General features: G+C 69.4%; 52 protein-coding genes and 2 pseudogenes (1 of these 54 running past the window's edge). 25 read left to right on the top strand and 29 right to left on the bottom strand.

The genetic code is table 11. The features are described from left to right. Both narH and NLI01S_RS04165 read right to left on the bottom strand, forming a co-directional pair. Positions 1 to 1,032: pseudogene (gene narH / locus NLI01S_RS04170) on the bottom strand (nitrate reductase subunit beta) (it extends 531 nt beyond the left edge of the window). A gap of 31 nt (positions 1,033 to 1,063) precedes the next feature. Next, positions 1,064 to 4,723, bottom strand: coding sequence for a nitrate reductase subunit alpha (locus tag NLI01S_RS04165; RefSeq protein WP_067599675.1), 3,660 nt, complete (start codon positions 4,721 to 4,723; stop codon positions 1,064 to 1,066). A 286-nt stretch (positions 4,724 to 5,009) separates the two neighbouring features. On the opposite strand from NLI01S_RS04165, the gene NLI01S_RS04160 reads away from it, so the two are divergent. From NLI01S_RS04160 to NLI01S_RS04150, 3 genes are all read left to right on the top strand, one after another. Continuing rightward, positions 5,010 to 5,729 (top strand): helix-turn-helix transcriptional regulator, encoded by a 720-nt coding sequence (locus NLI01S_RS04160; RefSeq protein ID WP_067599406.1) that lies wholly within the window; start codon positions 5,010 to 5,012, stop codon positions 5,727 to 5,729. Positions 5,730 to 5,843: 114 nt separating this feature from the next. Further along, complete coding sequence (locus NLI01S_RS04155; protein ID WP_067599404.1) at positions 5,844 to 8,387, top strand: multicopper oxidase domain-containing protein; 2,544 nt, start codon at positions 5,844 to 5,846, stop codon at positions 8,385 to 8,387. Further along, the gene (locus tag NLI01S_RS04150; RefSeq protein ID WP_067599401.1) at positions 8,387 to 8,827 is read left to right on the top strand and encodes a hypothetical protein; all 441 of its coding nucleotides are present in this window, start codon (positions 8,387 to 8,389) and stop codon (positions 8,825 to 8,827) included. The genes NLI01S_RS04155 and NLI01S_RS04150 overlap by 1 nt, the downstream gene beginning before the upstream one ends. Before the next feature lie 102 nt (positions 8,828 to 8,929). Here NLI01S_RS04150 and NLI01S_RS25595 read toward each other — a convergent pair whose 3' ends face one another. Together NLI01S_RS25595 and NLI01S_RS04145 are read right to left on the bottom strand one after the other, a co-directional pair. Then, positions 8,930 to 9,094: a hypothetical protein gene (locus NLI01S_RS25595; protein ID WP_157090951.1), complete on the bottom strand. Its 165-nt coding sequence runs from the start codon at positions 9,092 to 9,094 to the stop codon at positions 8,930 to 8,932. 379 nt (positions 9,095 to 9,473) lie between these two features. Then, a complete protein-coding gene (locus NLI01S_RS04145; RefSeq protein ID WP_067599398.1) occupies positions 9,474 to 10,301 on the bottom strand; it encodes a DeoR/GlpR family DNA-binding transcription regulator in 828 nt (275 codons plus the stop codon). A gap of 167 nt (positions 10,302 to 10,468) precedes the next feature. Here NLI01S_RS04145 and NLI01S_RS04140 point away from each other — a divergent pair, with 167 nt between their 5' ends. The 4 genes from NLI01S_RS04140 (at position 10,469) to NLI01S_RS04125 (ending at position 15,218) form a co-directional block, all read left to right on the top strand. Next, positions 10,469 to 11,854, top strand: a complete 1,386-nt coding sequence (locus NLI01S_RS04140; RefSeq protein WP_067599395.1) for a homoserine dehydrogenase — start codon at positions 10,469 to 10,471, stop codon at positions 11,852 to 11,854. A 1-nt stretch (position 11,855) separates the two neighbouring features. Further along, the gene (locus NLI01S_RS04135; protein ID WP_067599392.1) at positions 11,856 to 13,232 is read left to right on the top strand and encodes a GntP family permease; all 1,377 of its coding nucleotides are present in this window, start codon (positions 11,856 to 11,858) and stop codon (positions 13,230 to 13,232) included. 97 nt (positions 13,233 to 13,329) lie between these two features. Continuing rightward, on the top strand, positions 13,330 to 14,571 hold the full coding sequence (gene otnK, locus NLI01S_RS04130) for a 3-oxo-tetronate kinase (RefSeq protein ID WP_067599389.1): 1,242 nt from the start codon (positions 13,330 to 13,332) through the stop codon (positions 14,569 to 14,571). After that, a complete protein-coding gene (locus NLI01S_RS04125) occupies positions 14,568 to 15,218 on the top strand; it encodes a class II aldolase/adducin family protein (protein ID WP_223809106.1) in 651 nt (216 codons plus the stop codon). Before otnK ends, NLI01S_RS04125 begins: the two co-directional genes overlap by 4 nt. Before the next feature lie 91 nt (positions 15,219 to 15,309). Here the strand turns inward: NLI01S_RS04125 and NLI01S_RS04120 are convergent, their stop codons facing one another. The 3 genes from NLI01S_RS04120 to NLI01S_RS04110 form a co-directional block, all read right to left on the bottom strand. Continuing rightward, positions 15,310 to 16,056: a class I SAM-dependent DNA methyltransferase gene (locus NLI01S_RS04120; RefSeq protein WP_067599386.1), complete on the bottom strand. Its 747-nt coding sequence runs from the start codon at positions 16,054 to 16,056 to the stop codon at positions 15,310 to 15,312. A 62-nt stretch (positions 16,057 to 16,118) separates the two neighbouring features. Next, positions 16,119 to 18,107: a S9 family peptidase gene (locus NLI01S_RS04115; RefSeq protein ID WP_067599383.1), complete on the bottom strand. Its 1,989-nt coding sequence runs from the start codon at positions 18,105 to 18,107 to the stop codon at positions 16,119 to 16,121. A gap of 142 nt (positions 18,108 to 18,249) precedes the next feature. Further along, on the bottom strand, positions 18,250 to 19,524 hold the full coding sequence (locus NLI01S_RS04110) for an RNA-guided endonuclease InsQ/TnpB family protein (protein WP_190318357.1): 1,275 nt from the start codon (positions 19,522 to 19,524) through the stop codon (positions 18,250 to 18,252). A 106-nt stretch (positions 19,525 to 19,630) separates the two neighbouring features. On the opposite strand from NLI01S_RS04110, the gene NLI01S_RS04105 reads away from it, so the two are divergent. Further along, the gene (locus NLI01S_RS04105) at positions 19,631 to 20,110 is read left to right on the top strand and encodes a hypothetical protein (RefSeq protein WP_067599381.1); all 480 of its coding nucleotides are present in this window, start codon (positions 19,631 to 19,633) and stop codon (positions 20,108 to 20,110) included. Positions 20,111 to 20,341: 231 nt separating this feature from the next. On the opposite strand, the gene NLI01S_RS04100 is transcribed toward NLI01S_RS04105, so the two are convergent. From NLI01S_RS04100 to NLI01S_RS04065, 7 genes are all read right to left on the bottom strand, one after another. Then, complete coding sequence (locus NLI01S_RS04100) at positions 20,342 to 20,713, bottom strand: VOC family protein (protein WP_067599662.1); 372 nt, start codon at positions 20,711 to 20,713, stop codon at positions 20,342 to 20,344. A 390-nt stretch (positions 20,714 to 21,103) separates the two neighbouring features. Continuing rightward, the gene (locus tag NLI01S_RS04090; RefSeq protein ID WP_067599375.1) at positions 21,104 to 22,456 is read right to left on the bottom strand and encodes a carboxylesterase family protein; all 1,353 of its coding nucleotides are present in this window, start codon (positions 22,454 to 22,456) and stop codon (positions 21,104 to 21,106) included. A 120-nt stretch (positions 22,457 to 22,576) separates the two neighbouring features. Beyond that, positions 22,577 to 23,359 carry an MBL fold metallo-hydrolase gene (locus NLI01S_RS04085; protein WP_067599374.1) on the bottom strand — a complete coding sequence of 261 codons (783 nt, stop codon included), beginning with the start codon at positions 23,357 to 23,359 and terminating at the stop codon, positions 22,577 to 22,579. Positions 23,360 to 23,389: 30 nt separating this feature from the next. After that, a complete protein-coding gene (locus tag NLI01S_RS04080; protein WP_067599370.1) occupies positions 23,390 to 24,499 on the bottom strand; it encodes an ABC transporter ATP-binding protein in 1,110 nt (369 codons plus the stop codon). Further along, positions 24,496 to 25,257, bottom strand: a complete 762-nt coding sequence (locus NLI01S_RS04075; RefSeq protein ID WP_067599366.1) for an ABC transporter permease — start codon at positions 25,255 to 25,257, stop codon at positions 24,496 to 24,498. The genes NLI01S_RS04080 and NLI01S_RS04075 overlap by 4 nt, the downstream gene beginning before the upstream one ends. Further along, positions 25,254 to 26,114, bottom strand: a complete 861-nt coding sequence (locus tag NLI01S_RS04070) for an ABC transporter permease subunit (protein ID WP_084392294.1) — start codon at positions 26,112 to 26,114, stop codon at positions 25,254 to 25,256. The genes NLI01S_RS04075 and NLI01S_RS04070 overlap by 4 nt, the downstream gene beginning before the upstream one ends. After that, positions 26,114 to 27,142 carry an extracellular solute-binding protein gene (locus NLI01S_RS04065; RefSeq protein ID WP_223809105.1) on the bottom strand — a complete coding sequence of 343 codons (1,029 nt, stop codon included), beginning with the start codon at positions 27,140 to 27,142 and terminating at the stop codon, positions 26,114 to 26,116. The genes NLI01S_RS04070 and NLI01S_RS04065 overlap by 1 nt, the downstream gene beginning before the upstream one ends. Before the next feature lie 217 nt (positions 27,143 to 27,359). Between NLI01S_RS04065 and NLI01S_RS04060 the strand changes: the two genes are divergently transcribed. The 3 genes from NLI01S_RS04060 (at position 27,360) to NLI01S_RS04050 (ending at position 30,744) form a co-directional block, all read left to right on the top strand. Beyond that, a complete protein-coding gene (locus NLI01S_RS04060) occupies positions 27,360 to 28,367 on the top strand; it encodes a LacI family DNA-binding transcriptional regulator (RefSeq protein ID WP_067599360.1) in 1,008 nt (335 codons plus the stop codon). Positions 28,368 to 28,724: 357 nt separating this feature from the next. After that, positions 28,725 to 30,305: a BCCT family transporter gene (locus NLI01S_RS04055; RefSeq protein ID WP_067599358.1), complete on the top strand. Its 1,581-nt coding sequence runs from the start codon at positions 28,725 to 28,727 to the stop codon at positions 30,303 to 30,305. 148 nt (positions 30,306 to 30,453) lie between these two features. Continuing rightward, a complete protein-coding gene (locus tag NLI01S_RS04050) occupies positions 30,454 to 30,744 on the top strand; it encodes a helix-turn-helix domain-containing protein (RefSeq protein ID WP_067599355.1) in 291 nt (96 codons plus the stop codon). Here NLI01S_RS04050 and NLI01S_RS04045 read toward each other — a convergent pair. Continuing rightward, entirely contained in the window at positions 30,725 to 31,291 is a 567-nt protein-coding gene (locus NLI01S_RS04045) for a TIGR03086 family metal-binding protein (RefSeq protein ID WP_067599353.1), read from the bottom strand. The two genes, NLI01S_RS04050 and NLI01S_RS04045, sit on opposite strands and share 20 nt — an antisense overlap. 147 nt (positions 31,292 to 31,438) lie before the next feature. Between NLI01S_RS04045 and NLI01S_RS04040 the strand changes: the two genes are divergently transcribed. Then, the gene (locus NLI01S_RS04040; protein WP_067599349.1) at positions 31,439 to 32,617 is read left to right on the top strand and encodes a saccharopine dehydrogenase family protein; all 1,179 of its coding nucleotides are present in this window, start codon (positions 31,439 to 31,441) and stop codon (positions 32,615 to 32,617) included. A gap of 78 nt (positions 32,618 to 32,695) precedes the next feature. On the opposite strand, the gene NLI01S_RS04035 is transcribed toward NLI01S_RS04040, so the two are convergent. Next, a complete protein-coding gene (locus tag NLI01S_RS04035) occupies positions 32,696 to 33,139 on the bottom strand; it encodes a hypothetical protein (protein WP_067599347.1) in 444 nt (147 codons plus the stop codon). A 244-nt stretch (positions 33,140 to 33,383) separates the two neighbouring features. Here NLI01S_RS04035 and NLI01S_RS04030 point away from each other — a divergent pair, with 244 nt between their 5' ends. Further along, a complete protein-coding gene (locus NLI01S_RS04030; RefSeq protein ID WP_067599344.1) occupies positions 33,384 to 33,881 on the top strand; it encodes an HXXEE domain-containing protein in 498 nt (165 codons plus the stop codon). A gap of 161 nt (positions 33,882 to 34,042) precedes the next feature. Here the strand turns inward: NLI01S_RS04030 and NLI01S_RS04025 are convergent, their stop codons facing one another. After that, the gene (locus tag NLI01S_RS04025; protein ID WP_067599341.1) at positions 34,043 to 35,044 is read right to left on the bottom strand and encodes a hypothetical protein; all 1,002 of its coding nucleotides are present in this window, start codon (positions 35,042 to 35,044) and stop codon (positions 34,043 to 34,045) included. Between the two features lie 284 nt (positions 35,045 to 35,328). Between NLI01S_RS04025 and NLI01S_RS04020 the strand changes: the two genes are divergently transcribed. Then, positions 35,329 to 35,748 carry a GNAT family N-acetyltransferase gene (locus tag NLI01S_RS04020; protein ID WP_084392292.1) on the top strand — a complete coding sequence of 140 codons (420 nt, stop codon included), beginning with the start codon at positions 35,329 to 35,331 and terminating at the stop codon, positions 35,746 to 35,748. Between the two features lie 71 nt (positions 35,749 to 35,819). Here the strand turns inward: NLI01S_RS04020 and NLI01S_RS04015 are convergent, their stop codons facing one another. Together NLI01S_RS04015 and NLI01S_RS04010 are read right to left on the bottom strand one after the other, a co-directional pair. Further along, positions 35,820 to 37,313, bottom strand: coding sequence for an aminopeptidase P family protein (locus NLI01S_RS04015; protein WP_067599655.1), 1,494 nt, complete (start codon positions 37,311 to 37,313; stop codon positions 35,820 to 35,822). 158 nt (positions 37,314 to 37,471) lie between these two features. Continuing rightward, complete coding sequence (locus NLI01S_RS04010; RefSeq protein WP_067599336.1) at positions 37,472 to 38,008, bottom strand: GNAT family N-acetyltransferase; 537 nt, start codon at positions 38,006 to 38,008, stop codon at positions 37,472 to 37,474. Positions 38,009 to 38,186: 178 nt separating this feature from the next. Between NLI01S_RS04010 and NLI01S_RS04005 the strand changes: the two genes are divergently transcribed. Beyond that, on the top strand, positions 38,187 to 39,284 hold the full coding sequence (locus tag NLI01S_RS04005) for a pyridoxal-phosphate-dependent aminotransferase family protein (RefSeq protein WP_067599333.1): 1,098 nt from the start codon (positions 38,187 to 38,189) through the stop codon (positions 39,282 to 39,284). Positions 39,285 to 39,365: 81 nt separating this feature from the next. On the opposite strand, the gene NLI01S_RS04000 is transcribed toward NLI01S_RS04005, so the two are convergent. From NLI01S_RS04000 to NLI01S_RS03985, 4 genes are all read right to left on the bottom strand, one after another. Next, a complete protein-coding gene (locus NLI01S_RS04000) occupies positions 39,366 to 39,593 on the bottom strand; it encodes a DUF3099 domain-containing protein (protein ID WP_263363269.1) in 228 nt (75 codons plus the stop codon). Between the two features lie 50 nt (positions 39,594 to 39,643). After that, complete coding sequence (locus NLI01S_RS03995) at positions 39,644 to 40,588, bottom strand: oxygenase MpaB family protein (RefSeq protein ID WP_067599328.1); 945 nt, start codon at positions 40,586 to 40,588, stop codon at positions 39,644 to 39,646. 197 nt (positions 40,589 to 40,785) lie between these two features. Further along, complete coding sequence (locus NLI01S_RS03990; protein ID WP_190318358.1) at positions 40,786 to 41,445, bottom strand: response regulator transcription factor; 660 nt, start codon at positions 41,443 to 41,445, stop codon at positions 40,786 to 40,788. Continuing rightward, positions 41,442 to 42,809: a sensor histidine kinase gene (locus NLI01S_RS03985; protein ID WP_067599323.1), complete on the bottom strand. Its 1,368-nt coding sequence runs from the start codon at positions 42,807 to 42,809 to the stop codon at positions 41,442 to 41,444. The genes NLI01S_RS03990 and NLI01S_RS03985 overlap by 4 nt, the downstream gene beginning before the upstream one ends. Positions 42,810 to 42,941: 132 nt before the next feature. Here NLI01S_RS03985 and purB point away from each other — a divergent pair, with 132 nt between their 5' ends. Together purB and NLI01S_RS25930 are read left to right on the top strand one after the other, a co-directional pair. Further along, on the top strand, positions 42,942 to 44,372 hold the full coding sequence (gene purB / locus NLI01S_RS03980) for an adenylosuccinate lyase (RefSeq protein WP_067599319.1): 1,431 nt from the start codon (positions 42,942 to 42,944) through the stop codon (positions 44,370 to 44,372). Between the two features lie 156 nt (positions 44,373 to 44,528). Then, complete coding sequence (locus NLI01S_RS25930; protein ID WP_190318356.1) at positions 44,529 to 44,675, top strand: hypothetical protein; 147 nt, start codon at positions 44,529 to 44,531, stop codon at positions 44,673 to 44,675. Positions 44,676 to 44,797: 122 nt separating this feature from the next. Here the strand turns inward: NLI01S_RS25930 and NLI01S_RS03975 are convergent. Further along, positions 44,798 to 45,751: pseudogene (locus NLI01S_RS03975) on the bottom strand (STM4015 family protein); the annotation flags it as partial. A gap of 603 nt (positions 45,752 to 46,354) precedes the next feature. Beyond that, entirely contained in the window at positions 46,355 to 47,599 is a 1,245-nt protein-coding gene (locus NLI01S_RS03970; RefSeq protein ID WP_223809104.1) for an oxidoreductase, read from the bottom strand. An 82-nt stretch (positions 47,600 to 47,681) separates the two neighbouring features. Between NLI01S_RS03970 and NLI01S_RS03965 the strand changes: the two genes are divergently transcribed. Then, entirely contained in the window at positions 47,682 to 48,152 is a 471-nt protein-coding gene (locus NLI01S_RS03965; protein WP_067599313.1) for a MarR family winged helix-turn-helix transcriptional regulator, read from the top strand. 109 nt (positions 48,153 to 48,261) lie between these two features. Next, the gene (locus tag NLI01S_RS03960) at positions 48,262 to 48,729 is read left to right on the top strand and encodes an SDR family NAD(P)-dependent oxidoreductase (RefSeq protein ID WP_067599310.1); all 468 of its coding nucleotides are present in this window, start codon (positions 48,262 to 48,264) and stop codon (positions 48,727 to 48,729) included. Here NLI01S_RS03960 and NLI01S_RS25055 read toward each other — a convergent pair. Further along, positions 48,700 to 49,152, bottom strand: coding sequence for a zinc ribbon domain-containing protein (locus tag NLI01S_RS25055; protein WP_223809103.1), 453 nt, complete (start codon positions 49,150 to 49,152; stop codon positions 48,700 to 48,702). The genes NLI01S_RS03960 and NLI01S_RS25055 overlap by 30 nt on opposite strands. Then, positions 49,122 to 49,310, bottom strand: coding sequence for a helix-turn-helix domain-containing protein (locus NLI01S_RS26250; protein WP_263363268.1), 189 nt, complete (start codon positions 49,308 to 49,310; stop codon positions 49,122 to 49,124). Before NLI01S_RS26250 ends, NLI01S_RS25055 begins: the two co-directional genes overlap by 31 nt. Positions 49,311 to 49,494: 184 nt before the next feature. Between NLI01S_RS26250 and NLI01S_RS26645 the strand changes: the two genes are divergently transcribed. Further along, complete coding sequence (locus NLI01S_RS26645; protein ID WP_305778454.1) at positions 49,495 to 49,860, top strand: DapH/DapD/GlmU-related protein; 366 nt, start codon at positions 49,495 to 49,497, stop codon at positions 49,858 to 49,860. A gap of 216 nt (positions 49,861 to 50,076) precedes the next feature. Here the strand turns inward: NLI01S_RS26645 and NLI01S_RS03945 are convergent, their stop codons facing one another. Further along, positions 50,077 to 50,574, bottom strand: a complete 498-nt coding sequence (locus NLI01S_RS03945) for a DUF4188 domain-containing protein (protein WP_067599650.1) — start codon at positions 50,572 to 50,574, stop codon at positions 50,077 to 50,079. A gap of 74 nt (positions 50,575 to 50,648) precedes the next feature. Here NLI01S_RS03945 and NLI01S_RS03940 point away from each other — a divergent pair, with 74 nt between their 5' ends. The 5 genes from NLI01S_RS03940 to NLI01S_RS03920 all read left to right on the top strand — a co-directional run bounded on the left by NLI01S_RS03940 (position 50,649) and on the right by NLI01S_RS03920 (position 55,390). Continuing rightward, positions 50,649 to 51,260, top strand: a complete 612-nt coding sequence (locus NLI01S_RS03940) for a MerR family transcriptional regulator (RefSeq protein ID WP_067599307.1) — start codon at positions 50,649 to 50,651, stop codon at positions 51,258 to 51,260. Positions 51,261 to 51,587: 327 nt separating this feature from the next. Beyond that, positions 51,588 to 51,908: a DUF3870 domain-containing protein gene (locus NLI01S_RS03935; protein ID WP_067599304.1), complete on the top strand. Its 321-nt coding sequence runs from the start codon at positions 51,588 to 51,590 to the stop codon at positions 51,906 to 51,908. Positions 51,909 to 52,108: 200 nt separating this feature from the next. Beyond that, complete coding sequence (locus NLI01S_RS03930) at positions 52,109 to 53,257, top strand: DUF819 family protein (RefSeq protein WP_067599301.1); 1,149 nt, start codon at positions 52,109 to 52,111, stop codon at positions 53,255 to 53,257. Position 53,258: 1 nt separating this feature from the next. Next, entirely contained in the window at positions 53,259 to 54,377 is a 1,119-nt protein-coding gene (locus NLI01S_RS03925; protein ID WP_067599298.1) for a dipeptide epimerase, read from the top strand. Beyond that, positions 54,374 to 55,390 (top strand): C40 family peptidase, encoded by a 1,017-nt coding sequence (locus NLI01S_RS03920; protein WP_067599295.1) that lies wholly within the window; start codon positions 54,374 to 54,376, stop codon positions 55,388 to 55,390. The genes NLI01S_RS03925 and NLI01S_RS03920 overlap by 4 nt, the downstream gene beginning before the upstream one ends. 206 nt (positions 55,391 to 55,596) lie before the next feature. Here the strand turns inward: NLI01S_RS03920 and NLI01S_RS03915 are convergent. Next, on the bottom strand, positions 55,597 to 56,060 hold a 464-nt coding region (locus NLI01S_RS03915), incomplete at its 5' end, for an NAD(P)H-dependent oxidoreductase (protein ID WP_067599642.1).

Genomic DNA, 56,060 nt, shown 5'->3' with positions numbered 1-56,060 from the left:
TTCCGGGTGCAGGGGCAGGGCCACCTTGTATTCGTTGATGAGCGAGTGGACGGGTGAGCGTTGGGCCGCTTCGATCCAGTCGCGGGGGATGCCCTCCTGTTCGGCGGCCCGGACGACCTCGGGGTCGTTGGGGTCCAGGATCAGGTCGCGCTGGGCCTGGAGGAGTTCATGGTCGTCCTCCACCGAGGCGGCGGGCAGGACGGCGTCCATGTCGTAGAAGACCAGGCCCAGGTAGCGCAGTCGTCACACGCACGTCTCGGCGCACACCGTGGGCATGCCGACCTCGATGCGGGGGTAGCAGAACGTGCATTTCTCGGCCTTGCCGGTGCGGTGGTTGAAGTAGATCTTCTTGTAGGGGCAGGCGGTCACGCACTTGCGCCAGCCTCGGCAGGTGTCCTGGTCCACGAGCACGATGCCGTCCTCGCTGCGCTTGTAGATCGCCCCGGCGGGGCAGGCGGCGGCGCAGGAGGGGTTGAGGCAGTGTTCGCAGATGCGCGGTAGGTAGAACATGAAGGACTGCTCGAATTCGAGCTTGACCTTGTCGGAGACCTTGCGCAGGACGGGGTCGTTCTGGGCGAGTTCGGGGCCGCCGGCGAGGTTGTCGTCCCAGTTGGCGCTCCACCGGATCGCCATGTCGCGGCCGCTGATGAGGGACTTGGGCCGGGCGACCGGTGTGTGCTCCTGGAGCGGGGCGTTGGTGAGCGTCTGGTAGTCGTAGGTCCAGGGCTCGTAGTAGTCGTCGATGCCGGGCATCGTGGGGTTGGCGAAGATCGTGGTGAGGTTCTTGAGCCGTCCACCCGAGCGCAGGGACAGGCGTCCGTTGGGTTTGCGGACCCAGCCGCCCTTCCACTTGTCCTGGTCCTCGTAGGTGCGAGGGTAGCCCTGTCCGGGCCGGGTCTCGACGTTGTTGAACCACACGTACTCCATGCCGGCACGGTTGGTCCAGGTCTGTTTACAGGTGACCGAACAGGTGTGGCACCCGATGCACTTGTCGAGGTTCATCACCATGGCCATCTGGGCCATCAACTTCATTCGTGCTCCTCCCCCGTTCCGATCGACCGCATCAGTACTCCACCTCTTGGGAGCGTCGACGGATGACGGTCACCTCGTCGCGCTGATTGCCGGTGGGGCCGATGTAGTTGAAGGCGTAGCTGAACTGGGCGTAGCCGCCGATGAGGTGGGTGGGCTTGACCAGAAGCCGGGTGATCGAGTTGTGGATGCCGCCGCGTTTGCCGGAGGTCTCGGCGCGGGGTACGTCGATGAGCCGGTCCTGGGCGTGGTGCATGTACACGGTTCCCTCCGGCATGCGGTGGGAGACGATGGCGCGGGCCACGACCACGCCGTTGCGGTTGACCGCCTCGATCCATTCGTTGTCGCGCACGCCGATCCTGTCGGCGTCGGCGCCGCTCATCCAGATGGCCGGACCACCGCGGGAGAGGCTGAGCATCAGCAGGTTGTCCTGGTACTCGGAGTGGATGGACCACTTGTTGTGCGGGGTCAGGTAGCGCACGGTCACGCCGAGTTCGCCGTTGTCCCCGACCTCGGGTTCCTCGAAGAGCCGGTGCATGTTCAGGGGCGGGCGGAACACGGGCAGGTTCTCGCCGGCCTCGGTCATCCAGTCGTGGTCGAGGAAGAAGTGCTGGCGGCCGGTGAGGGTGTGCCAGGGCTTCTTGCGTTCGACGTTGATGGTGAAGGGCGAGTACCTGCGTCCACCACTCTCGCTGCCCGACCATTCGGGTGAGGTGAGTACCGACACCGGTGCGACCCGCACGTCGGCGAAGGTGATCTGTTTGCCCTCGCTCTCGGCGGACAGGTCGGCCAGCTCGGTTCCCACGCGCTTTTCCAGGGTGTGGAAGCCCTGGGTGGCCAGGCGTCCGTTGGTGGTGCCCGAGAACGCCAGGATCGCTTCGCACATCTGGGAGTCGCGTTCGAGCGCGGGGCGTCCGTCGGCCGGACCACCGCGCACGGTGCCGTTGACCCGACCGAGGTGGTCGATCTCCTTGTCGACGTTGTAGGTGATGCCCTTGGTGGTCACGCCGAGCTCGTCCGCGAGCGGACCCAGTGCGCCGAGCTTGGCGGCGATCGCGGTGTAGTCGCGTTCGACCTCCACGAGCCTGGGCATGGTCACGCCCGGGACGGGTTCGCACTCACCTGTCTTCCAGTCGCGGACGGTGCCGTTGGGCGTGGCCATCGCGTCGGGGGTGTCGTGTGTCAGCGGCACGGCGACCACGTCGCGGCGCGTGCCCAGGTGGTCGACGGCCAGTTCGCTGAAGGCGTGGGCGAGTCCGTGGAAGGCGTCGAAGTCGGTGCGGGCCTGCCAGGGCGGGGAGATGGCCGGGTTGAACGGGTGCACGAACGGGTGCATGTCGGTGGAGTTCAGGTCGTGTTTCTCGTACCAGGTGGCGGCCGGGAGCACCACGTCGGAGAAGACGGTGGTGCTGGTCATCCGAAAGTCCAGGGACAGCAGGAGGTCGAGTTTGCCCTGGGGAGCCTCCTCTCGCCAGACCACGTCCCGGGGGCGTTGGCCCGGGGGCGCTTCTTCGGCCCGTAGTGAGGAGTCGGTGCCGAGCAGGTGCTTGAGGAAGTACTCGTTGCCCTTGGCGGAGCTGCCGAGCAGGTTGGCCCGCCACACGGTCAGGACGCGGGGCGCGTTCTTGGGCCCGTCGGGGTCCTCGCAGGCGAAGCGCAGTCGCTCCTCCTTGAGCTCGCGCGGCACGTACTCGGTGATCGGGAGTCCGGCCTCTCGCGCGTCCTCGGCCAGGTCCAGGGGATTGCGGTCGAAGGTCGGGTAGGAGGGCATCCAACCCATGCGCGCGGACTGGGCGATGACGTCGGCGGTGCTCATGCCCTTGAACAGGCCCTTGCCCAGCCCAGAGGAGACCTGGTCGGCGCTGAAGCGGTCGTAGCGGTACTGGTCGCTGTGCAGGTACCAGAACGCGGTCTGCACCATCTGGCGGGGCGGGCGCGACCAGTCCCCGGCCGAGGCCATCTGGTTGTAGCCGGTGAGGGGGCGGGTCTTCTCCTGGCCGACGTAGTGCGCCCAGCCGCCGCCGTTGACGCCCTGGCATCCGGTGAGCGTGGTCAGGGTGAGGAAGGTGCGGTAGATGGTGTCGGAGTGGAACCAGTGGTTGGTGCCGGCGCCCATGATGATCATGGAGCGGCCCTTGGACTCATCGGCGTTGGCGGCGAACTCGCGGCCGATCCGCTCGGCGCGGGCGGCCGGGACGCCGGTGAAGGTCTCCTGCCAGGCCGGGGTGCCCGGCTCGTCGGGGTCGTCGTAGCCGGTCGGCCAACTGCCGGGCAGGCCCTCGCGGCCCACGCCGTACTGGGCGAGCAGCAGGTCGTAGACGGTGGTGACCAGGTGGCCGCCGACCCGGCGCACGGGTACGCCGCGGCGTGAGGGTGGGGCGTCCTCGGTGTCGAAGCGGGCCAGGTGGACCTCGACCGCCTCGCCGTCCGGGCCTTCGTACAGGGTGAGTCCGGGTGTGGTGTCACCGAGTTCGAGGTTCCACTCGCCCTCGCCCTCCTCGCCGTAGCGGAAGCCCAGCGAACCGTTGGGGACCACCGGTTCTCCGGTCGTCTCGTCCAGGACGACCGTCTTGAACGCGGTGTTCTCGCCCTCTTCGCCCAAGTCGTGGGCGGTGAGGAACTTGCCGGCGCGGTGGCCGTCGTCGGTCTCCTCCAGGCGCACCAGGAAGGGCAGGTCCGTATAGCGACGCACGTAGTCGTCGAAGTAGGGGGTGGTGCGCTCCACGAAGAACTCGCGCAGCACCACGTGCCCCATGGCCATGGCCAGGGCGCCGTCGCTGCCGGGTCGGGCGGCCAGCCACTCGTCGGCGAACTTGGTGTTGTCGGCGTAGTCCGGGGAGACCACGACGACCTTCTGGCCCCGGTAGCGGGCCTCGGCCATCCAGTGGGCGTCCGGGGTGCGGGTGACCGGGACGTTGGAGCCCCACATGATGAGGTAGCCGGCGTTCCACCAGTCACCGGACTCGGGCACGTCGGTCTGGTCGCCGAAAACCTGCGGTGAGGCGACGGGAAGGTCGGCGTAGAAGTCGTAGAACGAGAGCATCGAGCCGCCGATGAGCCCGTAGAAGCGGGAGCCGATCGCCTGGGAGACCATCGACATCGCCGGGATCGGGGAGAAGCCGGCGACGCGGTCGGGACCGTGTTCGGCGATGGTGTGCACGTGGGCGGCGGCCGCGATCTCCAGGGCCTCCTCCCAGCTCGCGCGCACCAGCCCGCCCTTGCCGCGGGCGCGCTTGTAGCGGGCGGCGCGTTCGGGGTCCTCGACGATGTCGGCCCAGGCCCGGACGGGGTCGCCGAGGCGTTCGCGGGCCTCGCGGTACATCTCCAGCAGCACGCCCCGCACGTACGGGTAGCGCACGCGGGTGGGCGAGTAGGTGTACCAGGAGAACGCGGCGCCACGCGGGCAGCCTCGGGGCTCGTATTCGGGGCTGTCCGGGCCCACCGACGGGTAGTCGGTCTGCTGTCCCTCCCAGGTGATGATCCCGTCCTTGACGTAGACCTTCCAGGAACAGGATCCGGTGCAGTTCACCCCGTGGGTGGAGCGCACCACCTTGTCGTGGCTCCACCTGTCCCGGTAGAAGACGTCGGCTTCTCGGCCGCCGACGCGGTGGACGGTGCGAAGGTCTTCGGACACTTCTTGTGGGCGAAGGAATCTGCGGGTGCGCAGGAGTACTTCGGAGACCGGACCGTCCATACCGGGCGCGGGCCCGGTTTCGGAGTTTTCGCGCGGATCGTAGCGGGTCACTACTGAGGTCCTCTCTCCTTCGACGGCCGCCTGCGGCCGTCTCGGTGACCTGTTGCTCTTTCCACCCCACCAGTGGACGTGGCAGTCGGACCAAAGTCATGAGTCCGGGATCGTCCCGCGAAGGTCTGTACCGGTAGTGGGCCTTAGGTCCCCCGATCGCACGTGCATCCGCACATCCACATGCTTTTTCACTCCCTACGTTGTATTTACAATCGGGACCGTGTAAACACAAGATGTGAACGACCACAGGCCCCGAGGACGAACGTCCGCCGGCACCACGGGGATCGATCCCGGCGAGCATCGGGTCCTGGCCGACCCCAGCCGGGTCGCCGTCCTGCAAACGCTGCGCCGATCCGACCATCCGATGGACGTCCGCGAGATCGCCGAGGTGGTCGGGCTGCACACCAACACCGTGCGCTCGCACCTGTCGTTACTGACCGACCGGGGTCTGGTCCGGTCCGCCCCCGAGGAACGTGATCGGCCCGGGCGCCCGCGCACCCTGTACACCCCGGCCGACGACGACGAACAGCGCGACTACCGGATGCTCGCCGAAGCCCTCGTGGCCCACCTGTCCGCCATCGAGGACGACCGGGGTGAGGCCGCCCTGCGGGCCGGGCGGGCACAGGGAGAACGGCTGATCGACTCCCGTGGACCGCGCCCACCCGTGGACGCCGGCACCGCCCGCGTCGCGGTGACCGACCTCCTGCGCGAGACCGGATTCCGTCCCCGTCCCTCCCCCGACGGCACCCACATCGACCTGCACCACTGCCCCTTCCGTGAGCTGGCCGAGGCCGCCCCGGACGTGGTCTGCGGAGTCCACCTGGGTATGATCCGCGGCGCTCTGGAGCGCATGCGCGCGCCCGTGGAGGCCGTGCGGCTGCGCCCCTTCGCCACTCCGGGACACTGCGTGGCCGAACTACGCGAACGGGACGAGGACTCCCCGCCCGAAGGCTGAACCACCCCGTGTGCGCCGGGAGCCCTTCGCCCACCGTGCCCCGGAGCACACACCCCCTGGGCCGGAACGTCCGGCCGCTCGCGCGGCCATCCCCTGTTCGGAAACGGAGCACTCATGCCCTCAACGTTCGTGCGTATCGAACGCCCCGACCGGCCACCGCCGCTGCCGCGACACGTCTCCTGGCATGCCCGTGCCAACGCGATCGCCCTGGTCTGGGCGTTGCTCGCGGTGTGCGCCGCCGCGACGATCGGCTCGCTCGGCCTGCCCTCCTGGTTGCCGGTGCACCTGCTCCTGCTCGGAACGGTCACCAACGCGATCGTCACCTGGAGCGAGCACTTCACGGTGGCGTTGTTGCGTCTGCCCGCGGCCTCGGACCGCTACCAGGCCGGCCGACTGGCCGTGCTCAACATCGGCGTCCTGGTCCTGGTCGTCGGAGCCGCCTCCGACCTGATCCCCTTCGCGGTGGTCGGCGCGGTGGCCGTGCTGGGCGTGGTCGTGGTGCACACCCTGGCCCTGGCGCGCGCCTCCCAGCGAGCGTTGGGCGGCAGGTTCGCGCACATCGGCGCCTGGTACACGGCGGCCGGTGTCTCGTTCGTGCTGGGGGCCGCGCTGGGCACGATGATGCTGCTCGACTCCGCCGGCACCGAGGTCCAGCAACGGTCGTTGGCCGCACACGTGCACCTCAACCTGCTGGGCTGGGTCGGTCTGGCGGTGATCGGCAGCCTGTTCACGCTGTGGCCGACCATCCTGCGCACCCGCATCGTGGAGGGCTCGGGCACCGTGGCCCGGCGCGTCCTGATCCCCGTCCTGGTGGGGCTCGGGGCCGGTGCCGTCGGGCTCGCCGCCGGCATGCGCTGGATGGCCCTGGCCGGGATCGTGGTGTACGCGGCCGGGATCCTGTTCTGTCTGGTCCCCCTGGTGCGCACCGCGCTGCGCAAACGGCCGTCGGGGGCCGCGGCCTGGTCGGTCGCCGCATCCCTGGTCTGGTTGCTCGCCGCGTTGGCGGTGGACGTCCACGCCCTGGCCGTGCACGCCCCGCACGAGGTCCACACCGCCCTACAGCCGCTGCTTCCACTGTTCCTCGTGGGCTTCACCGGCCAGGTCCTGTTGGGGTCCCTGACCTACCTGTTCCCCGTGGTGTTGGGCGGTGGCCCTCGCGCGGTCAAGGCCAACACCGCGCTGTTGGGTCGGGGGTGGCCGGCCCGCCTCGCCGCGCTCAACCTCGGCCTGCCACTGACCCTGCTCCCGGGGCTTTGGGGCACCGCGGCGTGGGCGCTGGTGCTCACCTGCGCCGCGGCCTTCGTCCTGCTCGCGGCCGTGGCCGCTCTGCGCGCTTGGGAGGTGAAGGCCGGCCCCGGACCGATCGGTGCCGGACTGGGCGCCGCACTGACCGCCCTGGCGCTGCTGTTCGCGCTCAGCACCCCCGCGGACGAGGGCCCCGTCCTCGCCCCCACCGGTCGGACCGAGACGGTGGAGGTGGCGCTCGGGGACATGGTGATCGAACCGGGCACCATCACCGTCGACCCCGGCGACGCGCTCGTACTGGAGGTGACCAACGAGGACGCCCAACCGCACGATCTGCGCATGGAGAACGGCACGCGTACCCCGGTGTTGGCGCCCGGTGAGAGTGCCACCCTGGAGGTGGGCGTGGTGGAGGGCCCGTTGCAGGGGTGGTGTTCGGTGATGGGCCACCGCGCCTCGGGCATGGAGATGACCGTGCTGACCACCGGCGACGAGGCTCCCATCGCCGAACACGGTGAACACTCCATGGGGACCACCGACGAGCCGCTCGACCTGTCCGGGGAGTTCGACGAGGGTTGGGAACCCGTCGACGCCGCGCTCGACCCGGCCCCCGACACCGACGAACACGAGGTGGAGATCCGGGTGGGTGAGGCCGAACAGGAGGTCGCGCCCGGGGTTCGACGCCCGGTGTGGACTTTCGGCGGTACCGTGCCCGGGCCCGTCCTGCGCGGGAAGGTCGGTGACGTCTTCAACGTCACCCTGGTCAACGACGGCACGATGGGGCACAGCATCGACTTCCACGCCGGATCGTTGGCTCCCGACGAACCCATGCGCACCATCGCCCCGGGCGAGGAACTCACCTACCGGTTCACCGCCGACAAGGCGGGGGCATGGCTGTATCACTGCTCGACCGCGCCGATGACCCACCACCTGGCCAACGGCATGTACGGGGCGGTGATCATCGATCCACCCGACCTGGCCGAGGTCGACCGCGAGTACCTGCTGGTGCAGGGTGAGCTGTACCCGGGCGCGCCCGGCGACGCCGAGCAGACCGAGCACATCCGTATCGGCCGGCCGCAGGCGTGGATGTTCAACGGTGCCGCCATGGGATACGACCACGCGCCGTTGGCGGCGCGGGTCGACGAGCGCGTACGGGTGTGGGTGGTGACCGCGGGTCCGGTGGGCGGTACCTCCTTCCACGTGGTCGGGTCGCGCTTCGACACCGTCTACAAGGAAGGCGCTTACCTGTTGCGTCCGGACGACGACGGAGGAGCCCAGACCCTCGATCTGGGCACGGCCCAGGGCGGTTTCGTCGAGACGACCTTCCCCGAGGCGGGGCACTACCCCTTCGTCGACCACGACCTGAGCCACGCCGAGGGTGGCGCGCACGGATACTTCGAGGTGGAGAAGAGCTGATGGAGGACGTGCTCTGGGCCGGGGTGCGTTTCCTGCACGTGCTCTCGGCGATGTTGTGGGTGGGCGGACAGCTCACGGTGTCCCTGGTGGTCATGCCGCTGGCACGGCGGACCCTGGACGGCGAACGTCGTTCCACTGTGCTCACCGCCATCGGAAGGCGCTTCGGGACGCTCACGGCGGGGTTCTTCCTACCGGTCCAGCTGGGGACGGGGATCGCCCTGGCCTGGGGCGCCGGGGTGACCTGGGCCTCCCTGCTCGAACCCGGGTACGGCCGGGTGCTGGCGGCCAAGTTGGCGCTGTTCTGCGTGGTGATGGCCGCGGCGACGCTGCACGGCGCGACCAACCGCACCAGGCCGCGCCTGGCCCGGACCATGGCGGTGACGAGCCTGGTGACCTCGATCGGCGTGGTTCTGCTGGCCACCCTGCTACCGAGGATCTGACCGAGTGGAGCCCCGACCCGGTCCGGGGCAGGGCCTCCGAGCGTGCGGCGGGCGGTGCGGACCGGACGTGAGGAGCACGGCCGGTTCCCGCTCGTGGAGGTCCTACTTCTCGTCGGTGGAGGCCACCGCGTGGACGACCACGTAGCCACCGGATTGCGGCTCCGGCACCTTCTCGTCCAGTCGGACGGCCTCATCGGACCGCAGGGTCTCCAACAGACGCTCGACGTCGTCCTCCTGGCCGCGTAGCCGGAGTTTGACCCTGGACATGGTCTCCTCGATTCCCGAAGTGATGCGTGGACGGTGGGTGTGACGGGCCCGGATCCGCGCCCGTCACACCAGTGCAGAAAACAACCTACCTAAGAGATAGGAAAATCGCCCGCTCCGGCGCGTGTTCGGAAGGGATCAGGCCGCGACCGGCGCCGCGTCGAGTGCGGCCAGGGCTCTTCGGACAGCGGCGACTCGGGCAGACCGCTCTCCCCGCTCAGCGCACGGAGCAGGCCGCTTCGGGTCGAGCGACCCGAGGCCCGGGCCGCCTCGGGCATACGTAGCCGACCCTGAGTCGTTCGATCGCGCCCGCGCGCCCCGCCGGACGAAGTGCGTCCGGCGGGTGCGCGGAACGAGACGAGTCCGAGCGGGAGGGCCTTCCTCAGGCCGAGGCGGTGGAGGCCTCCTCCGAGTCGGCCTCGTCGTCACCACCGCTTTCGCGCCGGGGCGTGACGACCTCCAGGGGAACGCCGAGCTCACGGACCGCCCGCGCCGAGGCGTCCGGAAGACGATCGTCGGTGATCACCGACGTGAACCCGGTGAGCGGTGCGACCTTGAACGTGCCGAAGGCGCCGTACTTGTCGGCTCCCGCCACCAGGACCGAGGACGAGGCCGCGGCCATGGCCGCGCGTTTGACCGCCACCTTCGAGCGGGAGGGGGTGGTCGAGCCGCGGTGGAGGTCCCATGAGCTCGTCGACACGAAGGCGACGTCGATGTTGAACTCGGCGACCATGTCGGCGGCGATGTCACCGATCGAAGAGCGGTTCTCGCGGTCGATCTGACCCCCGACCAGGTACAGGGTCACGTCGGGGTGGTCGGTGAGGGAGGCCGCGGTGGTGAGGTCGTTGGTGATGACGGTCAGTCCGGTGACGTGCCACAACAGCGGCACGAGCTGACCCAGGGTGGTACCCGCGTCCAGGTAGACGGTCTGGCCCTGTCCCACGAGTTCCGCCGCCGCGTGCGCCATGGCCCGCTTCTCCGCCAGGTCCACCCGGGACTTGTCCCGGTAGGAGGGTTCGGAGCGCACCTGGGAGGCCAGTTCGACCCCGCCGGGGACCGAGCGGACCTTGCCCTCCTCCTCCAACGTCATGATGTCGCGGCGCACCGTCATGTGTGAGACGTCGAGGATCTCGCAAAGCTCTCTGACGCTCAGCACGCCCGTGCCGCGCAGCTCACGTAGGAGCAGGTCACGCCGTTGCGCCGGGATCATCGTCCTCCTTCGGGTCTGTTCACACTCATCATGGTACTGATAGTTCCCAGATGATCCCAACTGTGATTATTGTTGACTCATATGTTCCCTTAGTGTTAAAACACTGCTCATTGCCTTCGCGACCCCGGCGCACCACGTGCCACTCGTGAGGTGAGAGAAGGAGAACCATGGAAGGCACCGACGCCACCTCCCCGCCGCCCTCCCCCGTGCGGTACGCGCTCACCGGAGCACGGGGCGGCTTCGCGCGCACTCTGCTGGCGCAGACCACGCGCATCGAACGGCTGCGCCCCGCGATCCTGTGCGACCTCGACACCACCGGGACCATCGACCTGTGCGTGGAGCTGGGCTATGACCGCTCCGACCTTCGGGTGTGCGCCACCCCCGAAGAGGTCGCCGCACTGGCCCCGGACCGGATCGCGGTCGTCGCCGACGTCGCCCTGCTCACCCGGGCCGATCACGACGTGCTCGTCGAGGCCACCGGGAACCCGCGAGTGGGCACCGAGGCCGCACGAGGGGCCATCGAGACCGGACGCCACGTGGTCATGGTCTCCAAGGAGGTCGACTCCGTCGCGGGCATCGCCCTGGCCGACCTGGCCCGCGAACACGACGTGGTCTACACCCCCGGCATCGGCGACCAGCCGGCCAACCTCATCGAGTGGTACGAGCGCGCCCTGCGACTCGGGCTCGACGTCGTGGCGATCGGCAAGTCCGGCGAGTACGACCTGGTGTTCGACCCCGCCACCGGTCGGGTACGCCAACTCGATCAGGAGATCGAGGCCCCCGAACTGGCCGACCTGTCGACCTTGGGCGAGGACGTCCCGGCCACCCTGGCCGCGCGCGCCCGCGCCGTGGCCGGTCTCAAGCGTTCGGCGGCCGCCGACTACTGCGAGATGGCGGTCGTGGCCGACCACACCGGTCTGGTACCGGACGTGGAGTCACTCCACTACCCCGTCGCCCGCGTCGCCGAACTGGCCGACGTCTACGCCCGCGAGGAGGACGGAGGCATCCTCACCGCCGACGGTGTGGTGGACGTCTTCAGCGTGCTGCGCCTGCCCGAGGAGGCGTCCTTCGCCGGCGGGGTCTTCGTCATCGTGCGCACCGGTGACCCCGTCACCTGGGAACTGCTCGCCCAGAAGGGGCACGTCGTCTCCCGTTCCGGGCGTTACGCCTGCATGTACCTGCCCTACCACTTCATGGGGGTCGAGACGCCGCTGAGCCTGCTGGACGCGGTCGACCACCACCGCGCGGCCGGTCTGCGACACCCCGCCCCGCACGCGGTCCTCGCCGGGCGCGCCCGGGAGGCCCTGAGGGCGGGTACCCGACTCGACATGGGCGGACACCACCACGAGGTCGAGGGTGTGGCAGCGGTCCTGCTGGACACCGCGCACGCGCCCGAGGACGTGGCCCCGCTGTACCTGGCGGCGCACGCCACCCTGGCCCGCGACGTCCCCTCCGGCGCCCTGATCGGGATCGACGACCTCGCCGACCCCGACATCAGCCTCCTGGACGCGTGGCGCCACGCCCGCACCCGCATCAGCGATCGGAACCGATGACATGTCCGACCTCTCCACCCTCTTGGCGTTCCTGGCCGCCATCTTCGTCCTGATCCTGCTCATCGCACGGTTCAAGGTCCATCCCGTGGCCACGCTGTTCATCGTGGTCGTATCGCTCGGGCTGGTCCTGGGCATGGGCGGTGCGGCCACCATCGAACTGGTCAAGGAGGGCTTCGGCAGTACCCTGGCCAGCGTCGGTCTGCTGGTCATCTTCGGCTGTGTGCTCGGCAAGATGCTCGAACTGAGCGGCGCAGCCATGAAGATCACCGATACCGCGCTGCGCATGTTCGCCGAGAAACGCGTCCCCTGGGCCATCGCCCTGGCCTCGACCATCCTGGGCATCCCGCTCATCGCCGACACCGCGGTGGTCATGCTGATCCCGATCGTGTCCGCGCTGGCCTACCGCACCGGCATCTCGATGATGCGGCTGGGGCCGATCCTCTACCTCGGCGCCTACGTCATGACCTCGGTGGTCCCTCCCGGCCCCGGTCCCCTCGCGTCTGCCTCCCTGCTGGAGGTGCCCATGGGCGAGGCCATCCTCTACGGGCTCATGGTGGGCGTTCCCGGTGTGCTGGCCGCGACCCTCTACCTTTCCAGGATCAAGACCTACGTTCCGCCCAAGCCCGAGTTCGTCGAACACCTGGTGAACGCCGGCGGTTCCGCCGGCGGCGGTGGCTCGGACGCCACCGCCGACAATGGGACCGACGCTCCCCGGGTGGGTCTGTTCGGCTCCCTGGTGCCGATCCTGGCCCCCATCGTCCTCATCGTCTTCGCCTCGTTGACCGCCCCGGTCCTGCCCGAGGGCTCCTGGATCACCGGCCTGGTGCTGTTCCTCGGTGAGCCGACCCTGGCCCTGTTCCTGGCCTGCCTGCTGGCCCTGCCGCTGTTCCGCGGCCGCTGGCGCGACAAGGAGACCCTGAACGACCTGTTCGAGTCCGGGCTGCGCATCGCCGCGATGCCCCTGGCCCTGACCGGTGTGGGAGGCGCGCTGGCCACCATCATTCGGGAGACCGGTGTGGCCGAGAGCGTGGCCGGGAGCATCGAGGGCACCGGAATGTCACCGATCATCATCCCGTTCCTGGTGGCCGCCGCCGTGTGCTCGATCACCGGTTCCAACATCCTCGGCGTGATGACCTCGGCGGCCATCATGCAGCCCCTGATCCCCTCGCTGGACCTGTCGCCCCTCGTGGTCTACCTGGCCTGCGCGACCGGTGCGCAGATCATGAAGCACGCGAACTCCTCAGGCTTTTGGGTCACCACCACACTGTCCAACATGACGGTGGGCCAGGGCATCCGTTCCATCGGGATCGCCTCGCTGATCTCGGGTGTGACCGGATTCGCCGTGCTCTACTCCATGATCGCGCTGGGCGTGGTCTGACCCGCCCTCCCCTTCGACCGCTCCCTGCCCGGGCTCCCGTGCCGCGCGGTACGGGAGCGGTCGTCACCGCTGTAAGAACCGACCACAGGAGGATCCCATGGCTACCCTCGGCGTGATCGCCGACGATCTCACCGGAGCGACCGACATCGCGATCACTCTCACGACGGCCGGTTTCCGGACCACCGTCGTCCTGGGTGATGAGGGCACCGTCGAGACGATTCCCGTCCCCGACGGGACCGACGCCGTGGTGGTGGCGCTGAAGTCGCGCACCGTGCCCGTGGACGAGGCCGTCCAGGTCTCCCTCGACGCGTTGGCCGCCCTCCGGCGTGCCGGTTGCGAACGGTTCTACGTCAAGTACTGCTCCACCTTCGACTCGACCCCGCACGGCAACATCGGACCCGTCTGCGAGGCGGTGCTCGACGCGCTCGACGAACCGATGACGGTGGTCGCCCCGGCGTTCCCCGCCAACGGGCGCACCGTCTACCGCGGCCACCTCTTCGTGGGCGACGACCCCCTCGACGAGTCGCCGATGCGCCACCACCCGTTGACCCCGATGACCGACTCCAGCCTGCCGCGACTGCTGGCCCCACAGGTGAGCGGGGGAAGCGACGAGGTAGCGCTCGTGCCCTGGCCCGTGGTGGCCGAGGGGGTCGACGCGGTGCGCGCCGCCCTGGAGCAGGCCCGGTCCGCCGGGGCCCGGTTCGTGATCGTCGACGCCCTGAACGGGGCCGACCTGAACACGCTCGCCCAGGCGAGCGAACACCTGCGCGTGCTCACCGGAGGAAGCGCCCTGGCCTCGGGGCTGCGCGGTCCTCGAACCTCGGGGCCACGCCCCATCAGCCTGCCCGACGGGCCCCGGGTGGTGCTCTCGGGCAGCGCGTCCCAGGCCACCCAGGGGCAGGTGCGCCACGCGCTCGCCCACGGTGACGGTCACCGACTCCTCCCCTCCGAGCTGCGCGCCGACTTCGACGGGGAGGTCTCTCGGATCGTGGGTCGGGCGTTGGATGCGGGTTCGGCGCCGTTCGTGGTCTACGCGACCGCCGCGCCCGAACACGTCGTCGACACCGCGGACGCCCCGTTGATGGAGGAGGCCCTGGCCCTGATCGCGAAGCGACTGGTCGACGCGGGTGTGCGTTCCCTGCTCGTCGCGGGTGGTGAGACCAGCGGCGCCGTGGTGCGAAGCCTGGGCGTGGGCCCACTGGCGCTGGGTCCCGAGGTGGATCCCGGTGTGGCCTGGATGCTGGCGGAACGGGGCGAGGACGCCCTGCACCTGATGCTCAAGTCCGGCAACTTCGGTGCCGAGGACCTTTTCGTACGCGCGTGGAAGGCGGGACGGTGAAGCTTCGTTTGGAGGAGGCCGCTGAGGAACTGTGCGCGGTGGGCCGGCGCGCCGTGGAGTCCGGGCTGAGCCCGGGATCGTCGGGGAACGTGTCGGTGCGCGTCGGTGACCGGATCCTGATGAGCCCCACCGGGGTCTCCCTCGGTGACCTGGGGCCGAAGGGGCTGTCCGTGCTGGACGAGCGCGGGCGGCACCTGGAGGGACCCTCGCCCTCCAAGGAGTTCCCCCTGCACCTGGCGATGTACGACAGGGTCCAGGGGTCCGGGTCGGTTCTGCACCTGCACTCACCGCACACCACCGCGGCCTCCTGCCTGCCCGCGTGGGCGACGACCTCGGCCCTGCCACCGATCACCCCCTACCTGGTGATGCGGGTCGGCCAGGCGCCCCTGGTCCCCTACGCCGCGCCGGGCAGTGACCGGTTGGCCGAGAACGTGGCCGGGTTGCCCGGGCGATTCCGCGCCGCGTTGTTGGCCAACCACGGTTCACTGGTGGCGGCCGACGACGCGGCCGGCGCCCTGGAGGGGGCCGTGGAGCTGGAGGAGGCCTCGCGCATCTTCGTCGCCCTCCAAGGGCGGGAGTTCTCGGTCCTGTCCCCCGAGGACGTGCGGGAGTTGACCCTGCGTTACGGGACGACCTGGGACCTGTGACCGTCCACCGTCCTCGAACCCGGTTCAGGTTCGAGGACGGGACCCGGTCGGCGGGCCCCGGCCGGGCTCTTCACGTGCGCGATCGTGATGCTCACCCTGCGGTGGACAGCCGGTAGACGCACACGTGGGAAGGGGACTCGGCGATGAACGCGCCGCCACGCCAGTCCGCGTGACGAGATTCGAGGGCGAAGCCGGCGATGTACGCCATGAGGTCGAGTTCGGCCGGCCACACGTACCGGTGCCGGGAGCGGAACAGGCGGGCCCGTCGGCTCTCGTCGAAGGCGAAGTGGTGCGAGGTCAGATGTTGACGCACGACGTCGTAGGTGTCCAGCCCCACGTATCCGACCTCGGAGGCGAAGACCGCGGCCTCCTGCCCGGGCGGGAGGCGCCGCAGGTCGGGCACGCCCAGTTCCACCACGAACCGCCCCCCGGGTGAGAGATGACGTGCCGCGTTGCGGAAGCACTCGACCTGTTCGGCCTGGGTGAGCAGATTGGAGATCGTGTTGAACACCAGGTAGACGAGGGCGAACTCGCCCGGTACGACCGTGGTGGCCATGTCCCCCAGGGTCACCGGCAGCGCGTCTTCGTCGACCTTGGCACGCAAGCGTTCGACCATGTGCTCGGACAGTTCGATGCCCTGGACCGGCACGCCCCGTTCCATGAGCGGTACGGCGACCCGGCCGGTGCCCACCGCGAACTCCAGGGCGGCACCCCCGCCGGCGAGTTCGGCCAGCCGGTCCACGGCCGGGCCGAGCACCTCGGGGGCGAACATGCCCTCACCGGGGGTGTCGTAGTCGGCCGCGACCTCGGCGTCCCACACGTTCTCGCTTTCGTCCATGCCGGCACGGTAACTCCGGGCTCTGGCCCGGAGCCACCGGTTTTCTCAGAGCAGGGGCCCGGTCACCAGGGCAGGACGTCGGGAACGGGGTCGGCCCCGAGCACGTGCTGATCGCAGAACGCCAGTACGGCCTCGTTCCACACGCGGATGTTGGACGGGGTGAGCACCCAGTGGTTCTCGCCGGTCATCTGCAGGAACCGGTGCGGCAACGTCTCCGGCGGGCCGTCCCAACCCGAGACCAGATCCCACCACATCCGTAGTGCCTCGCCGATCGGCACCCGATAGTCCCGATCCCCATGCGAGATCAACACCGGGGTGCTCACACGCGCCGCGCCGTTGTGCGGGGAGTTGGCCCGGTACCACACGGGGTCGTCCTCCTCGTGGCCGTGCACGCGCATCTTCTTGGCCGCCGCGTCGGTGGTGCGGTGCTGCTGCTCCAGCGCCCAAGGCCCGGCGTGGGTGACGATGGCCGAGAAGCGATCGGTGTGTCCGGCGATCCAGTTGGCCATGAAGCCGCCGAAGGACGCACCCAGGAGCGCGGTGCGGGAGGCGTCCAGTTCCGGGCGCTCCAGCACCTGGTCGAGCAGCGTCTCGCATTCGCGGTAGACCACGTCCGGCCGCCTGGGCCAACCTCGGTTCAGACCGGCGTTCCCGTAGCCGGTGGACATGGCGGGGTCGGGCATGAGCACGGCGTAGCCGCGGGCGACGGACAACCACGGGCACCACCGCCAACTCCACGCGCTGAAGGAGGTGTGGGGTCCGCCGTGGATCCACAACATCGTCGGAGCCCGACTGGCCGAGGAAGCGCTTTCCGGCAGGCACAGCCACGCACCGACGCGCACACCGTCGACCTCGGTCCACACCCGTTCCAGTCGCCCGGGAAGCGCTTCCACCGAACCGGGCGCCGGGAGTTCGCGCCATTCACCCTCCGGCGTCGACCGCACCGGTCTCGCAGGCGTGCCGATGTCGGAACGCAGCGCGTACACGGAGCCGTCCGGCGCCGGTGCCAGGGAGGAGAACACCGCTCCCTCCACCAGGGTCCGCACCCGTGCGGTGCGCGGGTCCACGGTGAGCACCGCACCGGAGGAGTACAGGTCACCGGCGATCAGCAGGGTGCCATCGGACCGCCACGCGTATTCGCGGATCGTGAGGTCGCCGACGTCGACGCCCACCGGGGTACCGCCCGACAGCGGGTGGATCCACAGGGAGCCGTAACCGGTGTCGGTGGGGGTGGAGATCGTCCACCGCGTCACCGCGCAGAGGGAGCCGTCGGGAGAGAGCAGCGGCGAGTCGTACTCCTGGTCGTCGTCGGCCGCCAGCAGGGTGGTCCGCTTGTGGGTGGCGGTGTCGATCACGACGATGCCGGTGCGGGTCTGCCCGCCCCGCGCCCGTTCGGTCCAGGTCGCGACGGCGGTGCGACCGTCCGCGGACAGATCGGCCCGGGCATCGTTCAGCGCGACGGTGTCGGCGTCTTCGGTCAGGTCGGTGACCTCACCGTCCGGGGAGACGAGCACCAGGCGTGGGCTGAGGTCGCCGAGCGCGTGGTCCCAGTGACGGACCGGCATACCGGTGTGCCAGATGGTGGACCGCCCGGCGTCCTTGCGCGCGCTTCGCAGGCGAGCGTCATCGTCCAGGTCGGCCCCGACCGTCACACTCGTCGTCGCCAGGATCGAACCGTCGTCGGCGACGCCGGCGACCTTCAGGCCTCCGGCGGTTCGGGCGATCGGGCTCGCCTCCCCGTGCTCGGGCAGGCGCCAGATCGCCGTGGTGTCCTCTCCCTGCCCGCCCTCGGGGTCCGAGCGCCCGGAGGTGAACAGCAACGAGCCGTCGGGGGCGAACCGCGGCGCGCTCTCTCCGCGTTCGGAGAAGGTGAGTCGGCGAGCCGGGGCCAGGCCCTCCGAGTCGAGTTCCCACAGGGCCGAGGCGAACCTCGAACCGGACTCGTCGGGCTCGGAGACGGCGGCGACCACCCTACCTCGGGGGCCGACCGCCACGGCGGAGATTCGGGGGATCCGGACGAAGGCTTCGATGTCGCTGAAGTCTGAGAACACCGCCTCACGCTATCGCGGGCACCCGTCTCGGAGGTCGTCAGGGCTTTGAGTCCGCGCACTCACGCGGCCCGGGCCCCGGTTCGACCACCATGGGGGCTTGACTTCCTCCCCACGCCTGAAGGCGGGGGATTCCGGCAACCACCTACCGGTGGTTCGAGGCCTTGGCCCCCTCACGGGTCGCCCCGTGGCCTTCCTGTTTCGACGCCGACCGCCCCGACCGGAAAAACTCCCGTTGAGGTCTCACACCGGCTCCCGCCCCTACTGTGCGGGCTTCGCCAGAATCGCACAGCGGGGGCCCGACAGCTGCCGCCGGCCCGGCGGCCTTGAGATTGATCGCCGCGTTCACATCGCGGTCATGGGTGATGCCGCACCTCTCGCACTCCCAGGTGCGCACGTTCAACGGCAACCGGCCACACACATGCCCACACCCGGGCGTCGAACACATCCTGGTCGAGGGGAAGAACCGGTCCACCACGACCAAATCCCGCCCATACCAGTGGGTTTTGTACTCCAACATCGACCGCAACTGTGTCCAGGCCGCGTCCGAGATGGCACGGGCCAGGGTGCGGTTCTTGACCAGGTTGCGCACGGTCAGGTCCTCGATCACGACCACTTGGTTTTCGCGGACCAATCGAGTGGTGAGCTTGTGCAGGAAATCCTTGCGCCGGTCGGCGATGCGCGCGTGCACCCGCGCCACTTTGACCCGGGCCTTGGCCCGGTTCGCACTGCCCCTGGCCTTACGGGACAGGGACCGTTGGGCCTTGACCAACTTGGCCCGGTCACGCCTTTCATGGCGGGGATTGGTGATCTTCTCCCCGGTGGACAACGTCACCAGGGACGTGATTCCCGCGTCCACTCCGACCACACCCTCAGGCACCGGAGCGGCTGTGATGGTGTCCTGGCACAACAGCGACACGAACCAGCGCCCCGCCGCGTCCCGCGAGACGGTCACCGTGGACGGCGAAGCACCCTCCGGTAGAGGGCGCGACCACACGATGTCCAACGGCTGATCCATCTTGGCCAGAGTGAGATTCCCATCCCGGTAGCGGAACGCGCTCGGGGTGTACTCCGCGCCGGCCCGCGACTTCTTCTTCGACTTGAACTTGGGGTATCTAGCGCGCCCCGCGAAGAAGTTCGAGAACGCACCTTGTAGATGCCGCAGCCCCTGTTGGAGCGGGACACTGGACACCTCGGTGAGAAAGGCCAGATCGTCGGTCTTCTTCCAACCGGTGAGCAGGGCCGAGGTCGCGGAGTAGCCCACCCGCTCCCGGTGCTGCTCCCAGGCCTGGGAACGGGCGGCCAGCGCTTTGTTGTAGACCAGGCGCACGCACCCGAACGTGCGCGACAGCTGCGCTGCCTGCACCTGGGTGGGGTAGAAGTGGTACTTGAACGCCCGCTTCACGGTCTTGCTGGCCATGGATCATGTTTTAGCAGCCTGAGGGCCGGTACACACCCCGAACGCGGAAAGAAGAAGGTGTTTCCTCCCCGCCCTGAAGGACGGGGTATCCACACCCAACAAACCGATGAACGAGACCTCGACGCACACCCCTCACCGCCCCCGGTCGGTCCCGGTTCTGCAGACGGTCGCGCTGCTGGTGGGATCGGCGATCTCCACCTGGTGGCTGACCTACACCCGTCCCGAGGAGGTCGCCGCCGCCGAGGGCTTCCCCTTTCCGGAGGCCGATTACGCCATCGATCCGCTCACCCTCCCCGCCTGGGCCGAGACCCTCCTGGGGGTGGGCGCGCTACTGCTCACCGTGACGATGGCGATCCTGCTGGTGCGCGCGGTGACCGGCGGTCGGCTCGCTCCCCGTTGGGGCCTGGTGATCCTGTTGCTGACCCCGATCCCGATGATGGGCGGCGTGTGGTGGATGATCGCCACCGCTGCGGGCATCGGGGCCAACATCGGTCTGGGCCTGGCCGCCATGACGTTCGGTCCGGCGATCCTGATCCTGCTCGTCGCCGCGGCCGGCACCGCGATCCTGGCCCTGCGTACCCGCTGACGGGTCAGGGCTTGCGGGCCACCCCGCGATACCGGTCGACCTCGGTGGGTGTTCCGGCCTCGGCTTCGGAGCGACGCGAGAAGAGAATCCGGAAACGTTTCCGGAAAACCCAGTGCCCTCACCCGGAGACCGCCAGTCAGGCATCAGTGGTGATTTCGGGCGTCCACAAGGCTCCCGGGGTCGACCTCAGCGGCCCCGGATCCCCACCCCACGCTCACCCCCGCCGCGAGCTCAGTCCGAACGGACGAGGCAGAAGGGATGGCCCGCCGGGTCGAGGAAGACACGGAAGTTCTCCGGGGCGGGCTGGAACCCGGTCTTGCGGGCACCGACCTCCAGCACTCGCCGCTCGCCTTCGTCGAGGTCGGGGACGTCGAAATCGAGGTGGAGCTGTTGCGGGTGGGTGTCACCGGGCCATTCCGGTGGCACGTGCTCGGGAGCCTTCTGGAAGGCGATCGTGGCGCCGGCATCACTCGCCAGCTCGATCCAGCCGTCGTCCTCCCACGGCTCGATCCGCCACCCGGTGATCGTCGCGTAGAACTCGGCCAGGGCGAGGGGGTCGCGGCTGTCGATGGCGACCAGGCTGAACTTCGCGATCGGACTCATGGTCACCGACGATTTCACGGAGCCGCCCTCCGGTCAACGGCCACTGCTATGCGGGCGGACGCGGTGGCAGTAGCTCTCAGCCGGGCAGTGGCCGGTGGCGAGTTCGACCATGCGCGTGTCCTCCGACGGGACCATGAGATCCTCCACCGAGCCGGTGCAGACGGCGGCTCTCGCTCCGGGGAACTGGACGTCGACCGCTTCGAGCCCCTCCTGTAAGAGGACACCGCCCTGTGTCCGCACGAACCCGACCAAGCCGCGGAAGTGTCGCGCCGTGCCCTGAACCTGGGCGGCCGCCGAGTCGGCCGTGCCCGCGCCGGAGCTGCGCCGAATCGTCGACTGAGCCCCGGCCCCGGCGGGTTCACGGGGACGGGCTCATCGGATGCGGGTCGGTCAGGACCGGTAGACGGTGAGGCTGTCGGCGGCCGCGGAAGCGGACTCGGCGCTCACCGACCCGGTCCGCGCGAACTCGCCCCACACCCGCCGCACCGCGCGGCCACGCCGGTCGAGTTCCTCCCAGGAGGTGCGGCCGACCAGGCTCGCCCGCTCCCAGGCCTTGCGGGTGCCCAACAGCAACGGGACGTCGGTGATGTGCGCGGCCCCGAACGGGCTGCCCTCTGGCCGCCAGGTGAAGGTGTAGCGCACCGCCCGGCCACCGGCCCGACGGTGGCGACGGACGAAGCCCCGCACGGGCCCGGTGTAGATGACCCAGGTCGTGAAACGTACCAAGGCCCGGCGCAGGATGGAACCGATCACCGGCAGCCCGGACAATCTCTTGATCGGAGGCAGGAACTCGGCGAACAGGCCGGTCTCCTCGCTGGTGGCGCCGACGAGCACGTCGATCCGGGGCGCCGCCTCGCGCCAGGCGCGGGTTCGGAGGGACTCGGGAGGCAGCGGGTCGTGCCCGTAGCGCGTCCCGAACGGCATGGCGCTGGGCAGCCCGAAGCCCCTGCCGGCCGCGACCGCCCTCTCTTGGCGGGTGAGCACTTCACGGGTGTCGGTGTCGGGGGTGAGGGCGCCCACCACACCGGCCATGGCCTCGTACATGCGGTCGCGGCGGCTGAGCAGGCCCAGCGGCGCGCTCTGCACGATCGCGCGCCGGAACAGTCCTTCGGCGCCGCGACTGATCATCAGGTGGGCGACGGCGTCACCGCCGGCGGACTGCCCGAAGAGGGTGATCTTGTCGGGGTCGCCGCCGAACGCGGCGATGTTGGCCGCCACCCAGCGCAACGCCGCCACCTGGTCGAGCAGGCCCAGGTTGGCGGGGGCGACGCCGGGCAGACGCAGGTAGCCCAGGACCCCGAGCCGGAAGGTGACCGACACGACGATGACCCGTTGTTCGCGTACCAGCCGGGCCGGGTCGAAGATCGCCAGGTCGCCTGCGCCGGTGACGTAGGAGCCGCCGTGGAACCACACCAGGACGGGCGGGCGCTCCTCCTCGGCCAGGTCGACGGGCACGGTCACCGACAGGTGGTGGCAATTCTCGTCCTGGCGACCGGTCGGGATGCCCTCGACCGCTTCGGAGACCACCAGGGAGATCGACTGTGGGGCGGCGGGCGCGGCCTCGGTGGCTTCGAAGGGTTCGGTGAAGGGTTCGAGCGGCGAGGGCGCCCGGAACCTTTCGGCCCGGGCGTAGGGGATGCCGAGGAACCGCAGGACCCCGCCGCGCACCTTCCCCACGATCGGGCCCGCGGGGGTGTCCAGGCGGTGGTGTTCGTCCCTGGAGACGGAGGGGGATTCGGTCATGTCTGCTCCTGCGTTCGCCCCGGGTCCGTGATCGGCGCTTCGGTCACCCGAACGACGGTACCCGCTGGGGGCCATCGACCTCGGCACGCGGACGGCCCGAAGGACCGCCCGCGGGGTGCCTCAGGGGACGAAGGTGGTGCCCGGGACCGCCACGCTCACCGGCCCGGTGAAGGTCTCGGCGGCGTGTGCGCGCCCCTGGTCGTGGTCGGCCGGGTCGGCGAAGTGGGTCAGGACCAGGTGGCGTGCGCCTGCCTCGGTGGCCAGCTCCCCGGCCATCCGGGCTGTCAGGTGTCCGTGCCCGTGCAGGGCGTGTTCGTCGGCCTCCAGGTAGGTGGACTCGCACACGAACAGGTCGGCTTCCCGGGCGGCGTCGGCCACCGGGGCGCAATAGCCGGTGTCGGAGGAGAACGCCACCGTCCGGCCGTCGGGCGCCTCGAAGCGCAGCGCCGCCGAAGGAACGCTGTGGTGGGCGGCGAAGGCTCGGAACCTCAGTCCGTCGACCTCGTGTTCGGTGACGCCGTCGCGCGGCATCGGCACCCCCTGGAACGACTGTTCGATGGGCCGGTTCATCGTCGGCAGGGTGGGGATGCCGAAGACCGCGTCGAAGGCGGCCAGGCGCTCGGCCTCGCCCTCGGGGAAGAAGAGCGGGATCGGCGCCAGCTTCTCGGGGAAGGTCCACCGGTAGGCCCACGCCATCAGGTCCAGGCTGTGATCGGCGTGCATGTGGGTCACCACGATGCCGCGCAGGTCCGCGAGTTCGTGACGGGCGCAGTAGGCCGCCAACGCCCCGGGGCCGGCGTCGACCAGCACCACCCCGGTGGCGGTGCGCAGCAGGTAGCAGGAGGCGGGCCCCTCCCGGGTGGGTGCGGTCGCGTTGGATCCGAGGATCTCCAGTTCGAGCATGTGTTCCCTCTCGAGGTGTCCGGTGACGGGTCAGGCGGGGGGAAGGAGCAGGGTGGCGCGGCCGGGGGCGACCGTGAGCGCGACCGATCGGCCCACCCGGGTGTCCGGTGCCACCCGCACCCCCAGGGTGTGGTCGCCGGCCCGGACGGTCAGATGCAGGGACTCTCCGGTGAACTCGGTGTGGTCTACCTGGGCGATGAGGGCGGAGCCGTCGTCGGGTGCGTCGTGGGGCTCGGTGACGGTGAGGCTGTCGTAGCGCAGCAGCAGGCGGGTGGCCCCGTGCGCGGTGGGGCGCACCTGTAGGTCGCGCACCGGTACGCGCCAGAGTCCGTCCAGGGCCACGGCGTGGTCGTGGTCGCGTTCGGCCTCCAGCAGGACCGCCCCGGACAGGAAGTCGGCGACGAACGCGTCGGCGGGGTCGTCCCACAACCGGCGCGGGGTGTCGAACTGCACCAGGCGTCCCTCGCGCATCAGGGCGATGCGCGAGCCCAGGGACAGCGCCTCACGTTGGTCGTGGGTGACGATGAGGGTGGCGCAGTCGGTCGCCGCGAGCATGCTCGACAGTTCCCGGCGCAGGCCGCCGCGCAGCTGTGGGTCCAGGGCGGCCAGGGGTTCGTCCAGCAGCAGCGCGTCCGGTCGGATGGCCAGCGCTCGGGCCAGGGCCACCCGTTGGCGTTGGCCTCCGGAGAGCTGGTCGGGTCGGCGGTCAGCGAGGTCGGACAGGTGGGTCAGTTCCAGCATGTCCCGCACCCGTTGTCGGCGGGCCGTGGTGTCCACCCCTCGGGCGCGCAACCCGTAGGCGATGTTGGCGGCCACGCTCATGTGCGGGAACACCGCGTAGTTCTGCGGGACCAGGCCGATGTCGCGGCGGGCCGGATCCGAGGTGGTCACGTTCCGGCCGGTCAGGGTGATCGTTCCGGTGGCGGCGCCCACCAGCCCGGCGACGGCCCGCAGCGTGGTGCTCTTGCCGCAGCCCGAGGGGCCGATGACGGCGACCGTCTCGGCCGGGGCCACGTCCAGGGACACCCGATCGACCGCGGTGGTCTGGCCGTAGCGGACGGTGAGGTCGTCCACGGACAACCCATCGGCTCGGGCGATGGGTTCCTCACCGAGCAGGGCGGCGGGGGCGGATGTGGTCACGGGGTCCTCCTCGGGGAGCGGCGGCGGGCCAGGACGATGGCGGTCAGCACCGGCGCGACGAAGGCGATGAAGATCATCGACTGCGCCGAGGCCGGTTCGAGCCGCTGGGTGGAGTAGGAGTCGAACAGGGCGAACGGTGCGGTGGGGGTGGCGGGCGGATTGATGAAGAAACTGATGTTGAACTCGCCGAAGGACAGGGCGAAGACCATGGTGACCGCCTGGGTGAGGGCCACCAGGCAGGCGGGCACGGTGATGGTGCGCAGGACCCGGGCCCCGCCGGCGCCCAGACTGCGCGCCACGCTCTCGTTGGTGCGCAGTTCGTCGTCGGCCAGGGCCGGTACCAGCGCGGCCAGGGTGAAGGGCAGGGTGAAGACCAGGTGGCCCAGTACCAGCAACAGCCCGCTGGGACGCAGCATCGGGTAGGTGCCCACCAACGCCACGCTCAGCGCGATGCCCGGCACGGCCAACGGCACGTTGACCAGGTAGCCGGTCAGGCGGGTCAGGGGCGAGGGGTGGCGGGCCACCCACCAGGCGAGTGGCCCGCCGACGGCCAGGTTCAGCGCGACCACCAGGGCGGCCACGGCCAGACTGCGGCCGATCACCGGGGCCATCGGCGGCCAGGCGTAGGCGAACCAGTCGAGGGTGAGTCCGCCGCCCCAGGGCCCCTGGGAGAAGTCGACGCTGGTGGCGGCCACCAGGGTCGCGATGATCGGGACGAGGACGAACAGACAGGTGAGTCGGGTGATGAGGCGACTCATGATGCCACCGCCCTACGGACCAGCGCCGACAGCGCGCGACCCAGGACCAGGGCCAGCACCGCCATCGCCGCGAGGACCACCGCCAGGGTGGAGGAGGCCGCCAGCCGGTAGCCGGTGGTGAGTTCGTTGGCGACGTTGAGCGGCAACAGCCGTACCCCCTCGGACAGTGTGGCGACCGTGCCGTATCCGCCCAGGGCCACCGCGAGGGCGGTGCCGCCGGTCTCGATGATCGCGGGCAGCAACAGCGGAAGCGTCACGGTCGCGAACACCCGCGCCCGGGACGCGCCCAGGGTGCGGGCGCTCTCGGTCAAGGCGGAGTCCAGGGTCGCGGCGGCGCCGCGCAGCGGACCCAGGATCCGGGGCAGACAGAAGTACATGTAGGCGATCAGCAGTCCGGAGAAGGTGTAGGCGAGCCCGGAGAACCCGTCCCAGGCAAGGCCGAACAGTCCGGTTCGGCCGGTCAGGACGATCGCGAAGAACCCGATGATGATGCCGGGCAGGGCGATGGGCAGGGTGAGAAGGGCGTCGGTGGTGCCGCTCCCGCGCCCCTTCCGGTCGTCGTCGGCCTGGTGCAGCACCACCGGCACCGCCACCACCAGGATCACCAGGACCGCTCCGCCGGCGATGAGCGCGGAGTTGATCAGGGCGTCGAGGACGGCGGTCGAACCGAACGCCCGCAGGTAGTGCTCCAGGGTGGGCCCGCCATCGGCCGGTGGGCGGCCCCATCCCAGGGAGTTGGCCACCATGATCAGGACCGGGTAGACGCTGAACAGGCAGACGAGGACCAGGGCGGGGAGCGCCGCGAGCCAGGCGGGGGCGAAGGCGACGCGGTCCCGGGCCGAAGCGCGCACGGCCACTAGAAACCGACCTCGTCCTGGTAGAGACCGATGAACTCCTCTTGGCGCTCACCCTGTTCCGCGTAGTCGATGGTCTCGGCGCGCTCGTAGTCCTCGGGAGGCAGGACGCGGTCGGCCAGTTCCTCGGGCATCTCCCCGACGACGGGGCGCATGTACCCGGCGGCGAACAGCCCCTGGCCCTGCTCGGAGAAGTAGAAGTCCAGCAGCTCCTTGCCGTTGTCCTCGTTGGGGGCTCCGTTGACCAGGCCCACGATGTAGGGGATCTGCAAGGACCCCTCCTCGGGAATGACCACCGAGACGTTGGTGCCCTCGTCCTGCAACTTGTAGCCGTTGAAGTCGGTGTCGATGAGGATGGGGATCTCGCCCTGGGCGACCTTGGCCGTGGCGGTCTGCGCCGAGGTGGAGGCCCCGTTCTCCTTGAGGCCGTTCAGGTAGTCCAGGCCCGGCCCCCAGTCGTCGAGGTCGCCGCCCAGGGCGAAGTTGGCGGCGGTGGCGGCGGAGTAGCCGACCGCGGCCTGTGTGGGGTCGAGGTAGCCGACCAGCCCCTCGTACTCGGGTTCGAGCAGGTCCTCCCAGCTCGTGGGGACGGGCGCACCGTCCAGGTGGTCCTCGTTGACGATGAGGGCGATGGTGCCGGTGTGGACCGTGGTCCAGGCGCCGTCGGCGTCGCGCAGTTCGTCGGGAACCTGTTCGGCGCCCTCGGGTACGTAGTCCTGTAGGACCCCGGCTCCCACCAGTTGTTCGGCGAAGGCGATACCGGTGTAGGCCACATCGGCGACGGGCGCGCCCTGCTCCGCCTGTAGGGCGGCCAGGGCCTGTCCGGAGTTCTTGGGGTCGTTGGGTGCCTCGATCCCGCTCTCCTCGGTGAAGGTGGACAGGACCTCGCCGTAGTTGCCCCACTCGGCGGGAGAGTTGTAGGTAATGACCATCTCCCCTTCACCCGAGGCCACCCCCTCGGGCGGCTCGACGTTGCCGCAGGAGGCCAAGGTGAGGGTCAGGACGAGGGCGGCGGTGCTCGCGGGGATCACCGTACGACGGTGTGACATAAGGGCTCCGTGGAGGAGAACCCGACCCGTTCGACGGGCCGGAGGTGGACCGGTAGTACTTCTTGATGAAACGATTCACCAGAGGGGTGACCTGCATTGTCGCGACAGCTTTCACCAAGGCGAACAGCCGGGTAACACCCTCCCAACCACCCTCCACTCCCCCATCGACCCCACCGTGGTCCCACAGGAAAGGACCGGCATGACCCCAGCCCGTAAACGCGTGACCCTGCGCGACGTCGCCGCGCGAGCGGAGGTCTCGGTCGCCCAGGCCAGCTTCGCGCTCAACGGTCGGGGCCGCGTCGCCCCCGCCACGATCGAACGCGTCCGGCGGGCCGCCGCCGAGTTGGACTACCAGGCGGACAGCCGGGCACGCCGGTTGCGCACCGGCGAACGCTCCGCCTACGGGGTCATCATTCGCAACATGCGAAACCCCTTCTTCCTGGACGTGCTGCGCGGCATGGAGGTGCGGGCGCACAGGCAGGGCGCGTTCCTGATCATCCTCAGCTCCGACTACGACGTGGAGCGAGAAGGAGCGGCGCTGCGCCGACTGGGGACCGAGGGTGTGGGCGGTGTGGCCATCGCCCCGATCGGTCGGCACGGACCGCTCACCGAATGGCTGCCTCGACACCCCGACATTCCGGTGGTGGCGTTCAACTGCACCTCGGACCCCTCGGTCGGAAGGGTGTCCACCGTGGGGCCCGACGACGGGGTCGCCATCACCCTGGCGCTGGAACACCTGCGCGTCCGCGGCCACCGGGGGGCGACCCTGGTGATGGCGCCCGAGGGGTTGGCCGCCGACTGGGGACGCGAGGAGGAGTTCTACCGGCGCTGCGCCGAGTGGGGGCTGGCGGGCACCGTGGTGCGCTGCCCGCTGGACCACGCCGGCGTGGCGCGCATGGCCACCGAACGCATGGGCGCGGGCACCGGGCACGAGGCGTTCGTGGTCAACTCCGACTACCTTGGCGCCGCCGTCTACGACGCCGCGCGCGCCCTCGATCTGCGGGTGGGCCGGGACGTGAGCGTGATCGCCCACGACGACCTGCCCACCTCGGCCCTGCTGGCCCCGGGGCTCACCACTCTGCGCCTGGACCGCGAGTCGCTGGGCGACCACGTCATGCGGTTGCTTTCCGAGCCCGGCGAACCGGAGACGGTCCGTCTCCCCGTGCGTCTGGTCGACCGGGGCTCGGTGGCCCGTCTGGACGGATAGGAGACCGGGTTCCCGGCGACTCCACGGGGGGCGTCAATGGGAACACCTCCACCATCGACGCCCCCGGTTCGATCATCGTGGAGCCCCTCACGGAGCAGCTCGACGCCTATGACGCGATGGTCCGGGTCCTCACCGTGGAACCAGGCGATGGCGCCTGGGCCACACCCTCGCGTGTTCGTCGCCACTCTCCTCGATCGCTTCCCTACCGGTGAACGCACGTAGACTCCTTCGGGTCCCCCGTCGTCGGGGACCGTTGCCGTCCCACGCCTCGGCGTCGCAGTGACGGCTTTCTCTTTCCCCGGACCGCCCGTTGGCGCGCCCGGTTCCGTTCTCCGACAGAGGAGACTCCACTTCTTCATGTCCTCCACCTTGCGCACCCGTGTGCGCGAAACCGGGCGCCGACCCGACCCTTGGGTCATCGGTGTCTCCGGTGGCCTGCTGGTCCTGTTCGTCGTGCTCGCTCTGACCCGTCCCACCATGATGAACACCGCGGTCGACTCGGCCTTCGCCTGGTCGACCCGATGGTTCGGCGCGTACTGGCAGGTCCTGCTCCTGGCCACCCTGGTGGTAGCCACCGTCCTGGCGTTCTCCCGGTACGGTCGGGTGCGGATGGGCGGTCCCATCGCCCCCGAGTTCGGCTGGTTCCGGTGGGTGGCGATGGTCCTGACCACGCTGCTGGCCGCGGGCGGGGTGTTCTGGGCGGCCGCCGAACCACTCGCCCACTACGTCGACCCGCCGCCGCAGTACGACGACGTCTCCGGTGGCATGGACGTCGCCGCGATCGCGTTGGCGCAGACCTTCACCCACTGGGGTTTCCTCGGCTGGGCGATCGGTGGTTCGTTGGCCACGTTGGTGATGATGCGCGGGGTGGAGAAGGGCCTGCCGCTGCGGCCGCGCACCCTGCTCTGGCCACTGTTGGGCGAGCGGGTGCGCACCCACTGGCTGGGCACGGTCGCCGACATCAGCTGTGTGCTGGCGGTGGTCGCGGGGACGGTCGGCCCCATCGGGTTCCTGGGCCTACAGATGTCCTACATCGGCGCCGAGATGTTCGGGTTCGACTCCGGGTACGGCACCCAGGTGGTGCTCATCGGGGGACTGACGCTGATCGCCACGATCTCGGTGCTCAGCGGGGTGGACAAGGGCATCCAGTTGCTGAGCCGGATCAACGTCTGGGCCGCGCTGGTGCTCATCGTCTCGATCGTCGGGCTGGGTTCTCTGCCCTACGTCATCGACCTGTTCCTCCAGGCGAGCGCCGTGCACGTACGCGAGTTCGTGCCCATGTCGTTGTATCGCGGCGATGACGCCTGGCTGGGGTACTGGACGCTGTTCTTCTTCGGCTGGTTCATCGGGTTCGGGCCGCTGATGGCGATCTTCATCGCGCGGGTCTCCAAGGGCCGCACTATCCGGGAGATCTACGTGGGCGCCACGGTGCTTCCCTCGGTGGTGACCATGGTGTGGTTCACCGCCCTGGGCGGCACCGGCCTGTGGCTGGAACAGAGCGACCCGGGTGTGATCTCCGGCCCCTACGCCGAACACGGTCTGCCCGCGGCCGCCCTGTCCATCGTCCAGGCGTTGCCGTTCAGTTCGGCCCTGGCGGTGATCATGATCGTCGTGACTTTGATCTTCTTCGCCGCGACCCTGGACGCGATGTCCTACGCGGTCTCGGCCTCCAGCATGCGCGAGGGCGAACCCCACGCCCTGGTGCGGGCGTTCTGGTGTGTGGGCATGGGCGTCACCGCGGTGGTGCTGTTGACCGTCGGGGACAACGGGGTGCAGGCGTTGCAATCCGTCATCGTGGTCACGGCGGTGCCGGCGGGTCTGGTGCTGCTGCCACCACTGTGGGGTGCCCCCCGCCTGGCCCGGGAGATGGCCGTCGAACAGGGGATCATCGCCTCGACCGAGCCGCGACGGATCAGGGAACCCGAGCCGGTCGGCTGATCGGCGCGGGCCCGGGGAGGACGCCGGGAGGAAGAAGACCGGTCGACCTGTTGGTTTCGGGAACGGTGTTCGCGATGTCGCCGGTGCTCATGCGCGGTCCGCCGCGCAAGGCCACCCGTCTGCGGACCGAGGTGTCCGAGGTCCTCTGATGGCGATCGTCGTCGACATCGACTTCCACCTCGCCCTGATCGGCGTGTCGGTCGGCGGGTTCGCCGAGGCCGTCGAGATCACGCCCGCCGACATCGCCGTGCTCGAGGACGTCCGGGCCAAGACGGTGCGCTTCACCACGCTCGACACGATCCGTCGCACACTCGGCTGTCAGCCCGGCGACGTGCCGCGCCGGGTCCCCCACGAGGAGACCGAGACCGAATCAGGTCGAGGCCGAGGAAGGGGGCGCCGCCGCGGGCGCCCCCGACCCCTCAAGCCCGACGCCCGGTGAGGGCGAGCAGGCGAGTCTGTGGGTCGGCGTCCTCCCCCACCTGAACCGGTTCGGCGAACAGCCCGCTCGCCGCCAATTCCTTCTCCTGGCCCTTCATCCACGTGAGAAGCTCGCAGACCAGGTCCGGGTCGAGGCGCTCGTCCGCCCCGATGGCCCGGGCCAGGTCCCAGGCGTGCACGGCCAGGTCGAAGGTCATCTGCCACAGGTACAGCTCGGCCGGGGACTCCCCGAAGGACAGATGGACCCGCTGTTCCAACGCGGACGGGGCCAGCCACGCCGTGCGGGCCTCACGCGCCGCCACAGTCCAGGTCGCGAGCGGTTCCTCCCCGAGGTTGTCGCCGTCGAACCGGTCGCCCAGGTCCTCGACCCGGGCACCGCCCAACAGGTGGGGCACCCACAACTGCTCGGTGGTCAGATGATCGACCAGGTCATGTACGTCCCAGTCCGAACACGGTGTGGGCAGGGCCCAGTCGGTGAGCCGTACCGCCTTCACCCTGCGGTCGAACTCCTCCATCGCGGTGCCGTGCAGATCGATCAGGGATGTCACAGGTCCTCTTCCCAGGGTCATCGGTGTTCTCGCCGGGGCGGCCTACCCGGTCATGGGCGGGTCCACACCGCCGGCTCCACCCCCGTGACGCACACCTGCCAGACTTTGGCACCACAAGCGACGCGAAGGCCTACCGACAAGGAAGACATGCAACGTGGTTACGACATCGTCCTGTTCGGCGCGACCGGGTACACCGGAGCACTGACCGCCGAGTACCTGGCGGAGAACGCCCCTCGCGAACTGCGGTGGGCGTTGGCCGGGCGCAACATCGACAAGTTGGAGGCCGTGCGGGCCGAGTTGGCCGAGATCGACCCGGACCGGCCCACCCCGGACCTGCTGTTGGCCGACGTCGACGACACCGCTTCCATCCGGACCCTGGCCGCCTCCGCCCAGGTGGTCATCACCACGGTCGGCCCCTACGCGGAGTACGGCGAGCCCTTGGTGGCGGCGTGCGCGGCCGAGGGAACCGACTACGTGGACCTGTGCGGTGAGCCGGCCTTCGTGGACCACATGTACGTGCGCCACCACGCCACCGCCCAGAGCACGGGCGCGCGGATCGTGCACGCCTGCGGGTTCGACTCCGTCCCCCACGACCTGGGCGTGCTGTTCACCGTCGGGCGACTGCCCGAAGGCGTGCCCCTGCACGTGGAGGGGTTCGTGCGCGCGCAGGGCACCGCGTCGGGTGGCACGCTGCGCTCGGCGGTGGGAGCCTTCTCCGACCCCGTGGGCCTGATCGCCGCCGCACGAGACCGCCGGGCCGTGGAGGACCAGCCGAAGGACCGCAGGGTACGCGTCGACCGGAGCGGAATCCCGCGCACCCGGTTGGCCCGGGGGTGGACACTGCCGCTTCCCAGCCTGGACCCGCAGATGGTGGCGCGTTCGGCGGCGGCGTTGGAGCGTTACGGCCCCGACTTCAGCTATGGGCACTACGGGGCGTTTCGTCATCTGAGCAGCGCGGTGGGCGCGGTCGGTGGCGCCGCCGGGATGATGGCGGCCGCCCAGGTTCCGGCGTTGCGGGAGCGGTTGCTGTCGCTGCGCTCCCCCGGTGAGGGCCCCAGCGAGGAACAGTTGGCCGGTGGTTGGTTCACCGTGCACTTCGTGGGTTCGGGCGGCGGTCGCCGGGTGCACACCCTGGTCTCGGGTGGCGAGCCGGGATACGCGGCGACCTCGGGGATGCTCGCCGAATCCGCGTTGTGCCTATGGCGGGACGAGTTGCCCACCACCTCCGGGCAGGTGACCCCTGCGGCGGCGATGGGCGAGGCGCTGATCGAGCGACTGCCCCGGGCCGGGGTGGAGTTCCAGGTGCTGCGGACCTTCGAGGGCTGAGGGCCCTCTCCGAGGAGGGAGCGCCACGGTGGGCACCGTGCGCGCCCCCTCTTCGGAGGTCGGGTCACGCCCCCTGAGTCACGACCCCCGGGTAGTTCCGGAGACCGCGCACCAGGCCAGGGCGAGCGCCACGGCGTCCTCGATGACCGCGCCCTTCCAGGCCGGACGGGACTCGCTCCACCAGGAGCGCCATCGCACCCCCACCGCCGCGCCCACCGGGGCCGCCATCGCGGCGACGGCCACGGTCTGCGGCACGGGGCCTCCCAGGTTCCGGGCGAGCAGGGCCCCGCCCCATGCTCCACCGAGCACGCGCGACAGCAGGACAGGCCCCGACGTGCGGGGCGGGATGCCCGGCGCCTTGTCCGCCACCAGTTCGCCGGCGATGGTCAGCGCCAACAGTCCGCGTCGGAGCGTTCGTCCTTCGGAGCGGGCGCACAGTGGTGCGCAGGGCCCCAGGGTTCCGCGTGCTCCCGAGGCCAGCCCCAATGCCAGGGAACGTGCCAGGGTCCGTGATGTGTTCATGGTCGTCTCCTCGACGTGGGTGCGGCGAGTATCGCACCGGCCGGCCGCTCGGAGCCGAACGACGTGCCGGGGACCGTGATCGCACGATCGGTCGAGCGGAGCGTGTGGTGGCGGGCGCCGACGACCCGGGGCGGCCGAAGCGGTGGGACCTCGTCGCCGAGGCCGTCGCGCTCCTGCGCTGGGCCGGGCGTCCGGCGCCCGATATCGTTGCGGGGTTCGGATCGCCGGCGGCAGGAGAACGAGCATGCCCGAACAGACCGAGGTGCCATCGCGGGTCCTGGCCGGACTGTGGTGGCTCACCGTCGCGGTGTTCGCCCTGCACAACGCCGAGGAGTGTCTGCGCGACCTTCCCGCCTGGGCCTCGGTCCACGCGCCCGTCGCGATCGCCTCGGCGCACAGTGGACAGGCCGGTTTCGGGGTCGCGGCGGCCCTGCTGACCGTGGTGGCCCTGGCGGTGGCCGGGGTGGCCACCGTGATCCGTCCCGGATGGAGCACGGAGGTGCTGGTCTGCTTCGCCTTCGTGCTGATCCTCAACGCCGGATCCCACCTGGCGTTCAGCGCGCTGACCGGCACCCTGATGCCGGGGGTTCTGACCGCTCCCCTGTTGATGGCCCTGGGCCTCCATCTGGTGTGGCGGCTGCCCCGGGTGCGTGCCATCTGGCCGACGGTACTGGTGACCGTGGTCGTGGCGGTGGCCGCGACGGCGGGCGCCCTCCTGCTCGGCGGCCTGCTCACCGGCTGACCCCGCACAGGTCGAAGAGGTAGAGGTAGACCCCTCGGAAGTGGCCATCGTGGGCCGGTGAGGCCGTCGGAGAGTACGCGGCCGCCGGGCCGCGGACGCTCCGAGAGACCCCGTGAGGCCCAAGGCCCCAGAGGTCGGCGGGACGGCCGGGGCCGTCCTGTTCAGGACCGCTCGTGCAGGGCGTAGACGCCCTCGGTGGTGGCCAGGACAATGACCCCGTCAGGGGCGGCCACCAGGTCCTCCAGCTCGCCCGGCCAGGTCCCCGGAACCTCCCTCACGGGTCGCCCCGGCCGGTCCAGTCGACGCACCCGCAGATCGTCCAGGTACCAGCCGCCCAGGCCGTCGGGACGAGCTTCCTCCTCCTGATAGACGGCGACCGCCTCGCCGTCCCATTCCACCAGCGAGGTCAGGGTGCGTGGACCACCGAGTTCGGCGACCAGTTCCAGGTCGGGCAGGGAGTGCACGCGCCCGGCGACCGCGAGCAGGGAGCGCCCGCCCACCCGGGCGGCCACCGTCTCGGAGTCGGCGTGGCTCTCCACCTCGCCCAGGTACTCGCCGTCCTCCATCAGGTAGACCCGCTCGCGCGGATGTTCGTAGTCGGCGAGGATCACCGGGTCGAACCCCGGATCCTGGCCGGGCGCCACCAGGTAGTCGCCGGCGAACGACATGCGTTCACCGCGGGCCTCGTGGCCGGGTCTGGAGTCGGTCAGGTCCGGCACGGTCGCCCCGGTGTAGGGGTCCACCGCCCACCATCGGGTACCACCGTCGCCGTCCTCGCCGAAGAGGAAGACCACCGCCTCCTTGTCCACCACCCGAAGGGCGACGTCGTCGGGCCAGCGCTCCCCCGGTTCGGCCAGGTCGGTCTCCAACAGCGGGACTCCGGTACGGGGGTCGCGCACGCTCACCGAACGGCGTGAGGCCTGCACCAGGACGGTGCCGGGCCAGTCCTCACCCTCGGGGGACACGGCCAGGTTCACCGGTCCCTGTACCTCGAACGCGGTCCCCAAGGGGCGCAGCGAACGGGTGTCGAAGGCCCGCGCCTCGTAACGCGACTTGCGCGGGTCGGTACTGAGGTCCACGTCGCCGTGCACGAGGACCGTCCGGTCCGCCAGGAACAGGCGGGGGAACCGCAACCCCCTGCGCCACAGCCGTTCCGCGCGCACGAGTCGCCCTCCCCGTCGTTCCTGGGTACTTCCACGCCACCACGACGTTATCTGTTGCGGCGAGGGGCCGCCCTCCCCTTGGGGAAGACGGCCCCGATGACCGGTCCACATCGCTTGTCCGGTAACGGTACCGGAAATCGAATCGGTTCCTTCCACGAAAGAGCGGGATCGACGCGCGTCCGCCCGCCCGGTCGATCCACCCGACGCCGGCGACACTCTGGAACACGGCGGACGAACCTGACAGACTTCCGGGCCATCGTCGGTGAACGAAGGAGACACGGGACGTGGTTCGAGTGAGTGTGTGCGCGGCCCAGGACCTGGAACGCGCCGAGGTCCTGGATCTGTACGGGGCGGTCGGTTGGACCGCCTACACCGAGGCTCCAGAGGTGCTGATGCGAGCGTTGAGCGGCTCGCATCGGTTGGTGGCCGCCCGCAGGGAGGACCGCCTCGTGGGGTTGGTCCGGTCGATCTCGGACGGCGCCACGGTGGTCCACGTCCAGGACATCGTGGTCCACCCGGACGAACAACGCACCGGCCTGGGTCGGCGGTTGATGGACGAGCTGTTCTCCGGATATGAGGGGGTGCGGCAACGGGTGCTGCTCACCGACGACGAGGACGGCCGGCGCGCCTTCTACGAGGCGCCGGGGTTGGTCGAGGCGCACGAGCACCGGCCTCCGCTGCGCTCCTTCGTCCGGTTCGACTGAGCCGCGCGTCCCCCTGGGAAACGACGGTGGGCCGCCCCCGAAGGAGACGGCCCACCCGATGGATCCAAAGGCTAGCGCGGGAGACGCTCGGCCAGCCAGGCCTCAACGTCGGCCGAGGAACGCGGCAGGCCGGCCGACATCACGGTGCGTCCGTCCTCGGTGACCAGGATGTCGTCCTCGATGCGCACGCCGATGCCACGCAGCTCCTCGGGGACGGTCAGGTCGTCGGGCTGGAAGTACAGGCCCGGCTCGACGGTGAGTACCATGCCCGGCTTCAGGTCGCCGTACAGGTGCGTCTCCTGGCGGGAGACCGCGCAGTCGTGCACGTCCAGGCCGAGCATGTGCCCGGTGCCGTGCAAGGTGTAGCGACGCTGCAGACCCAGCTCCAGGACACGCTCGACCGGGCCCTCCAGCAGCCCCCACTCGACCAGCCCCTCGGCGAGCACGCGCTGGGAGGCGTGGTGGAAGTCGGTGAAGGGCTTGCCGGGGGCGACGGCGGCGATACCGGCCTCCTGTGCCGCGTACACCAGGTCGTAGACCTTGCGCTGTAGGTCGGTGAAGGTGCCCGAGACCGGCATGGTGCGGGTGACGTCGGCGGTGTAGAGGGTGGTGGTCTCCACACCGGCGTCGAGCAGCAGCAGGTCGCCCTCGCGCACGGGCCCGTCGTTGCGGGTCCAGTGCAGGGTGGTGGCGTTGGCGCCGGAGGCGGCGATGGTGCCGTAGCCGACGTCGTTGCCCTCCACCCGGGCGCGCAGGAAGAAGGTGCCCTCGACGTAACGCTCGGAGGTGTCCTTGGCCTGCGGGAGCGCCTTGGCCACGTCACCGAAGCCGCGCGTGGTGGCGTCCACGGCCAGCTGCAGCTGGGCGATCTCCCACTCGTCCTTGACCAGACGGTGGTCGGCCAGGGCCACACCCAGATCCTCGTCGAGCTTGGCGGACTTGGCGCGCGACTCCTCGTCGGTGTCGGCGCGCAACTCGTCCACGACGGCGTCGATCTCGGCGTCGTGGCCACGCACGACGCGCGTGGTGACGGTGGTGTCGGCGCGCAGGGCGGCGGGCAGGGTGCGCACGTCGGCGGTGGCCACGCCCAGCAGGGCGGCGGCCTCCTCCAGGCTGTTGCGGCGGCCGGTCCACAGCTCGCCGTAGCCGCCGAGCCAGAACTCGCCGTTGTCGCGGTTGGAGCGCGGCTTGAGGTAGAGCACCACGTCGTGGCCGCCGTCGGCCTTCGGGGTGAGCACCAGGCAGTTGCCGTCGGTGGTGTCACCGGTCAGGTAGGCGTAGTTCGTGGCTGCACGGAAGGGGTATTCGGTGTCGTTGGAGCGGGTCAGGTACTGGCCGGAGGGGATGACCAGACGATCGCCGGGGAAGGCCGCGCTGATCGTCGCGCGACGGCGGGCGGTGTGCTCGGCCTGCTCGATCGGCTCCAGGTCGCGCATCTCGGTGTCGGCCCAACCGGTGCGCATCCACCCGGCGAGCTCGTCGGAGACCGACTGCGCCTGGCCGTTCTTGCGTGGACTGAACACGGGGGCGTCCGTCTCGGCCTGGGGGCGCTGCTGCTCGCTCACGTCGTGCACTCTCCTCGTCGAGTTCGCCGAAAGGGCGGAAAAGCTCTGTGACCTGCCGTTGGTGACGGCCTTGCCCTCCATCGTAGGGGGCCGGGCCGAACCGTGCCCGACCCCGGGACATAGCGCTGCCCATAACGTCCTGGTCGGAACGCTCGTGGTCAGGGGCGAAGGTCGTGGGCGAAGGGGACGGCCTTGGGATAGGGCAGGTCATCGATGGTGGTCGGGTCCACCCACCTGTAGCCGATCCGTTCGTAGAGGGCCACGGCCTCGGGCTGGGAGGGGCCGGTGAAGAGGATCACGGAGCGGTAGCCGAGGTCGCGGGCGGCGTCCTCCAACGCGGTCATGATGAGCCGACCCAAGCCCTTGCGGCGGTGCGCCACCGAGGTCCAGATCCGTTTGAACTCGACCGTGCGCGGCGTTCCGTCGGGCTCCGGACGATAGGGGCGCAGCGCGCCACCGGCGACGATCTCACCATCCAGTTCGGCCAGGACCATACGGCCCAAGGGAGCGACGAACTCGGTGACGGGGTACCTGCCCAGTTCGGCGGCGGCCCCTTCCGCTCCGTAGCGTTCGGTGTACTCGCCCAGGAGGCCGTCGAGCAGCCCCTGGACACGGGGATCGTCGTGTTCCACCCTCAGCATCCGCACCCGTCCGGGTTCGAGTCGGATGGTCTCGTTCCGTACCGTCTCGGTCATTCCGCTCCCCTCCCCACGTTCACGACCGCCCACCTCCGGATTCGGTTCCCGGGCACACGTGCTCGTCTTTTCGTCCGCCGGAATACTACGGCCCCACACCCTCGACGCGGTTGTCGCATTAGGCACACATGAGCCCCCGGTTGCCCCGTTCTCATACTGCTCTGGTTAGTGTGTGCCCATGTCAGTCACCGAACGCATCCTGCTGGGACCGGGGCCGAGCAACCCCTATCCCGAGGCGACCCTGGGCCTGGCCGCCCCGCTCCTCGGTCACCTCGACCCGGAGTTCCTCGCCATGTTGGAACGCGCCTCTGGGCGACTGCGTTCCCTGTGGGGCACCGAGAATCCGCTCACACTGCCGCTCTCGGGCACCGGTTCCCTGGGCATGGAGGCGGCCTTCGCCAACACCGTGCGCCCCGGTGACCAGGTGGTCGTCGCCGTCAACGGGCTGTTCGGTGAACGCATGTGCGAGGTCGCCTCGCGCTACGGCGCGCACGTGATCCGGGTGGACCACGAGTGGGGACGGCCCGTGGACGCCCAGCGGGTGCTGGACGCCCACCCCGCTCCCGCCCTGGTCGCCGCGGTGCACGCCGAGACCTCCACCGGTGTGGCCAGCGACATCGGCGCCCTGGGCCACGCCTTGCGCGAGCGCTCCGACGACACCCTGTTGCTGGCCGACTGTGTCACCTCCCTGGGCGGCATGCCCATGGACCTGGACGAGTGGAAGGTCGACATCGCCTACTCCGGCACCCAGAAGTGTCTGGGAGTGGCGCCGGGGCTGGCCCCCTTCACCTTCTCCGAACGCGCCTGGGAGCAGCGGGTTCCCTCCCCACCGGTCTGGTACCTGGACCTGGGGCTGCTCGGTGCGTACGTGCGCGGCGGCCCGGGCGGTCGCGCCTACCACCACACCGCCCCCACCGCGATGGTGGCCTCCCTGGACGCGGCGCTGGCCCGCATCGAGGAGGAGGGCGTGGAGGCGGTGGCCGCCCGTCACGCGGCGGCCGGGGCGCACCTGCGCGAGGGCCTGCAGGAGATGGGTCTGGAACTGTTCGCCGCCGAGGGACACCGACTGGCGCAGTTGACGTCGGTGCGGGTGCCCGAGGGCGTGGATTCGGGCAAGGTCCGTGAGCGGCTGCTGCGCGAGTACGACCTGGAGATCGGCGCTGGTGTGGGCCCCTACGCGTCAACGGTGTGGCGGATCGGGCTGATGGGCCACAACGCCCGCCTGAACCGGGCCGAGCTGGTGCTGGCCGCGCTGCGTCGCGTCCTGGGCCGTTAGGTGGTGCGGGGCCCGGGGCCCTTGCTCGATCGTGGAGCTCGACGTCCTCCCCCGAGGTTGAACCGGTCGGCGGCCCCGGTCTCATTCGGCGTTGGGCCCATAGCGGTTGTCGTGGTCGCGTGGGTCGTCCGGGCCGGCGATGTTGCCCAGTGTCATGGCGATCGGCGGTAGTACCGAGGCCACCACGCACATGGCCACCGCCCACCCGGTTCCGAAGAAGTGGTAGACGGGCGCGGACGCGGCGAACAGCGCCAGGCAGGTGCCCATGAGGAGCACGTACCACAGCTTCCTGCGTTTCATCCTTTTCACCCCCGAGCGTCGCCGATCGGGCCTTGACCTCAGGTCATTCGTTATCCGCTCTACCCGATGGTCTCGATGTCGTCGCGACGGGCCGTGGTCAGGGCGAGCGGTGCCGAGTCGAACCGGGTCATCGAGCGCACCCCGCCCGAGGCCCGATCCATCCGGTATCCGGCGTCCAGCAGCCGTTGCTTGGCCTCCTCGGCGCTGAGCACGGTGGCCTCGTCGAAGACCTTGTTGTAGAGGTTCTCCGGTACCCGATCGAGGCCGGAACGCATCAGGCGCAGCCCCGCGGTGGCGGTGGTGGCGGCACCCGGGATCCGGGGGATCATCCCGTAGGCGTGGCGGGCCCAGGCGGGCAGGGTCGCGTAGGCCAGGGCGCCCACCGGCAACCACAGCGGTTTGAGCGGGGCCAGCCAGGCCAGCTGTTCTGGGACCTTGGGCCACAGCAGGAAACGGACCGCCCGGCGGGCCTCTTCGGTGACCTTGAGCTCGGGACGCACGGCCGCCAGGTAGCGACGCATGTCGGCGACGTTGCGCGGCACGTCGTCGCGGGACAGCCCCACGTAGCCGGCGGTGAGCGACTGTTCGTCCAGGTAGCGGTCCATGTCGGCGGGGCTCAGTTCGAGCCCGGCGCGCACAGTGGTCTCCAGGTAGGACGTGACCTCGGCGCAGTGCACCCACACCAGCAGGTCGTGCTGGTCGACCCGGTGCAGGCGTCCGGTGGTGGGATCGGTGAAGCTCAGGGCGCGATGCACCCGACGAATGTGTTCGCCCAAGGTGTCGGCTTCGGTGTGGCTGCCATAGGTGGTGACCGCGATGAAGTGGGCGGTGCGCAGCAGGCGGCCGGTGGGGTCGCTTCGGAAGTCGGAGCGCTGCCACACCCCCTGCATGGCGATCGGGTGCAGCGCCTGGAGCATCAGGGCTCGTACGCCGGCCACCCACATCGAGCGGTCCAGGTGTACGCGCCAGGTGACGCTCTCGGGGGCGGCGACCGTCGGTTGCATCCAACTCTCCTCGGGGTGTGCGCAAAGGGAAGGGGTTCGCGCCGGGTTCGGACCGTGCCGCGGGGCCGTCGTCTCGAAACGACGACCCGTCCGATCCACCCTTCCAGGGACTTTCCCCCCGTTCGATCACCTACACCCGAACCGGGCGGGACCGGGCGCCGGAGGCGGTGTCCCTCCGGCCTTCCGGGGCCGCGGCCTCAGCCGGCCTGGGCGCGCAGGAACGCCAGGACCGCCTGGACCCGACGGTGCACACCGTCGTCGGGCGGCAGGTCCAGCTTGGCCAGGATGTTGCCCACGTGCTTGCCCACGGCGGCGTCGCTGACCACGAGCTTGCGCGCGATCGCCCCGTTGGAGTGCCCCTCGGCCATGTGTTCGAGCACCTCGCGTTCGCGTGCGGTGAGGCGCTGCAACGGGTCGGCGCTGCGGCGCAGCAGCTGACGCACCACCTCGGGGTCGACGAAAGTGGCCCCCTCCACCACCTTGCGCAGCACCGACGCGAACTCGCGGACGTCGCCCACCCGCTGCTTGAGCAGGTAGCCGACGCCTTCACCGTCCCCGGAGTCCAGTAGTTCGGTGGCATAGCTCAGCTCCACGTACTGGCTGAGCGCCACCACGGCCAGGCCGGGGTGGGCGCGACGCAGTCGCACGGCGGCGCGCAGGCCCTCGTCGGTGAAGTCGGGCGGCATGCGGATGTCGGTGACGACCAACCCGGGGCGGTGTTCGTCCACGGCCGCGATCAGTTCCTCACCGTCGCCGACGGCGGCCACCACGGGGAAGCCGAAGCGTTCGAGCACCCCGACCAGCCCCTCGCGCAACAGCACACCGTCCTCGGCGAGCACCGTCGGCACCCGGGTCACCTCTGGGTCTGCGGCTGTTCGGTCGTGCAAGGCAGCTCCACTCGAATCCTGGTCGGCCCTCCCACGGGGCTGGACAGGTCCATTGTGCCGCCCATGACGGCGACCCGGTCCGCCATGCCGGTCAGGCCGCTGCCGCGTGAGGGGTCGGCGCCGCCGGGACCGTAGTCGGTGATCTCCACCCTGAGCACGTCGCCTCGGGGCCCTTCCCGCAGGTCGGCGTGGACGGTGACGGCGTTGGCCTCGGTGTGCTTGTAGGCGTTGGTGAGGGCCTCGGCCACCACGAAGTAGGCGGTGCCCTCCACGTGCGGGGGTTGGCGTCGTGGCAGGTCGGCGTTGACGGTGACCGGAACCGGACAGTGGTCGGCGAGTTCGGCCAGGGCGGAGGGCAGACCGCGGTCGGTGAGCACGCGCGGGTGGATGCCGCGCACGAGTTCGCGGATCTCGTCGATGAGTTCGTCGGCCTTGGACTGGGCGGCCACCACACGCCGGTCGGCGGGTGAGTCCTCGTCGAGGTCGACGCGGGCCATGCCCAGGTCCATGCTGAGCGCCACGAGCCGCTGTTGGGCGCCGTCGTGCAGGTCGCGTTCGATGCGGCGACGTTCGTACTCGAAGGCGTTGACCAGGCGGGCGCGGGACTCGGTGACCTGACCGAGTTCGGCGTAGAGCTCCTCCTTGGGCGGGCCGACCAGCAGGGACCGGGCGACGACCCCGTGCCCGTAGGACAGCAGGCCGCAGGCGTAGAGCAACGCGATCGCGAACAACGGTGAGGCCAGGGCGAAGGGGAGGGCGTCCATGCTGGAGTACAGCTGGAACGGGCCCATGCTCAAAGGTGCCTCTTCGGGTGATTGGAGGATGAACGGGGTGGCCGCCAAGGTGAGCGCGGTGGTGAACAGGAATCCGACCAGGGTCAGGGTGACGACGAAGAGCACGAGCATGACCGCCGCGTAGGCCACCTCACGCCAGGTCGCGGCCTCGGTGTAGCGGGTGCGGAACCATCCCCACAGTCCGGCGGGGGGTTCGCGGTGGCCGCTGTGATCAGGTCCGGGCAGTACGATTCGCAGCCTGCGCCGTTCCACCGCCCCGAGCGGGATGGCGATGAGCGGGCCGAAGCACACCACCATCACCACGCCGAGCAGGAAGAGGAAGATCACGTCACCGACGGCCCTCGACTCGATCATCACCACGCTCGCCGCCAACGGCGCGTACACGGGGAAGGCCACTGTCATGAGGACACCACCGACCATGATGGTGGTCAGGGTGTAGGCCAGGGCCCGCCAGACCCAGGAACCGATCAGGTAGCGCGGGCCGGCCAGAGCCCATGGCAGGGTGCCGGTTCGGGCGTCGGAGACGTTCAGGGAACTCATGGTGTCAACGCTAGAACGCGGCGGGGCTCGGGGAACATCCGTCGAACCCGTCGGTTCGCGGTAGGGCCGGCCCTACCGTCGGGTCCGGCCCGGCCGAGGGCAAAGCGGTTCAGGCCGGTAGGGTGGACCGACGTGAGCGCGAAACCCGTCATCCCCGATGTCCTGGCCGCCCGTTACGCTTCGGCGGAACTGACCCGGCTGTGGTCCCCCGAGTACAAGGTGGTCGCCGAACGGCGACTCTGGCTGGCCGTACTGCGCGCCCAGGCACGTTTGGGCGTGGACGTACCGGCCGGTGTGGTCGAGGACTACGAGAAGGTCCTGGAGCAGGTCGATCTGGCCTCCATCGCCGAGCGCGAGCGTGTCACCCGACACGACGTCAAGGCCCGGATCGAGGAGTTCAACGCCCTCGCCGGCCACGAACACGTGCACAAGGGCATGACCTCGCGCGACCTGACCGAGAACGTCGAGCAGTTGCAGGTGCGCGACAGCCTGTTGCTGGTGCGCGACCGCGTCGTGGCGCTGCTGGCCCGACTGGGCCGTCTGTCCGCGGAGTACGGCGAGACCGTCATGGCCGGTCGTTCGCACAACGTGGCCGCGCAGGCGACGACGCTCGGCAAGCGGTTCGCTTCGATCACCGACGAGGTGTTGGTGGCGTACGGGCGACTGGAGGAGCTCATCGCCCGCTACCCGCTGCGCGGGATCAAGGGCCCGGTCGGAACCGCCCAGGACATGCTGGACCTGCTCGGCGGCGACCGCGAGGCGCTGACCTCCCTGGAGAACGAGGTGGCCGCCCACCTGGGGTTCGAGCGGCGATTCACCAGCGTGGGCCAGGTCTACCCGCGCTCCTTGGACTTCGAGGTACTGACCGCGCTGGTGCAGCTGGCCGCCGGACCTTCCTCCCTGGCCAAGACCATCCGGTTGATGGCCGGACACGAGCTGGTCACCGAGGGCTTCGCCGAGGGCCAGGTCGGCTCGTCGGCGATGCCGCACAAGATGAACACGCGTTCGTGCGAGCGGGTCAACGGGCTGACCGTGATCCTGCGTGGGTACGCGTCCATGACCGGTGAGCTGGCCGGCGACCAGTGGAACGAGGGCGACGTGTCGTGCTCGGTGGTACGCCGGGTGGCGCTGCCGGACGCGTTCTTCGCCTTCGACGGGCTGGTGGAGACCATGCTGACGGTGCTCGACGAGTTCGGCGCCTTCCCCGCGGTGATCTCCGCCGAGCTGGACCGGTACCTGCCGTTCTTGGCCACCACCAAGATGCTGATGGCCGCGGTGCGCGCCGGGGTGGGTCGCGAAAGCGCCCACGAGCTCATCAAGGAACACGCTGTGGGTTCCGCCCTGACGATGCGCCAGGAGGGCGTGGGCAACCGGCTGCTGGACCGGTTGGCCGAGGACGAGCGCTTCCCACTGGACCGGGCCGCCCTGGACGCCCTGCTCGCCGACCGGATCACGTTCACCGGTGCCGCCGCCGACCAGGTCGCCGACGTGGTGGCACGAGTGGACGCCGTACTGGCCGAGCGCCCCGAGGCCGCCTCGTACGCGCCGGGGTCGATCCTGTAGTCGCCGTTCGATGTCGAGAGGGGGTCCGAGGCCTTGTGCCTTGGCCCCCTCTTTCGTGGGATCGGGTATGACGCTTTTCACTCGCGCTAACAGTGGGTTCGAAAGTTAACGCCTATTACGGTTGAGGTGTCGGCCCACCCCTCGACAGGAGACCCCATGATCGACCCGACCTCCTTCGGTACCGCCGTCCTGGTTCTGGGCGTGCTCGCCGCCATGACCATCGCCTTCGGGCTCGCAGCCCTGTCCGACATGGCGCTGCGTCGCCGTGAGGACCGCGCCGCCAACGGTTCCACCGGCGACTGACCGTTCCTCGGCAGTGGCACGTCCGCACCCGGTCCGAGCATCGGCGCGCGGCCCCCGTCTCATTCGGTGGCGGACGGGAAACGCCAATCGTTCTCCTCGACCTGCCGCTCCTGCGCGCTCAGGTCGACGTCGGCCTCCGCGAAGACCTCACGAACCCGCCGCTCCATGTCCTCGGACATGTAGTGGTGGCTCAGATCCAACCGGGCCAGGTCACGGAAGGCCGGGGCGCCCATCAGTACTTCGGCGCCCTCGTCGGTGAGCGTGCCCATCGACAGATCCAGCGAACGCAATCGACCCACCACGGGAGCCTCCGCCAGGGCGCGCACCCACAGGTCGGTGTTCTCCGCATTGCGAAGCCCCAGGTGGAGCAGGCGCGGGAACGCCTCGCCCGACAGGGTGCGGGACAGGTCCTGCGGGTAGGTGTCGCCCCGATATTGTCCGACCCCCAGCCACAGTTCCAGGTGCTCCAACTCGGGCAGATCGGAACCGTCGATACCGCGGGCGACGCGCGCGGGCAGGCCGCCGGTCTGCACGGTGAGGGTGCGCAGCGCGTCGTGGCGGCCGATGTCCAACCCCAGGTGGCTGCCCGGGTTGAGGTAGGGGTCGCCGGTACCGCGCACGGCGAACTCGGTCAGGTTCGGGTAGGCGGCCAGGACCGGGGCCAGATCCGGCTGGTGGATCCAGGAGAGTTCGGCTTCTTCTGAGATCAGGTCGCCGATGAACAGTGACCTGAGCCCGGTGAACCGGTCCGCGTGTTCCAAGAGCGCGTCACGGGCGGGGGCGCCGGGCTCGTCCAACTCGGAATCGCCCGCCGCCCCGATCACGATGGCCTTCACCGCGCTGGTGTCCGTCGCCGCCACGAAGGAGCCGAAGTGGTCGGCGAACTCCTCCTCGGGATCGAAGGACTCGACCTGGAACCGCCACGCGTAGGCATCGGGGGTTCGAAGGGCCGCGTTCTGCGCGTCGGCGTCCACTTGGTCCTGTTCGTACCGGGGGGTCGAGGACGACAGCTCTTCCGGAGACGCGTAGTCGAATACCGGCAGTCCGCCGAACTCGGTGAGGTGTTCGAAGAACATGGGCCACTCCTGGTGCAGATGTTCGAGGTGTGAGCCATGTTTAGCATCGTGAGGTGACGAAACCCGGAAAACGCACGATTCGAGCACCGACGTTCAGGTGATGCTTCCCCCGGGACCGACACCCCCATGACGGCACGGAACCCCTCGGCGTCAAGTCCGTTAGTTTACCCGAAGCGGGTACGGACCCAAATCCCCGCATGCGCGGGGAGCAGATCAAGATCACCCCTGCGTTCATGAAGGACTGGGGTCCATCCCCGCGTGCGAGGAGCAGTCTCGTTGACCTGCGGGTTCATCCGGGGCGAGTGCTCAAATCTACAACTAGTGGAGAAACAGACAAACCGGACACCTTTCCCAGGTCCACGCCTGGCACGACCCTACGGCAGAAGAACCACCCCCACCAGTGCACAGAACCCGTTCAACGGCGAGGGCGAATCAGCTGGGCCCGATCCCACAAATGGACGAACAGCTCATTGAAAGACCGGGGTTCGACCATCTCGCTCTAATATGCAGCGAGATGCCTGAACTCATCATCACAGAACCACCCGTGACCGATGATGCTCATTCCGATTCAGGATGGTGTTCCGTGGGAAAAAGATGCGGCCGTCAACGCCAGGCCCGACGCCGGCACCGGTAGGCACGCAGCCGCCTCCCCCTGCGGAAACGATCGGCCACCAACGCTCCCGTAGGGGTACCGAGATAGGGGCCACGGCGGCCCGCGGCCATGCGATGTATGCGGGCGGTGGCCACGGCCTGGACGGCCGCCGCGCGCAACGCCTTGGAACGCAGGAACGTCCTCGGTGGTGGGGCGTCGCGCTCCTGCCCGTCCAGCCAGTACCCGGCCAGAGCCGGGTCGACCGTGAAGCCCGTCGCGACCCCGACGAGGTCGAGCCCCGCGTCCAGCACCCGCTGCGCCACCGAGCGCCGTCTGATGCCACCGGTCAGCATCAGGGGCACCCCGGCGGTACCGGCCAGTTTCGCGGCCAGCTCCAGGAAGTAGGCCTCCCGGGCCAGGGTCCGACCATCGGCCGGCGCACCGGAGGTCGCCAGGCTCTCCACGCTGCCGCCGGAGAGTTCGACGACATCGACCCCCTCGGCGGCCAACATCGCGATGACCTGCTCGGCGTCGCCCTGATCGAAGCCGCCGCGTTGAAAGTCGGCCGAGTTGAGCTTGACCGCCACGGCGAGGCCGGAGCGTGTCACCGACCGGATGCCCCGCACCACTTCGAGGAGCAGGCGGGCCCGGTTTCGCAGGCTCCCGCCCCATTCGTCGGTGCGCCGGTTGACCAACGGGGAGAGGAACTGCGACAGGAGGTAGCCGTGGGCCGCATGCACCTGCACCCCGTCGAACCCGGCGTTCTGCGCCGCGCGGGCCGTCGCCGCGAAACGCGTGATGGTCTCCTCTATCTGCGCATGCGACATCGCCACGGGTGGCGTGAAGAGGCGGGAGAGGTGGCCGACCCTGATCGGTACCGCGGAGGGCGCCCACGACACGCTTCCCGTGTCGGCCGGGACGACCCGCCCCGGGTGGTTGATCTGCATGCACACCCGTGTGCTTTCGTCCGTGCCCTTGGCCGCCGCGGCCCAACGAGCGAAGCCTTCCAGAGGGGTTCCCTCCTCCAGAACGACGTCGCCAGGTTGGGCGATCGCGCGGCCATCGATCATGACGTGGCCGGTGATGAGCAGGCCTGCGCCGCTCCGGGCCCACCGTTCGTACAGCCGGTGGATCCTCGGGCCGGGGAGCTGATCGGTGTCGGCGAGTTGTTCCTCCATGGCGGCCTTGACGATCCGGTTCGGTAGTCGCGCACCGCTGCGCAGGGTGAGCGGGGTGTCCAGACCGACAGTGTCCACGTTCCCTCCGAAATTTTAGTTCGAATATCGAAGGATTGCATCGTTTCCTTCGATACTCAAACCGAACGCTAGGATTCCGGCCATGGACGACGGATTCCTCGCACGTGCGGTGCGGGCCAACCACGAGCTGTTCCTACTGACCAGTGACCGCATGGCCGCCACCTTCGCGGAGCTGGACATCACCTCCTCGACGGCCTCGCTCCTGCTGGAGATCGACCCCGAACAGGAACCTCCGACCATGAAGGCGCTGGCGGGGCGGCTCTACTGCAACGCCCCCAACCTCACCTTCCTCATAGACCAACTCGTCGCCCGCGGCATGGTCGAACGCGTGCGGGCCACAAAGGACCGGCGACAACGCGCGGCCGTGCTCACCGGGAAGGGTGAGCACACACGCGCGACCCTGATGGACGTCGCACTCGCCATCTCCCCCCTGCGGCACCTGACCACTGAGGAGCGAACAGCGGTGGCGTCCATCCTGGAGGGCGCCCTCACGCGCGCCAAGGCGTCTTCGACCGAGGGCGATCCCCTGACCACGGTCGACAGCACCCGGTGACTCACTCCCCGCGAGCCGGCCTCGCCATATCCACATCCGAAAAATATTTCGGAGGTCAAAGCATCGCGCTAGCGCCAGTGCTTCGACACTCGAACCACTGGAGGATTTCGTGCGAGACGGCTATCGCGACATCACCGCACTCGTCACCGGCGCGTCAAAGGGGCTGGGGCGGGAGCTCGCGCTGGAGCCGGCCCGGCGGGGCGCTCGGCTGGTCCTGCCGGCCCGCTCGGAGGATCAGCTGCGGGAACTGGCCGCGCGGATCAGCGGACAACACGGCGGAACCGACGCCGAGGTGATCGTCGCCGACCTCGCCACACCGCAGGGACCGAAACAGGTTCTACGAGAACTGCACCAACGCGACCTGAGCGTGGACCTGCTGGTCAACAACGCCGGTATCGGCAGTACGGGCCCGTTCCTGGACCGCCCGCTCGAACCGCAACCGCGTTCCGTCGACGTCAACATCGGCGGCCTGCCCACCCTCACCCACACGATCGGGGCCGAACTGGTCGCCCACGGCTCCTGCGGCATCTTGACTTCCTCCCCACGCCTAAATACGGGGGATTCCCACCAGCGATAACGCCGGTTGGTGCGCCTGCCCTCGCGGGGGCGCTGGTTCCTGCTTCACAGACCGGGTAACCCCGAGGTCTCCGCAAGCCGGCACCGCATGCCCTGCGGCGTGAAGGATGTTCTTGGCCGCGTTCACATCGGCGTGATCGGTATGACCACAAGAAGTGCACACGAACTCGGCTTGGCTCTTGCGCGAGTTCGCGTCCACCACCTTGCACCGATAGCACGTCTGCGAGGTGTAGGCGGGATCGACCAGCACGATGCGGGTGCCGGGCTTGCGGGCTGCGTTGCGTAGTGCGAGTTCGAGCCGGTGCCACCCTTTGTCCAGGATGGCCCGATTCAGACCGCTCTTCTGGCGCACCTGCTTTCCGGGCTCTTCGATGGTGCCCTTGGCGGAGGCGGTCATGTTGGTGGTGCGCAGGCTCTCCAACACCACCACTCGGTCTTGGCCTCGGCCAGCTGGGCGGCCTGGAGGTGGTAGCCGCAGAAAGGACCCTGCCGGCCCCGGGTGTGGCGGTCCACGTACTGGCGGCGCTGTTCCAGAGCGGTGTTCCACACCGCCCGGCACAGGTCACCGAACTCGGTGCACATCGCCTCCTGCGCATCGGTCAGAGCAAGACGGAAACGACGACCCGACAACACCGTGAAACACCCCCTCTCCCTCCCAGCGGCTCTCCTGGTGCCCCACGTCAGGCTCGATCGCTCCCGGCAGGGCACCTCCGACAGCGGCCACGCAGTAGCCGTGGGTCCACAAGGCCGGTAGACGAGACTTCAGGTGCCCGACATCCCTCGCGCACGATCTCCTTCAGCCACTCCTCGACACAGCCCCTCCGGTACGCGGCGTCGGTGCAGAGGGTTCCAAGTCGGTGTGGTCATCGGCGACGATTGCCTGATCGGGCACAATACGGTGCTGACCACGCTGAACCACGACCTCGACCCGACCCGCCGGGCGGACATGCACCCGGCGCCCATCGTCATCGGGGCCAACGTGTGGATCGGGTCGAACGCGGCCGTTCTACCGGGTGTGACGATCGGTGACAACGCCGTCGTGGCGGCCGCCTCCGTGGTCACCAAGGACGTACCGGCCGACACCGTCGTGGTGGGTTCTCCCGCGCGGGTGGTGCGCTCGGTGACCGATTGAACCGCTGAGGGAACCCCTGGCAGGGAGAGGTCCTCCTCCAAGAAGGCGGGTGCTCGCCTCGGTCCGGCCCGGTGGTTTCGACGGTCGATCCAGGGGAGGGACAGGGCCCGGGTCCTCGAACCCCGGCTGCTCGACCACCCGATATCCGGCGCGCTCAGCCATGTTTCTCCACACGTGCCCCTCCCCCTACATCTCCCGACTCCCAGATGGCCCCTCTTATCCGCCCTCGGGCAGGGTGAGGGCACCGTCGGCCAGGCGCGCGCGGGCACGGTGGTGTCGCTTCTCCACCGGCAGGATCGTCGTCGCCCCGGGCAATCCCCTGGCCGGTGTTCCGACGTACACGCTCTCGGCCCGTTCGACGATGAAGGTCTCGTGCCAGATCCCGACGGCGTCGGGGTGCTTCTTCACCATCGCGTTGAACCTCGTCCACGCCGGCCGGTGGCTCAGCGAGCCCGCGGAGGCGTAGTCGTAGAGCTTGTCGACCGAGGACCAGTACTGCACGACGTACGGGCCCTTGCCGTTGAACAGCAGCTCGTAGCCGATCAGGCCGGAATCCGGGTCCTCGGAGAGTTCGGCCAGCATCGGCCGCATGACCCGCAGGACCGGGAACCAAAGGTCGGGTCGCCACCATCGGTTGAGCGTCATGCCGATATGGAAGACCACCAGCTCCCCGTCATGCCGATGGGTCACGCGACCCGACACGATCTTCGTCATGTCCCCTCCGATCATTAGATAGTTCCACTATCTAAATTAGCTTGTGCGACTATCCGTGGCAAGGAGGTTTCAGCATGCGCATGGCAGAGTTGTCCGCCGAGGCCGGCGTGCCCGTCCCCACGATCAAGTACTACCTACGGGAAGGGCTGCTGCCCCAAGGCGTGCGGACGTCGGCGACCCAGGCCCATTACGGGGACTCGCACATCCGTCGGCTCAGGGTGATCCGAGCCTTGGTCGACGCCGGGGTGAGCGTGGCCGGCGCACGCAAGGTGCTCGCCACCCTCGACGAGCCACCGGACGAGGTGGCCGACCTGCTCGGCGCCGCGCACGCGGCGGTCGCTCCGCAGGGAGAGGACGAGATCCCGCTCGACGATGCCCGACGGCTCGCCGAACGTCTCGGCTTCCGTCCCGGGGGCTGCGAAACCGAGCGCATCGCGGATGTCGCACGAGCGCTCGACGCCCTGGACAGGGCCGGCTTCGTGATCCCCCCGGACGTCATGACCGCCTATCTGGAGGGCGTGAAGACCATCGCGACGGCCGAGATCGCCGGTGTTCCGGTCGACACTCCCGAGGAGGCGGTCCGGTACGTGGTGCTGGGTACGGCCCTGGCCGAACCGCTCCTTCTCGCGCTGCGCCGCATGGCCGAACAGATCGCCGCCGCCGAGCGTTTCCCGTCCGGCACCTGACCGGCCCGGGCCCCGCGCCGCGGCGAGGAGGAGACCACCACCTTCGGCTCGGTCGGCTTCACCATCGCCGACTTCTCCGTGCTGCGGTTCCTGCACGACTCCACGGCCGGGACGGAACCGCAGACGTTCATCGACCTGGTGGCGGCCCCGGATGACCCCAAGGACCTCTTCTCCCGGTGCACTCGCGTAAGCCGGTCGGGGGATGATCTCGTTGTCAACGTCTTCGTCTCCAGTCGAGAGACCGGAATGTCACGGTTGAATAAACCGCCAACGAGTCGCCGATGATGTCTTTACGAACCATGGGCACCCGTGGTTGTATCCTCACTGATGTCCACGACCATCCTCATCACGGGCGAGGCGAAATCGCCGTCCGGAAACCCGATCACCACCCGGTTCGGGATCTTCTACGTCGTTTTCGTGGTCGATACGGACAATCACCGGATTCTGGATGCGGAATGTTCCGCGACGTTGGCGCTGACGAAATCGTTCGTCACGGGCTTGTTCGCGGGAGAGCGCATCACGGACGAAGGACGCCTGACGGAGCAGATCACCACCCGGTATCACGGCTCCTCACAGCGAGCACTGATCGCGGCGTTGCGCAACGCCGTGGTGAAGTACCGCAACATCGTCGACCCGACCTCGGACTGAGACTCGTGCCCGGCGCTCCTACCGGGGCGCGGTCCGCACACCTCTGAGGCCACGATCGGCGGCAGGCCGATTCGATTGCCTGTTCCCTCACCGGAACGAGACCCAGTCGGAAACAAGCACACGTGCACACGTGCTTGTTTCCGACTTTTTGTGTTCTCAGGGATCAGACATGCTTCAGGAAGGACGGAAAGGACAGCACAATGATCACGGACGGATTTCTGTATCTGGGCGTGTTGTCGGCGCTGGCCGGCGTTCTCGTGTTCGTGACCCGGCGGAGCAACATCCGGCTGTTCACCTATGTGCCCGCGTTCGTGCTGCTGTACATCTGCGCCGCGGCCCTGAACACGACGGGGGTCTTCGGCGAGTCCGAGTCGATCGAGGCGACCGGCGAGGCGGTGCAGGACGCGCTCCTGCCGGCCATGATCCTGCTCCTACTGTTCAAGTGCGACATCCGCAAGATCATCAAGCTGGGCCCGAAACTGCTGCTGACCTTCACCGTGGCCGCAGCGAGCATCGTGCTCGGTTTCATGGTCGCCTACCTGGTGTTCCAAGCCACCTTGGACGCCGAGGCCTGGAAGGCGCTGGGCGCGCTCAGCGCCTCGTGGACCGGTGGATCCGCGAACATGGTGGCGGTCCAAGGCATTCTGCGGGCCCCGGAGAACGTGTTCGGATACGTGCTGATCGTCGACACGGTGCTGTACTCGGTATGGCTCCTGCTGATGTTCGGCTCGGTGGGCTTCTCGGACCGGTTCAACCGATGGACCAAGGCGGACACCACGAAGTTCGACGCCCAGAACGACCTGGACGAGGAGGAGCGCCCGATCGACCTGGTCTCGCTGATGGGCTTGATCGGCTTCAGCCTGTTCGTCTCCGCCACCGCGGGCTGGATCGGTGAGCACCTACCGGAGATCGGCGTCGTCATCACCGGCACAACCTGGACGATTCTGATCGTCAGCGTGCTCGGTCTGATCATCGCCACGACGCCGTTGGGGAAGGCGGCGGGTTCCACGGAGCTCGCGATGGTCATGCTCTACGTCATCATCGGCATCATCGCCTCGGGATCGGACTTCACCTCCCTGGCACAGGCACCCGTCTACCTCGCCGTGGGGATCGTGGTGTTGCTCGTACACCTGACGATCATGGTTCTCTACGCGAAGCTGACCCGTACCGAATTGTTCAGCCTGGCGGTGGCCAGCACGGCCAACATCGGCGGTGTGGCCTCCGCTCCCGTCGTGGCCGGCGCGTTCAACCGCCAGCTCGTTCCGGTCGGTGTGCTCTACGCCCTGATCGGATCGTTCATCGGCACGTTCATCGGGTTGGCCGTTGCGCAGATCCTCTCGGTGGTGTGATGTGTCCGGTTCCTCACGCCACGGTCTCGCCGTCACCGACGTACGCAGCCGCGACTACACGGGCGGTCTGAGCCGACCGTTCGTGACCTCCCGACGAAGCGTCACGGAGGTCACCGGGATACTCACCGAAGTGGAACTGGACGACGGGACCGTGGGGCACGGCTCCGCTGCCCAGACGTTCGCGGTCACCGGTGAATCGGTCGAGTCGATGCGGGCGGCGATCCACGGCCCGATCGCCGAGGCCCTGATGGCCGGACCCGTGGATCGCGGGCTACGCGGCCACGCCGACGCCATCGCCACCTCGTGCACCGCGAACACCAGCGCGAAGGCGGCCGTCGACGTGGCTCTGCACGACGCCTGGGCACGCGGGCTCGGCGTGCCCCTGGCCGAAGCGCTGGGCGGTGACGCGAGCACGGTGCTGCGTACCGATATGACCGTCGGCCTGGCCGACCCGGAGGCCATGGCACGGGCGGCGGTGAGCGCGTTCGAGGACGGCTTCACGGTGCTCAAGATCAAGTTGGGCCGTGACCAGCGCGCGGATCTCGACCGTTTGAAGGCGGTGCACGAAGCCGTTCCGGACGCGGAGTTCCGTCTGGACGCCAACCAGGGTTGGGACGCCAAGTCGGCGGTACGCATCATCCGCGCGATCCAGGAGGCGCAGATCCCCCTGCAACTCGTGGAGCAGCCGGTACCCAAGCACGATTTGCGTGGGTTGGCCGCGGTGACGGCCGCCGTGGACGTCCCCATCATGGCGGACGAAGCGTTGAACTCGCCGCAGGACGCCTTCGAGATCGCCCATGCGGGCGCCGCCGACCTACTGAACATCAAACTCGCCAAATGCGGCGGTGTGGGCTCCGCCATGGCGATCGCCGACGTGGCCCACGCCGCAGGGATGTCCTGCATGATCGGCGCGATGATGGAGCCTCGCATCTCCATCACAGCGGCCGCACACGTGGCCGTGGCACATCCAGCGATCACGCTGGTGGATCTCGACTCGGCCGAATGGATCGATGATCGTGCCCTGACCGGCGGTTACGTGCTGCATGGCGACCGGTTGCACCTTTCGCAGTCCCCCGGGCTCGGGCTCGAGCCGGCATCAACGGAAGGAAACGAACGATGAAACCGATACGCATCGCCACTACGGCGTTCGCCGTGGCCCTGGTGTGCACGACAGGGACCACGGCCGCGGCCTCCTCCACCTCCGACGGCCTGCGAGCAGGCGACCAGGCCTTCGTGGACGTCACCGCCGCCACCCTCTGGACGGAACCGGACACGGCACGCGAGTTGGACGCGCCCTCGCTGACCAACCCGGTCGACCTGGACCGGTGGAACGCGAACATGGAGGACACCGAGACACGCAGCCGGCTGACGGGCAGGCTGGAAAGCCAGGCCGTACTCGGTTCCGAGGTGGAGGTCACGGAACTCTCCGGGGACTGGGCGCACGTCGTCGTCCCGGAGCAGTCGACCCCCCGGGACGAACGGGGCTACCCGGGTTGGGTTCCGGTCGAACAACTGGTGGAGAACGACGAGTTCGCCCAGCGAGTCGAGGACCTGCCATCGGCACAGGTCACGGCGGAGCGCGCATCGCTGACCGACGCGCCCGCAGGCGAGGAACTCCATGAGATCAGCTTCAACACCCGGGTGCCGGTGCTGGAGAGCACCTCCGAGGCGCTGCGCGTCGCCCTGCCCGACAGCACCACGGCATGGCTGGACGGCGACGACGCGGACGTCTACGCACCCGGTGACGAACCGGCCGCGCCCAGCGGCCAGGACCTGGTACGAACGGGCGAGGAGTTCCTGGGCCTGCGCTACCTGTGGGCGGGTGTCTCCGCCTTCGGGTTCGACTGCTCCGGGTTCACCTACTCGATCCACCGTGCGCACGGCGTGGACATCCCACGGGATTCCTCGGCTCAGGCCACGACCGGCACGGACGTCGACGTGTCCGACCTGCAGGCGGGTGACCTGCTGTTCTTCGCAGATCCGGGCGGCGGCGGCCCCGTGCACCACGTGGGCATGTACATCGGTGACGGACGGATGATCCACGCGCCGAACGCTTCCACGAGCGTGTCCATCGTGGACTGGGACGAGTGGGACGAGGCCGACGAGTTCTCGGGGGCCAAGCGCATCCTATGAGCGAGCCGAGCCGAGACTGCCGCGCCGCGATAGTCGCGGCGCGGCAGTCTCGGCTCCACGGACCATGCGTCGGGACGAGACAATAGACGCCTCTTCACACCGGCACGAACTCGAACCACCATGAGTTCCGCGAACACATATCCGTTGTTCTGTGACGTCCCTCGCCGTGGCCGTTTTCGAGGACGGACCGATTCGAGCCGTGGCGGTTACGAGGTCGGATACCGCTGCGCTTGAAGCAGACGTGCCAGGTGCGCGGCGTTGCGGGCCAGCGTCGCCGTGGTGGTCGCCACGGCTTCCGGAGTGCTGTCGAGGTCGATGTAGTCCTTGGGGTTCATCGCCTCGGAGTTCCAGTAGGTGGACCCGGTGGCGGGGATGGTGAACCCGGTGTCGCTCAACGCCTGCGTGCAGTCCGCGACGATCTTGTGCGCCCCGTCCTCGTTGCCGACGACCGCGACCACGGCGACCTTGCCGTACATCGACGGCCGCCCCTGATCGTCGGTCTCGGAGAGTTCGGCGTTGATCCGCTCCAACACCCGCTGGGCGACACTCGACATGTGCCCCACCCAGGTGGGTGTGGCCAGGACCAGGATGTCGGATTCAACAAGTTTTCGTCGGAGCCCCGGCCATTCATCGCCCTGCCCCATGTCGACCGCCACACCGGGGCTTACCC

Origin of the sequence: Nocardiopsis listeri NBRC 13360, from assembly GCF_001570765.1 — a bacterium.
Lineage (GTDB): Bacteria > Actinomycetota > Actinomycetes > Streptosporangiales > Streptosporangiaceae > Nocardiopsis > Nocardiopsis listeri.
Note: the sequence above shows the minus strand (reverse complement) of the source record. Positions and strands in the feature narration are given on the sequence as shown.

What these genes read in the sequence shown, in the direction of transcription:
- NLI01S_RS04165 (WP_067599675.1), bottom strand. Translation starts at nt 4,723, where the DNA reads ATGGACGGTCCGGTCTCCGAAGTACTCCTGCGCACCCGCAGATTCCTT.
- NLI01S_RS04155 (WP_067599404.1), top strand. Translation starts at nt 5,844, where the DNA reads ATGCCCTCAACGTTCGTGCGTATCGAACGCCCCGACCGGCCACCGCCG.
- NLI01S_RS04150 (WP_067599401.1), top strand. Translation starts at nt 8,387, where the DNA reads ATGGAGGACGTGCTCTGGGCCGGGGTGCGTTTCCTGCACGTGCTCTCG.
- NLI01S_RS25595 (WP_157090951.1), bottom strand. Translation starts at nt 9,094, where the DNA reads ATGTCCAGGGTCAAACTCCGGCTACGCGGCCAGGAGGACGACGTCGAG.
- NLI01S_RS04145 (WP_067599398.1), bottom strand. Translation starts at nt 10,301, where the DNA reads ATGATCCCGGCGCAACGGCGTGACCTGCTCCTACGTGAGCTGCGCGGC.
- NLI01S_RS04140 (WP_067599395.1), top strand. Translation starts at nt 10,469, where the DNA reads ATGGAAGGCACCGACGCCACCTCCCCGCCGCCCTCCCCCGTGCGGTAC.
- NLI01S_RS04135 (WP_067599392.1), top strand. Translation starts at nt 11,856, where the DNA reads ATGTCCGACCTCTCCACCCTCTTGGCGTTCCTGGCCGCCATCTTCGTC.
- otnK (WP_067599389.1), top strand. Translation starts at nt 13,330, where the DNA reads ATGGCTACCCTCGGCGTGATCGCCGACGATCTCACCGGAGCGACCGAC.
- NLI01S_RS04120 (WP_067599386.1), bottom strand. Translation starts at nt 16,056, where the DNA reads ATGGACGAAAGCGAGAACGTGTGGGACGCCGAGGTCGCGGCCGACTAC.
- NLI01S_RS04110 (WP_190318357.1), bottom strand. Translation starts at nt 19,524, where the DNA reads ATGGCCAGCAAGACCGTGAAGCGGGCGTTCAAGTACCACTTCTACCCC.
- NLI01S_RS04105 (WP_067599381.1), top strand. Translation starts at nt 19,631, where the DNA reads ATGAACGAGACCTCGACGCACACCCCTCACCGCCCCCGGTCGGTCCCG.
- NLI01S_RS04100 (WP_067599662.1), bottom strand. Translation starts at nt 20,713, where the DNA reads ATGAGTCCGATCGCGAAGTTCAGCCTGGTCGCCATCGACAGCCGCGAC.
- NLI01S_RS04090 (WP_067599375.1), bottom strand. Translation starts at nt 22,456, where the DNA reads ATGACCGAATCCCCCTCCGTCTCCAGGGACGAACACCACCGCCTGGAC.
- NLI01S_RS04085 (WP_067599374.1), bottom strand. Translation starts at nt 23,359, where the DNA reads ATGCTCGAACTGGAGATCCTCGGATCCAACGCGACCGCACCCACCCGG.
- NLI01S_RS04075 (WP_067599366.1), bottom strand. Translation starts at nt 25,257, where the DNA reads ATGAGTCGCCTCATCACCCGACTCACCTGTCTGTTCGTCCTCGTCCCG.
- NLI01S_RS04060 (WP_067599360.1), top strand. Translation starts at nt 27,360, where the DNA reads ATGACCCCAGCCCGTAAACGCGTGACCCTGCGCGACGTCGCCGCGCGA.
- NLI01S_RS04055 (WP_067599358.1), top strand. Translation starts at nt 28,725, where the DNA reads ATGTCCTCCACCTTGCGCACCCGTGTGCGCGAAACCGGGCGCCGACCC.
- NLI01S_RS04050 (WP_067599355.1), top strand. Translation starts at nt 30,454, where the DNA reads ATGGCGATCGTCGTCGACATCGACTTCCACCTCGCCCTGATCGGCGTG.
- NLI01S_RS04040 (WP_067599349.1), top strand. Translation starts at nt 31,439, where the DNA reads ATGCAACGTGGTTACGACATCGTCCTGTTCGGCGCGACCGGGTACACC.
- NLI01S_RS04035 (WP_067599347.1), bottom strand. Translation starts at nt 33,139, where the DNA reads ATGAACACATCACGGACCCTGGCACGTTCCCTGGCATTGGGGCTGGCC.
- NLI01S_RS04030 (WP_067599344.1), top strand. Translation starts at nt 33,384, where the DNA reads ATGCCCGAACAGACCGAGGTGCCATCGCGGGTCCTGGCCGGACTGTGG.
- NLI01S_RS04010 (WP_067599336.1), bottom strand. Translation starts at nt 38,008, where the DNA reads ATGACCGAGACGGTACGGAACGAGACCATCCGACTCGAACCCGGACGG.
- NLI01S_RS04005 (WP_067599333.1), top strand. Translation starts at nt 38,187, where the DNA reads ATGTCAGTCACCGAACGCATCCTGCTGGGACCGGGGCCGAGCAACCCC.
- NLI01S_RS03995 (WP_067599328.1), bottom strand. Translation starts at nt 40,588, where the DNA reads ATGCAACCGACGGTCGCCGCCCCCGAGAGCGTCACCTGGCGCGTACAC.
- NLI01S_RS03985 (WP_067599323.1), bottom strand. Translation starts at nt 42,809, where the DNA reads ATGAGTTCCCTGAACGTCTCCGACGCCCGAACCGGCACCCTGCCATGG.
- NLI01S_RS25930 (WP_190318356.1), top strand. Translation starts at nt 44,529, where the DNA reads ATGATCGACCCGACCTCCTTCGGTACCGCCGTCCTGGTTCTGGGCGTG.
- NLI01S_RS03965 (WP_067599313.1), top strand. Translation starts at nt 47,682, where the DNA reads ATGGACGACGGATTCCTCGCACGTGCGGTGCGGGCCAACCACGAGCTG.
- NLI01S_RS26250 (WP_263363268.1), bottom strand. Translation starts at nt 49,310, where the DNA reads ATGTGCACCGAGTTCGGTGACCTGTGCCGGGCGGTGTGGAACACCGCT.
- NLI01S_RS03945 (WP_067599650.1), bottom strand. Translation starts at nt 50,574, where the DNA reads ATGACGAAGATCGTGTCGGGTCGCGTGACCCATCGGCATGACGGGGAG.
- NLI01S_RS03940 (WP_067599307.1), top strand. Translation starts at nt 50,649, where the DNA reads ATGCGCATGGCAGAGTTGTCCGCCGAGGCCGGCGTGCCCGTCCCCACG.
- NLI01S_RS03935 (WP_067599304.1), top strand. Translation starts at nt 51,588, where the DNA reads ATGTCCACGACCATCCTCATCACGGGCGAGGCGAAATCGCCGTCCGGA.
- NLI01S_RS03930 (WP_067599301.1), top strand. Translation starts at nt 52,109, where the DNA reads ATGATCACGGACGGATTTCTGTATCTGGGCGTGTTGTCGGCGCTGGCC.
- NLI01S_RS03920 (WP_067599295.1), top strand. Translation starts at nt 54,374, where the DNA reads ATGAAACCGATACGCATCGCCACTACGGCGTTCGCCGTGGCCCTGGTG.